54 protein-coding genes and 1 pseudogene (1 of these 55 only partly in view) are annotated in these 56,598 nt (G+C 64.2%); 35 read left to right on the top strand and 20 right to left on the bottom strand.

Annotated elements, in window-relative coordinates:
* The 7 genes from AAG821_RS14975 to AAG821_RS14945 form a co-directional block, all read left to right on the top strand.
* On the top strand, positions 1–1,079 hold the 3' portion of the coding sequence (locus tag AAG821_RS14975) for a methyl-accepting chemotaxis protein (protein ID WP_341910794.1). Its footprint begins 1,012 nt before the window's first position; 1,079 of the gene's 2,091 nt are visible here — the last part of the coding sequence; its start codon lies off the left edge, out of view; it ends in the stop codon at positions 1,077–1,079.
* Positions 1,080–1,082: 3 nt separating this feature from the next.
* Positions 1,083–1,541 (top strand): chemotaxis protein CheW, encoded by a 459-nt coding sequence (locus AAG821_RS14970; protein WP_341910796.1) that lies wholly within the window; start codon positions 1,083–1,085, stop codon positions 1,539–1,541.
* A 248-nt stretch (positions 1,542–1,789) separates the two neighbouring features.
* The gene (locus AAG821_RS14965) at positions 1,790–4,003 is read left to right on the top strand and encodes a methyl-accepting chemotaxis protein (protein WP_341910798.1); all 2,214 of its coding nucleotides are present in this window, start codon (positions 1,790–1,792) and stop codon (positions 4,001–4,003) included.
* A 13-nt stretch (positions 4,004–4,016) separates the two neighbouring features.
* Positions 4,017–4,487: a chemotaxis protein CheW gene (locus tag AAG821_RS14960; protein ID WP_341910800.1), complete on the top strand. Its 471-nt coding sequence runs from the start codon at positions 4,017–4,019 to the stop codon at positions 4,485–4,487.
* A gap of 139 nt (positions 4,488–4,626) precedes the next feature.
* On the top strand, positions 4,627–5,133 hold the full coding sequence (locus tag AAG821_RS14955; RefSeq protein ID WP_341910801.1) for a Spy/CpxP family protein refolding chaperone: 507 nt from the start codon (positions 4,627–4,629) through the stop codon (positions 5,131–5,133).
* A 102-nt stretch (positions 5,134–5,235) separates the two neighbouring features.
* The gene (locus tag AAG821_RS14950; protein ID WP_341910802.1) at positions 5,236–6,042 is read left to right on the top strand and encodes a ZIP family metal transporter; all 807 of its coding nucleotides are present in this window, start codon (positions 5,236–5,238) and stop codon (positions 6,040–6,042) included.
* A 103-nt stretch (positions 6,043–6,145) separates the two neighbouring features.
* A complete protein-coding gene (locus AAG821_RS14945) occupies positions 6,146–8,374 on the top strand; it encodes a methyl-accepting chemotaxis protein (protein WP_341910804.1) in 2,229 nt (742 codons plus the stop codon).
* A gap of 1 nt (position 8,375) precedes the next feature.
* On the opposite strand, the gene AAG821_RS14940 is transcribed toward AAG821_RS14945, so the two are convergent.
* A complete protein-coding gene (locus AAG821_RS14940; protein WP_341910806.1) occupies positions 8,376–9,296 on the bottom strand; it encodes a DMT family transporter in 921 nt (306 codons plus the stop codon).
* A 175-nt stretch (positions 9,297–9,471) separates the two neighbouring features.
* Here AAG821_RS14940 and alr point away from each other — a divergent pair, with 175 nt between their 5' ends.
* From alr to AAG821_RS14885, 11 genes are all read left to right on the top strand, one after another.
* On the top strand, positions 9,472–10,605 hold the full coding sequence (gene alr, locus AAG821_RS14935) for an alanine racemase (protein WP_341910808.1): 1,134 nt from the start codon (positions 9,472–9,474) through the stop codon (positions 10,603–10,605).
* Complete coding sequence (locus AAG821_RS14930; RefSeq protein WP_341910809.1) at positions 10,602–11,378, top strand: ABC transporter permease; 777 nt, start codon at positions 10,602–10,604, stop codon at positions 11,376–11,378. The genes alr and AAG821_RS14930 overlap by 4 nt, the downstream gene beginning before the upstream one ends.
* Positions 11,375–12,154 (top strand): ATP-binding cassette domain-containing protein, encoded by a 780-nt coding sequence (locus tag AAG821_RS14925; protein WP_341910811.1) that lies wholly within the window; start codon positions 11,375–11,377, stop codon positions 12,152–12,154. Before AAG821_RS14930 ends, AAG821_RS14925 begins: the two co-directional genes overlap by 4 nt.
* A complete protein-coding gene (gene radA, locus AAG821_RS14920) occupies positions 12,154–13,602 on the top strand; it encodes a DNA repair protein RadA (RefSeq protein ID WP_341910813.1) in 1,449 nt (482 codons plus the stop codon). The genes AAG821_RS14925 and radA overlap by 1 nt, the downstream gene beginning before the upstream one ends.
* A 2-nt stretch (positions 13,603–13,604) precedes the next feature.
* Entirely contained in the window at positions 13,605–14,261 is a 657-nt protein-coding gene (locus AAG821_RS14915) for a CvpA family protein (RefSeq protein WP_341910814.1), read from the top strand.
* Positions 14,262–14,319: 58 nt separating this feature from the next.
* Positions 14,320–15,777, top strand: coding sequence for an amidophosphoribosyltransferase (gene purF / locus AAG821_RS14910; protein ID WP_341910817.1), 1,458 nt, complete (start codon positions 14,320–14,322; stop codon positions 15,775–15,777).
* A gap of 34 nt (positions 15,778–15,811) precedes the next feature.
* A complete protein-coding gene (locus tag AAG821_RS14905) occupies positions 15,812–16,537 on the top strand; it encodes an SDR family NAD(P)-dependent oxidoreductase (protein WP_341910819.1) in 726 nt (241 codons plus the stop codon).
* Between the two features lie 10 nt (positions 16,538–16,547).
* Entirely contained in the window at positions 16,548–17,315 is a 768-nt protein-coding gene (locus AAG821_RS14900; RefSeq protein WP_341910821.1) for a hypothetical protein, read from the top strand.
* A gap of 64 nt (positions 17,316–17,379) precedes the next feature.
* Positions 17,380–18,318 carry a DMT family transporter gene (locus tag AAG821_RS14895; protein ID WP_341916328.1) on the top strand — a complete coding sequence of 313 codons (939 nt, stop codon included), beginning with the start codon at positions 17,380–17,382 and terminating at the stop codon, positions 18,316–18,318.
* 103 nt (positions 18,319–18,421) lie between these two features.
* Positions 18,422–18,742 carry a hypothetical protein gene (locus AAG821_RS14890; RefSeq protein WP_341910824.1) on the top strand — a complete coding sequence of 107 codons (321 nt, stop codon included), beginning with the start codon at positions 18,422–18,424 and terminating at the stop codon, positions 18,740–18,742.
* A 13-nt stretch (positions 18,743–18,755) separates the two neighbouring features.
* The gene (locus AAG821_RS14885; RefSeq protein WP_341910826.1) at positions 18,756–20,048 is read left to right on the top strand and encodes an NAD(P)/FAD-dependent oxidoreductase; all 1,293 of its coding nucleotides are present in this window, start codon (positions 18,756–18,758) and stop codon (positions 20,046–20,048) included.
* A gap of 207 nt (positions 20,049–20,255) precedes the next feature.
* On the opposite strand, the gene AAG821_RS14880 is transcribed toward AAG821_RS14885, so the two are convergent.
* Complete coding sequence (locus tag AAG821_RS14880) at positions 20,256–20,831, bottom strand: hypothetical protein (protein ID WP_341910827.1); 576 nt, start codon at positions 20,829–20,831, stop codon at positions 20,256–20,258.
* Positions 20,824–21,378 (bottom strand): hypothetical protein, encoded by a 555-nt coding sequence (locus AAG821_RS14875; RefSeq protein ID WP_341910828.1) that lies wholly within the window; start codon positions 21,376–21,378, stop codon positions 20,824–20,826. Before AAG821_RS14875 ends, AAG821_RS14880 begins: the two co-directional genes overlap by 8 nt.
* A 217-nt stretch (positions 21,379–21,595) precedes the next feature.
* Between AAG821_RS14875 and hemN the strand changes: the two genes are divergently transcribed.
* Positions 21,596–22,969: an oxygen-independent coproporphyrinogen III oxidase gene (gene hemN, locus AAG821_RS14870; RefSeq protein WP_341910829.1), complete on the top strand. Its 1,374-nt coding sequence runs from the start codon at positions 21,596–21,598 to the stop codon at positions 22,967–22,969.
* Positions 22,970–23,063: 94 nt separating this feature from the next.
* Positions 23,064–24,152 (top strand): alkene reductase, encoded by a 1,089-nt coding sequence (locus tag AAG821_RS14865; protein WP_341910830.1) that lies wholly within the window; start codon positions 23,064–23,066, stop codon positions 24,150–24,152.
* Between the two features lie 43 nt (positions 24,153–24,195).
* Here AAG821_RS14865 and AAG821_RS14860 read toward each other — a convergent pair whose 3' ends face one another.
* Complete coding sequence (locus AAG821_RS14860; RefSeq protein WP_341910832.1) at positions 24,196–25,020, bottom strand: flagellin; 825 nt, start codon at positions 25,018–25,020, stop codon at positions 24,196–24,198.
* A gap of 267 nt (positions 25,021–25,287) precedes the next feature.
* On the opposite strand from AAG821_RS14860, the gene AAG821_RS14855 reads away from it, so the two are divergent.
* Entirely contained in the window at positions 25,288–26,715 is a 1,428-nt protein-coding gene (locus AAG821_RS14855) for a DUF1217 domain-containing protein (protein ID WP_341910833.1), read from the top strand.
* Here the strand turns inward: AAG821_RS14855 and AAG821_RS14850 are convergent.
* Genes AAG821_RS14850 through AAG821_RS14835 form a run of 4 tightly spaced genes read right to left on the bottom strand, consistent with a single transcriptional unit; the run spans position 26,712 to position 31,100 of the window.
* The gene (locus AAG821_RS14850; protein ID WP_341910835.1) at positions 26,712–27,260 is read right to left on the bottom strand and encodes an EF-hand domain-containing protein; all 549 of its coding nucleotides are present in this window, start codon (positions 27,258–27,260) and stop codon (positions 26,712–26,714) included. The genes AAG821_RS14855 and AAG821_RS14850 overlap by 4 nt on opposite strands.
* 47 nt (positions 27,261–27,307) lie before the next feature.
* Positions 27,308–28,336, bottom strand: coding sequence for a flagellin (locus AAG821_RS14845; protein ID WP_341910837.1), 1,029 nt, complete (start codon positions 28,334–28,336; stop codon positions 27,308–27,310).
* Between the two features lie 3 nt (positions 28,337–28,339).
* Positions 28,340–29,728 carry a flagellar hook-associated protein FlgK gene (gene flgK / locus AAG821_RS14840; RefSeq protein ID WP_341910838.1) on the bottom strand — a complete coding sequence of 463 codons (1,389 nt, stop codon included), beginning with the start codon at positions 29,726–29,728 and terminating at the stop codon, positions 28,340–28,342.
* A gap of 28 nt (positions 29,729–29,756) precedes the next feature.
* The gene (locus tag AAG821_RS14835) at positions 29,757–31,100 is read right to left on the bottom strand and encodes a flagellar hook protein FlgE (protein WP_341910840.1); all 1,344 of its coding nucleotides are present in this window, start codon (positions 31,098–31,100) and stop codon (positions 29,757–29,759) included.
* 504 nt (positions 31,101–31,604) lie between these two features.
* On the opposite strand from AAG821_RS14835, the gene AAG821_RS14830 reads away from it, so the two are divergent.
* Positions 31,605–32,474 carry a flagellar hook basal-body protein gene (locus AAG821_RS14830; protein ID WP_341910841.1) on the top strand — a complete coding sequence of 290 codons (870 nt, stop codon included), beginning with the start codon at positions 31,605–31,607 and terminating at the stop codon, positions 32,472–32,474.
* Positions 32,475–32,476: 2 nt separating this feature from the next.
* Here the strand turns inward: AAG821_RS14830 and AAG821_RS14825 are convergent, their stop codons facing one another.
* The 5 genes from AAG821_RS14825 to AAG821_RS14805 form a co-directional block, all read right to left on the bottom strand.
* On the bottom strand, positions 32,477–34,081 hold the full coding sequence (locus tag AAG821_RS14825) for a HAMP domain-containing sensor histidine kinase (protein WP_341910845.1): 1,605 nt from the start codon (positions 34,079–34,081) through the stop codon (positions 32,477–32,479).
* On the bottom strand, positions 34,081–34,806 hold the full coding sequence (locus AAG821_RS14820) for a response regulator (RefSeq protein ID WP_341910847.1): 726 nt from the start codon (positions 34,804–34,806) through the stop codon (positions 34,081–34,083). Before AAG821_RS14820 ends, AAG821_RS14825 begins: the two co-directional genes overlap by 1 nt.
* Before the next feature lie 160 nt (positions 34,807–34,966).
* Positions 34,967–35,602 carry a TIGR02466 family protein gene (locus AAG821_RS14815; protein WP_341910848.1) on the bottom strand — a complete coding sequence of 212 codons (636 nt, stop codon included), beginning with the start codon at positions 35,600–35,602 and terminating at the stop codon, positions 34,967–34,969.
* Entirely contained in the window at positions 35,599–36,348 is a 750-nt protein-coding gene (locus AAG821_RS14810) for a hypothetical protein (protein WP_341910849.1), read from the bottom strand. The genes AAG821_RS14815 and AAG821_RS14810 overlap by 4 nt, the downstream gene beginning before the upstream one ends.
* Positions 36,349–36,358: 10 nt before the next feature.
* On the bottom strand, positions 36,359–37,069 hold the full coding sequence (locus tag AAG821_RS14805; RefSeq protein ID WP_341910851.1) for a flagellar hook capping FlgD N-terminal domain-containing protein: 711 nt from the start codon (positions 37,067–37,069) through the stop codon (positions 36,359–36,361).
* 263 nt (positions 37,070–37,332) lie between these two features.
* Between AAG821_RS14805 and AAG821_RS14800 the strand changes: the two genes are divergently transcribed.
* Positions 37,333–38,100, top strand: coding sequence for a phosphatase PAP2 family protein (locus tag AAG821_RS14800; RefSeq protein ID WP_341910853.1), 768 nt, complete (start codon positions 37,333–37,335; stop codon positions 38,098–38,100).
* 65 nt (positions 38,101–38,165) lie between these two features.
* Complete coding sequence (locus AAG821_RS14795; protein WP_341910855.1) at positions 38,166–39,008, top strand: aldo/keto reductase; 843 nt, start codon at positions 38,166–38,168, stop codon at positions 39,006–39,008.
* Positions 39,009–39,015: 7 nt separating this feature from the next.
* Here the strand turns inward: AAG821_RS14795 and AAG821_RS14790 are convergent, their stop codons facing one another.
* The 7 genes from AAG821_RS14790 to AAG821_RS14760 form a co-directional block, all read right to left on the bottom strand.
* On the bottom strand, positions 39,016–39,690 hold the full coding sequence (locus AAG821_RS14790) for an amino acid ABC transporter permease (RefSeq protein WP_341910857.1): 675 nt from the start codon (positions 39,688–39,690) through the stop codon (positions 39,016–39,018).
* A 6-nt stretch (positions 39,691–39,696) separates the two neighbouring features.
* Complete coding sequence (locus AAG821_RS14785; RefSeq protein ID WP_341910858.1) at positions 39,697–40,377, bottom strand: amino acid ABC transporter permease; 681 nt, start codon at positions 40,375–40,377, stop codon at positions 39,697–39,699.
* 2 nt (positions 40,378–40,379) lie between these two features.
* Positions 40,380–41,111 carry an amino acid ABC transporter ATP-binding protein gene (locus AAG821_RS14780; protein WP_341910885.1) on the bottom strand — a complete coding sequence of 244 codons (732 nt, stop codon included), beginning with the start codon at positions 41,109–41,111 and terminating at the stop codon, positions 40,380–40,382.
* 40 nt (positions 41,112–41,151) lie between these two features.
* Positions 41,152–42,000 carry a transporter substrate-binding domain-containing protein gene (locus AAG821_RS14775; RefSeq protein WP_341910860.1) on the bottom strand — a complete coding sequence of 283 codons (849 nt, stop codon included), beginning with the start codon at positions 41,998–42,000 and terminating at the stop codon, positions 41,152–41,154.
* 46 nt (positions 42,001–42,046) lie between these two features.
* The gene (locus tag AAG821_RS14770; RefSeq protein WP_341910861.1) at positions 42,047–42,997 is read right to left on the bottom strand and encodes an N-carbamoyl-D-amino-acid hydrolase; all 951 of its coding nucleotides are present in this window, start codon (positions 42,995–42,997) and stop codon (positions 42,047–42,049) included.
* Positions 42,994–44,460, bottom strand: a complete 1,467-nt coding sequence (hydA, locus tag AAG821_RS14765; protein WP_341910862.1) for a dihydropyrimidinase — start codon at positions 44,458–44,460, stop codon at positions 42,994–42,996. The genes AAG821_RS14770 and hydA overlap by 4 nt, the downstream gene beginning before the upstream one ends.
* 111 nt (positions 44,461–44,571) lie before the next feature.
* On the bottom strand, positions 44,572–45,510 hold the full coding sequence (locus AAG821_RS14760; protein WP_341910863.1) for a LysR substrate-binding domain-containing protein: 939 nt from the start codon (positions 45,508–45,510) through the stop codon (positions 44,572–44,574).
* Between the two features lie 170 nt (positions 45,511–45,680).
* Between AAG821_RS14760 and AAG821_RS14755 the strand changes: the two genes are divergently transcribed.
* From AAG821_RS14755 to AAG821_RS14705, 11 genes and pseudogenes are all read left to right on the top strand, one after another.
* Complete coding sequence (locus tag AAG821_RS14755) at positions 45,681–46,340, top strand: aspartate/glutamate racemase family protein (protein WP_341910864.1); 660 nt, start codon at positions 45,681–45,683, stop codon at positions 46,338–46,340.
* Between the two features lie 7 nt (positions 46,341–46,347).
* Complete coding sequence (locus tag AAG821_RS14750; RefSeq protein ID WP_341910865.1) at positions 46,348–46,989, top strand: flavin reductase family protein; 642 nt, start codon at positions 46,348–46,350, stop codon at positions 46,987–46,989.
* Complete coding sequence (locus AAG821_RS14745; RefSeq protein WP_341910866.1) at positions 46,965–48,404, top strand: FAD-binding oxidoreductase; 1,440 nt, start codon at positions 46,965–46,967, stop codon at positions 48,402–48,404. The genes AAG821_RS14750 and AAG821_RS14745 overlap by 25 nt, the downstream gene beginning before the upstream one ends.
* Before the next feature lie 24 nt (positions 48,405–48,428).
* Entirely contained in the window at positions 48,429–49,352 is a 924-nt protein-coding gene (locus AAG821_RS14740; RefSeq protein ID WP_341910868.1) for a dihydrodipicolinate synthase family protein, read from the top strand.
* Positions 49,352–50,137: an SDR family oxidoreductase gene (locus AAG821_RS14735; protein WP_341910869.1), complete on the top strand. Its 786-nt coding sequence runs from the start codon at positions 49,352–49,354 to the stop codon at positions 50,135–50,137. Before AAG821_RS14740 ends, AAG821_RS14735 begins: the two co-directional genes overlap by 1 nt.
* A gap of 71 nt (positions 50,138–50,208) precedes the next feature.
* The gene (locus tag AAG821_RS14730) at positions 50,209–51,114 is read left to right on the top strand and encodes a LysR family transcriptional regulator (RefSeq protein ID WP_341910871.1); all 906 of its coding nucleotides are present in this window, start codon (positions 50,209–50,211) and stop codon (positions 51,112–51,114) included.
* 119 nt (positions 51,115–51,233) lie between these two features.
* Positions 51,234–52,268, top strand: a complete 1,035-nt coding sequence (locus tag AAG821_RS14725) for a 2-oxoglutarate and iron-dependent oxygenase domain-containing protein (protein WP_341910873.1) — start codon at positions 51,234–51,236, stop codon at positions 52,266–52,268.
* Positions 52,265–53,392, top strand: a complete 1,128-nt coding sequence (locus AAG821_RS14720) for a ring-opening amidohydrolase (protein ID WP_341910875.1) — start codon at positions 52,265–52,267, stop codon at positions 53,390–53,392. Before AAG821_RS14725 ends, AAG821_RS14720 begins: the two co-directional genes overlap by 4 nt.
* Before the next feature lie 95 nt (positions 53,393–53,487).
* Entirely contained in the window at positions 53,488–54,525 is a 1,038-nt protein-coding gene (locus tag AAG821_RS14715) for a BMP family protein (protein WP_341910877.1), read from the top strand.
* Positions 54,526–54,543: 18 nt separating this feature from the next.
* Positions 54,544–56,064, top strand: a complete 1,521-nt coding sequence (locus tag AAG821_RS14710; RefSeq protein ID WP_341910879.1) for an ABC transporter ATP-binding protein — start codon at positions 54,544–54,546, stop codon at positions 56,062–56,064.
* Positions 56,061–56,598, top strand: a pseudogene (locus AAG821_RS14705) (hypothetical protein); the annotation flags it as partial. The gene AAG821_RS14710 and the pseudogene AAG821_RS14705, both read left to right, overlap by 4 nt.

Here is a 56,598-nt window from a genome sequence, read left to right as displayed (position 1 = left end):
TGACCGCTGAGCTGGCCACCGTGACCGGCAGCATGGCGCAGGGCGACCTGACCAAGGATATCCGCGGCGAGTATCACGGGATCTTCGGCACCGTTAAGGACGGCGTCAACGCGATGGCCGCGAAGCTGCGCGACATTGCCAGCAGGCTGAATGAAAGCGCCATGCTGGTGAAGGATGCCTCGGCCGAGATCTCGACCGGCAGCCAGGATCTGGCGCAGCGCACGGAATCGCAGGCGGCATCGATCGAAGAGACCGCCGCCTCGATGCATGAAGTGACCACCACGGTGAAGCAGAATGCCGATAATGCCGCCGCGGCCAACCAGCTGGCCAGCGTCGCCCGCGACGCTGCCGACAAGGGTGGCGTGGTCATGGGCAATGTGGTCACTGCGATGGGGCAGATCGAGACCTCTGCCACCAAGATCAGCGACATCGTCGGCCTGATCGACGAGATCGCCTTCCAGACCAACCTGCTGGCGCTGAACGCTTCGGTGGAAGCGGCCCGCGCCGGCGAAGCCGGCAAGGGATTTGCCGTCGTCGCCCAGGAAGTACGGTCTCTGGCGCAGCGTTCGGCCGATGCCAGCCGCGAGATCAAGACGCTGATCTCGGCCTCCAACGGTCAGGTCCGCGAGGGCGGCAAGCTGGTCGGCCAGGCCGGCGAAAGCCTCAACGAGATCGTCTCAGCGGTGAAGAAGGTATCGGACATCGTCGCCGAGATCACCGCCGCCTCGCGCGAGCAGGCCACCGGTCTGGAACAGATCAACACGGCTGTCAGTCAGATGGACGAGATGACCCAGCGCAACGGGGCTCTGGTGGAAGAGACCTCGGCCTCGGCCCAGGCACTGTCGGAGCAGGCGAGCCAGCTCGCCCAGCTGGTCAGCTTCTTCAAGGTCGACGGCAGCAGCCGGGCACAAGCGGTATCGCAGGCCGCGGCACCGGGGGTGAAGCCAGCGAAACCCGCGACCGTCACTCCGATCCGCGCGGCGGCCAAGCCGGCCAACAAGCCGGTTGCCACACTGAAAACCACCGCCTCGACGCAAACCAAATCCGAGCAAACCGCAGAAGACTGGCAGGAGTTCTGAGCCATGACCGACCGTACTGACTCCCTTCTGATCAATGTGGGTGACCAGACCTATGCATTGCCGCTGCTGCAGATCCAGGAGATCCGTGGCTGGTCGCCGGTCTCGCCGCTGCCCAACACCGATCCCGCCTGCCTCGGCGTGCTGAACCTGCGCGGCCATGTGCTGCCGGTGTTCGATGCCCGCCCGATCCTGGGCAAGCCGACGGCGGCGCCGACACCGCAGGACGTGATCGTGGTGGCCGTGATGGATGACAAGCCGCTCGGCCTGCTGGTCGACAGCGTGTCGGACATCATCGAGATCGAGGCCGACAAGATCAGCCGCGCCGATCAGGGCGAAGCCTGGTCATCGGGCCTGGTCGATGGCATCGCCACTGTGGGCGAACGCCTGGTACCGCTGCTGGCTTTGCAGAAACTCACCGGAAATCGCATGCCGGGCCAACTGGCACTGACCGAGGCGGCATAAATCACCGCCGTCATGCGCGGCAGACGGTCGCATGACGGCGGCGCGGGCTTCACCAGATTCAGTGACCGTACCGGCGCCGATCGGTCGCCGGGTACGCAGTAATCACGCATGCGGATTTACGTAAAAGTCCTTAGAACCAGAAAATAACTTTTCCATACACTCGCCCTCCGCGAGTATCCCCCTGTCATTTGCGCCGCATTGACGGCGTCGCGATGCAGCGCCCGCATCACGGGCAGAGGGGGAAGTCGATGCAAATGCTCAACAACCTGAAGATTGGCACACGGATCATCGCAATCCTGCTGCTCTTCTCCTGTGGCCTGATCGGTGTCACGCTGATCGGCCTGAATGCCCTGCGCACCTATGACGATAACGTCAACGAAATGCAGAGCATGGCCAACCGCGCGATGTTCGCGCTGAAGGCCAGCGGCGCAATGAGCGACACCGCCGCCGAAGCCCGTGCCATCTACAGCTCTACCGATCCGGCCGAAATACGTCGTCTGGTCGAGCGCCTGAACAAGGCGGTGGAGGAATTCGAAGCCATCATCCCGCAATATGAACAATCGCAACCGGCCGACCGCCGCGCCGCCTTTGCCGCCCGCAAGCAGCAGATGCTGGATTTAGCCAAGTATCGCCGCGAGATTGGCCGCATCGCCATTGCCAGCGGCGGTCCGGCGGCACGCGACTTCGGCAACCAGCCGCAATATGCAACCTTGCGCGAGGAACTGGGCAAGAGCCTGGACGAAGCCATTGTCCGCAACGACCAGGGCATTGCCGAGATTTCCGCCAAGCTGGATACCTTCATCCAGATGGAGACGCGGCTACTGATCGGCCTGGCCGCTGTGATCATCATCGCCTCCCTGCTGCTCGGCCTGGGCATCTCCACGCTGACCATCACCCGGCCATTGAAGCGGCTGACCGGTTCGCTGGAAGCGCTCGGCAGCGGCAACACCAACGCGGAAATCTTCGGGCTGACCCGCAAGGATGAATTGGGCGCCATAGCCCGCGCCACTGAAAAACTGGTTGGCATTCTGCTGAACGCTGCGCGGTCTGAAAGTGGCCTGCGCAATGTGACAGCCAATGTCATGGTCGCCGATAACAGCAACACCATCGTCTATTGCAACAAGGCCGTGCTCGATACGCTGAGGACCGCGCAGAGCGACATCCGCAAGGATCTGCCGCAATTCGATGCCGACAAGCTGGTCGGCCAGAATGTCGACATCTTCCACAAGAACCCGGCACACCAGCAGCGCATGCTGGCGGCTCTGACCGGCACCCATCAGGGTCGCATCGTGGTTGGCGGCCGCACCTTTGACCTGACGGTGAATCCCGCGATCAACGGCGTGGGCGAGCGCGTCGGCACCGTAGTGGAATGGGTCGACCGCACCGATCAGCTGCGGCTGGAAAATGAAGTCATCCGCCTGGTCGAGGCCGCCAGCAACAAAGGCTTCACTGAACGTGTCGACCTGGACGGCCGCAGCGGTTTCATCAAACAGCTCGGCACCGCCATCAACAGCATGTCGGACCAGTGCCAGACCATGACCGGCGAGATCGCCACCACCATCAGCGCTATCGCCGAAGGCGACCTGACCCGGCGCCTGACCAAGGACTATCCCGGCATCTTCGGCCAGCTCAAGACCGGCGCGAATGCCCTGACCGAGCGGCTGACCGATTTCGCCGGCCAGCTCAGCGAAAGTGCCAAGACCGTGCATGCGGCCTCGTCGGAAATCTCCACCGGCAGCCAGGATCTGGCCAGCCGTACGGAATCGCAGGCGGCCAGCATCGAAGAAACCGCCGCCTCGATGCATCAGATCACCGCCACGGTGAAGCAGAATGCCGACAATGCCCAGGCCGCCAGCCAGCTGGCCGCGGTGGCCCGCGATTCCGCCGACAAGGGCGGCGCGGTCATGGGCAACGTGGTCACGGCGATGAGTCAGATCGAAGGCTCGGCGGCGAAGATCAGCGACATTGTCGGCCTCATCGACGAGATCGCCTTCCAGACCAACCTGCTGGCACTGAATGCTTCGGTGGAAGCCGCCCGTGCCGGCGAAGCGGGCAAGGGCTTCGCGGTGGTGGCACAGGAGGTGCGCGCACTCGCACAACGTTCGGCCAATGCATCGAAAGACATCAAGGCCCTGATCCAGGCATCCAACGGCCAGGTGCGCGAGGGCGGCAAGCTGGTCGGCCAGGCCGGCGAAAGCCTCAACGAGATCGTCGGTGCCGTGAAGAAGGTGACCGACATTGTCTCCGAAATTGCTGCTGCCAGCCGCGAACAGGCCACTGGCCTCGAGCAGGTCAACACCGCCGTGGGCAGCATGGACGAGATGACGCAACGCAACGGTGCGCTGGTGGAAGAGACCTCGGCTTCGGCCCAGGCGCTGTCCGAGCAGGCGGGTCATCTCGCCCAGCTGGTCAGCTTCTTCAAGACCGAAAGCGGCAGCCGCGGCTATCCGAAGGCCGCCTGAGCAGGAGATGACCATGGATCGCAACGATGCCCTTCTGATCAATGTGGGCGACCAGACCTACGCGCTGCCGCTGCTGCAGATCCAGGAGATCCGTGGCTGGTCGCCGGTCTCGCCGCTGCCCAACACTGATCCCGCCTGCCTCGGCGTGCTAAACCTGCGCGGCCATGTGCTGCCGGTGTTCGATGCCCGCCCGATCCTGGGCAAGCCGACGGCGGCGCCGACACCGCAGGACGTGATCGTGGTGGCCGTGATGAACGACAAGCCGCTCGGTCTGCTGGTCGACAGCGTGTCGGACATCATCGAGATCGAGGCCGACAAGATCAGCCGCGCCGATCAGGGCGAAGCCTGGTCATCGGGCCTGGTCGATGGCATTGCCACCGTGGGCGAACGCCTGGTGCCGCTGCTGGCCTTGCAGAAACTGACACGCAACCGCATGCCGGACGAGGCTCCGGCCCAGACGCCGGCCATGATCGAAGCGGCCTGATCCGGCCCGCCATTTTCAGCCGCAGGAGTTTCGCGGCGGCTGCGTGAAGATAGGTATGGATGACGGCCCCCCCCCTTGCCACCATCCTCCGCCCCGGACAACCGGGGCGGCCCCCTTCCCGCCACGCAGGAGTTTATCCATGTCCGCTCGCAATCTGCTTCTCGCCGCCAGTGTGATCGCCACCGGCTTTGCCGGCGGCCTGGCGCTCGCCCAGCCTGCCCAACAGCCCGCCCCGCCGCATGCGCAGATGCAGCATGCCGAACAGCGCACGCCCGGCCGCTTCATCGAGGGTCGCATCGCCTTCCTGCGCACGGAACTGAAACTGAGCGCGCAGCAGCAGCCGCTGTTCGACAAGCTCGCCGACGAGATGCGCGCCACCACCAAGACGATGCAGGAGCGCCATGCCCAGCGCCAGCAGGCCAGCGCGCAGGGGCCGGCAACGACTTCCGTGCTGGAGCGGCTGGAACAGCGCAGTGCGATGATGAAAGAGATGAACGCGGCGCAGGACCGTTACCTGGCCGCCTTCCGCCCGCTGTATCATTCGCTGTCGGATGAGCAGAAGAAAACCGCCGACCAGCTCTTCGCCAAGGGTGGCGGCATGGGCGACGGCATGATGGACGGTCGCCACGGTCCGCGCCATCACTGACCCTCGCGAGCCATAAGATCGGAACGGGGCCCTCACCGGGCCCCGTTTTGCGTCCGGCTGACGGCCCTGTTCCGGTCGGCGCCGTCCATGCTACATCAGGGCATGGATCTCGCGGCCGCCGTCCCCCCGCTTTCGCCCTTCATGCTCGGTGTGCTGGCCAGTGTCGTGGCCGGCTTCGGTGCCACCACGCTGGGCGCCGTGCCGGTGCTGTTCCTCAGCACCCTGAAAGAGACCACGCGCAACCTGATGCTGGCCTTTGCCGCCGGTATCATGCTGGCGGCCACCTTCTTCTCGCTGCTGCTGCCGGCGCTCGACCATGCCGAGCAGAGCCTGGGCAACAGCAGCGATGCCGCCCTCGGCGTGATCGCCGCCCTGCTGGTCGGCGCCCTGGTGATGCATCTGGCGCACAGCCTGGCGCCGCATGAGCATTTCGGCATGAAAGGCCGTGAAGGCGCCGATGCGTCGCGGCTGGCCCGGGTCTGGCTGTTTGTCATCGCCATCGCCCTGCACAATTTTCCCGAAGGCCTTGCCGTCGGGATCGGTGCCGCCAGTGGCGATCTCGCCAGCGGCATGGGCGTCACCTTCGGCATCGGCCTGCAGAACCTGCCCGAAGGCCTGGCGGTTGCCGTGGCTTTGCGCGGCGAAGGCTATACGCGGAAGGCCGCGTTCCTGGTTGCCGCGCTGACCGGCGCACTGGAACCGATGGGTGGTGTCGTCGGTGCTGGCGCGCTGGCGATATCCGGCGGCCTGCTGCCCTGGGCGCTGGCCTTTGCCGCAGGCGCCATGCTGTTCATCATCTCGTCGGAAGTGATCCCCGAGACCCATCGCCACGGCGTTGAACGCGGCGCGACCTCTGCCCTGTTCGGCGGATTCGTGGTGATGCTCTATCTGGACGTTGCGCTCGGCTGAATCAGCCCGGTTCCCTCCCTGCAACCAACGCGTTAGAATACCTTCCATAAGACGACCAACAATAAACAGCGCAGGCAGATAGCCATGCGCCCAAGGAGGAACCATGGCGGTGCAGAACTCGACGGCTAACCTCTCGATAGGCGGCCGAATCAATCTTGGATTCGGCATTGTCATCGTGCTGCTGCTGGTGGTGGCCGGCTCCGGGATATTCGGTGTCAACGCTGCGCGCCAGCTGTTCAACAGTTTCGACGATACCTCCACTTCCACCCGCGCGGTGCTGCGCGCCGAGCGCGATATCATCGACCTGAGCCGCAATGTTCTGCTCTACACCGATCGCGACAGCGTGCCGGCACTGGAGACGGCGCGCAAATTGCTGCAAGCCATCCCGGAAAGCCTGAACGAGGCCGAACAGGATGCGGATGCCAACGAAAAGCGCGTGCTGGGCGAAATTCGCCAGCTGATGCAGCAGTTCGGCACCGTGATCGACCAGACGGTGGCAGCCAGGGCGGAATACAACGGCATCTTCCAGAAGGATGTGGTGCCGGCCAGCACCCTGATCCGCCAGATCCTGCCCCAGACGATCCAGACATCAGTCGCCAGCGGCGATTACCAGACTGCTTTTCAGGCCACCCAGGTTTCAGAAACGCTGAACGCCATCGGCGCCGCCGCCTACCAGTATCTGTACCGGCCGCGCCCCGACCTGCTGGCCCGCACTCAGCAGCTGACCACAGAGATCGCCACCCAGAGTAACGCGCTGGCGGAACGGCTGATCGGCAAGGGCCAGATGACGGCCGGCGAAGAACTGAAGGAAGCCACCGCTGCCTATGCCGAAGGCCTGGTCAAGGTGATGACCATCATCGGCCGCATCAGCACCGACATGGCGGGCCGCATGAGCCAGAGCGCCGTGGGCGCCATCGAGCGCGCCAATGTACTGGCGGATACGCGCAGCAAGGAGCTGGAACAAGATGCAGCCAGCATGCACACAAACATCGCGGTCACACTGACCACGATCAGCGTGATGGCGCCGATTGCCCTGCTGGCCGCCCTGATCGCGGCCTACATGATCGGCCGTTCGATCCGGCGGCCGATCGTCGATCTGACCGAAACCATGGGCGCACTCTCCACCGGCAATTACAGTGCCGTGGTGACGGGCCTAAGTCGCGGCGACGAGATCGGGCGCATGGCCAAGGCCGTGCAGGTGTTCAAGGAGAACGGCCAGGAGAATGAGCGCCTGCGCCAGCAGGTGGAAATCGAACGCGAGCAGCGCGAACGTGACCGTGCTGCGCAGGAAGCTGAACTCGACCGCTCGGTGGGCATGGTGGTGCAGGCCGCCGTTGCTGGCGACCTGACCCGTCGTATCGACACCGCCAGCCTGCAGGGCGTGATGCGCAAGCTGGGCGATGGAATCAACAGCCTGGTCGGCAGTGTCGGCACTGCCATCGACGAAGTGGGCCGCGTGCTGGCGGCCATGGCCGGCGGCGATCTGACCCGCCGCGTCGAAGGGCATTACGATGGCGTGTTCGGCGAGCTGAAAGACAACGTCAACACCACCAATGAAAAGCTGGCCGGCACCGTCACCGGCATCGCGGAAGCCGCCGGCGCGGTAAACGAAGCCTCATCCGAAATCTCTACCGGCAGCCAGGATCTGGCGAGCCGTACCGAATCACAGGCGGCTTCCATCGAGGAGACAGCGGCCTCGATGCATGAGATCACCACCACGGTGAAGCAGAATGCCGAGAACGCCCAGGCCGCCAATCAGCTGGCGGTGGCGGCGCGCGACACGGCGGAAAAGGGCGGCAGCGTGGTGGCAAATGCGGTGACCGCCGTGACCCAGATCGAGTCCAGTGCGCAGAAGATCAGCGACATTGTCGGCCTGATCGACGAGATCGCCTTCCAGACCAACCTGCTGGCGCTGAATGCCAGCGTGGAAGCGGCGCGCGCCGGCGAATCCGGCAAGGGCTTTGCCGTGGTGGCGCAGGAGGTGCGCGCACTGGCGCAGCGTTCGGCCAACGCATCCAAGGACATCAAGGCGCTGATCACGGAATCGAACGCGCAGGTGAAAACCGGCGCCAGCCTGGTCAACCAGACCGGCGGGTCGCTCACCGAGATCGTCGGCGCCATCAAGAAGGTGGCCGATATCGTGGCCGAGATCGCGGCCGCTTCGCGTGAGCAGGCCACCGGCCTGGAGCAGATCAACACGGCTGTAGGCAGCATGGATGAAATGACCCAGCGCAACGGCGCCCTGGTGGAAGAAACCTCGGCCTCGGCCCAGGCACTGTCCGGTCAGGCCAAGGAACTCACCCGCCTGGTCGGCTTCTTCCGCGTGGCGTGACCTACTGGCGTTTCCACTCCGCCAGCAGGATGCCGCCAAGCACCAGCACCAGCGCCACCACGTGGTAGAGCGCCAGCTCCTCGCCCAGGATCAGGATGGCGAAGCTGGCGCCGAACAGCGGCATCAGGTTGGTGAACAGGCCGGCGCGTCCCGCCCCGATCAGTTCGACGGCGCGGATGAAAAAGATCTGCGACAGCAGCGACGGGAAGATCGCGACATAGAGCAGCAGCAGCCAGCCCTTGCCGCTCGGCCAGTAGAAATCGCCGGCGGCGATCTCAAAGGCCAGCGGCACGAAGGATGACAGTAGCGCCGCCGGCGTCAGTGCCGCGAAGAACACCAGGCTGGGCACCAGCGGCCGGGTCCGCAGCAGCACCGAATAACCGGAATACAGGATCACCGCGATCAGGATCAGGATGTCGCCGCGGCTGATGGTGAGATCGAGCAGATGCTGCAGATCGCCCTTGGCACCGGTCAACACCACACCGGCCATCGAGACCACCGTGCCGATCCACTGCAGCACCGTGACGCGCTGGCCGAAGACCAGCAGGGCGCCGATCAGGATCATCGCCGGCATGGCGGCATTGATGATGCTGATATTGATGGCCGTGGTGGTATACGCCGACCAGTAGAGCAGGATGTTGTAGCTGGTGTAGCCCAGCGCCCCCATCAGGGCGAGATAGCCGATGCGCGGTTTCAGCGCCGGCCAATGCTCGCGCAGGCCCTGCATGCGCAGGGACAGCATGATGCTGGCGACGATCAGCCAGCGCAAGCAGGTGAGCGACGCCGGCGAAATCTCGCCCACCGCCATGCGGCTGACCACCGAATGGCCGCCCCACATCGCCGTGGTCAGCACCAGCAGCAGATAGGGATTGGCGAACAGACCCGTTGCAAGGGATTTGATAGCAGAAGGCGGGGCGGACATGACTTCCTCAGGCGCGATACACATGCAAGACAGCCTGAGCCGGCCATCCGTGACGTCGCCCTCTTCCGTGGCCCGTCCCCCATGGCCGCAGTTTCGCCTGCGCCCCGGGTAACGGCAAGGGCGCCGCCGTCTTTTAAGCCTGTTGCTTTGCCATCGGCTGGGCTAAACAGCGGCCATGACCTTCTCTTCCGGCGACCAGGCGATTCTCCATATCGATCTCGACGCACTGGTGGCCAACTGGCGCCGGCTGGGCAGCATGGCGCCGCAGGCCGAATGCGCCGCCGTGGTGAAGGCCGATGGCTATGGCCTTGGTGCTGCAGAAGTCGGTGCCGCCTTGCAAAAGGCCGGCTGCCGCCGGTTTTTCGTTGCCCATTCCGAAGAGGCCCTGGCGCTGCGCCGGGCCCTGACGGATGTCACCATTCATATCCTGCATGGCCCGACCGCCGGCGGTGAAGCCGAGCTGGCCGCCGCCAAGCTGACGCCGGTGCTGTCGACGCCGGGCCAGATCGCCGCCTGGTCCGCGCTGGCGAAACGGCTGGACCGCCGCCTGCCCGCTGCCCTGCATATCGATACCGGCATGAACCGGCTTGGCCTGACCGATGCCGAGGCCGATGCGGTGGCCGCCGATCCGAGCAGGCTAGACGGCATCGATCTGGCCTTCGTGATGACCCATCTGGCCTGCGCCGACGAGCCGGACCACCCGCTGAACCGGAGCCAGGCCGACCGCTTTGCCGCCTGGCGCCAGCGCTTTGCCAACCTGAAAGGCAGCCTGGCCAATTCGGCCGGCATCTTCCTGGGCGCCGACTGGCACCACGACATCCTGCGGCCGGGAATCGCGCTATACGGCGCCAATCCGCTGGACCCAGCGGCAGGACCCCGGCGCGCGGCCAGCCGGATGGCGGAAGTGGTTCATCTGCAAGGTAAAATCCTGCAGGTCCGTTCCGTTGACAGGGGCATGACCGTTGGCTACGGTGCCGGCTATATCGTTGAAAAACCGACTCAAATCGCCACCGTGGCGGTTGGTTATGCCGACGGGTTGTCTCGTGCGCTGTCCGGTCGCGGCAGTGCCATCATCAAAGGTCGCCAGGGCCATGTGCGAGTGCCGATCGCGGGGCGGGTCTCGATGGATCTGATCACGCTGGATGTCTCTGCCCTCGCTGCCGAGGACTGCCGCCCCGGCACGCCGGTCAGCCTGCTGGGCGGCGGCATCGATCTCGACGAGCAGGCCGCACTGGCCGGCACCATCGGCTATGAATTGCTAACCCAGCTGGGCAAACGCTACCGCCGCATCTACAAGAGCGCCGCATGAACCCGCTTGCCATCATCGGCCGCGTCTTCCTCGACTTCCTGGTCGCTATCGGCCGGGTGACGGTGTTCACCTTCCATGGTGTGCGCCATATCTTCCTGCCGCCGTTCTATCTGCGCCTGCTGGTCAAGCAGATGATGAGCATCGGCTATTTCTCGCTGCCGGTGGTCGGCCTTACCGCGCTGTTCACCGGCATGGTGCTGGCCCTGCAGATCTTCATCGGTGCCGGCCGCTTCAATGCCGAGAGCGCGGTGGCGAGCATCGTGGTGCTGGGCATCACCCGCGAACTCGGCCCGGTGCTGGGCGGCCTGATGGTGGCGGGCCGCGTGGCCTCTGCCATGGCGGCTGAGATCGGCACCATGCGGGTGACCGAACAGATCGACGCCCTCACCACTCTGTCGACCAATCCGTTCAAGTATCTGGTGGCGCCGCGCATGCTGGCCGCCACGCTGACACTGCCGGTGCTGGTACTGGTGGCCGACGTCATCGGCGTGATGGGTGGCTACCTGATCGCCACCCACAAGCTCGGCTTCAATGCCGGCTCGTATATGAAAAACACCATCGACTTCCTGGAAACACTGGACGTCGTGTCGGGCCTGGTGAAGGCCGCGGTCTTCGGCTTCGTGATCGCCCTGATGGGCTGCTACCACGGCTTCCATTCCAAGGGCGGCGCCCAGGGCGTTGGCAAGGCCACCACCGATGCGGTGGTCTCGGCCTCGATACTGATTCTGGTCTCCAACTATTTCGTCACCGAACTGTTCTTCTCGGGCAAATGAGCGACACGCCGAACAAGATAGTCCTCAAGGACGTGCACAAGCGCTTCGGCAAGAAGGTCGTGCTCGACGGCCTGACGCTGGAAGTGCCGCGCGGCAAGTCGCTGGTGGTGATCGGCGGCTCGGGTACCGGCAAGTCGGTGATGCTGAAATGCGTGCTCGGCCTGATCCGGCCCGACAGCGGCCAGATCCTGATCGACGGCCAGGATTCCATGAACTTCACCACTGACGAGCGCGAGCAGGCCCTGCGCAAGTTCGGCATGCTGTTCCAGGGCTCGGCACTGTTCGACAGCCTCAAGGTCTGGGAAAACGTGGCGTTTGGCCTGATCCAGGGCCGCAACATGCCGCGCAAGGAGGCCAAGGATATCGCGCTCGACAAGATGGGACAGGTCGGCCTCGGCCCCGAGGTCGGCGAGCTGTCGCCCTCCGAACTGTCGGGCGGCATGCAGAAGCGCGTGGCCCTGGCGCGCGCGATTGCCGCCGAGCCGGAAATCATCTTCTTCGACGAACCGACCACCGGCCTCGACCCGATCATGGCCGATGTGATCAACGACCTGATCAAATCCTGCGTACAGAAGCTGGGCGCCACCACGCTGAGCATCACCCATGACATGGCCAGTGCGCGCAAGATCGCCGACTATGTGGCAATGATCTACAAGGGCAAGATCATCTGGCACGGCACCGCCGCCGAGGTCGATCATTCGGGCAATGCCTATGTCGACCAGTTCATCCATGGTCGGGCCGAAGGCCCGATCAAGATGGAAATCCTGAAGCCCTGATGGCAAAAGTCACCGAGTCCTTCGTCTGCCAGTCCTGCGGCGCCGCCTACCGCAAATGGCAGGGCCGCTGCGATGCCTGCGGCGGCTGGAACACCATCCTGGAGGAAGCCCCGAAAACCGCAGTGCCCAAGGGCCTGTCGGCCGGCAAGGGCAAGGCGATCGGCTTTGCCTCTTTAAGCGCACAGCCCGACACGGTGATGCGCACGATCAGCGGCATCAACGAATTCGACCGCGTGCTGGGCGGCGGCCTGGTGCCCGGCTCGGCCATCCTGATCGGCGGCGATCCCGGCATCGGCAAATCCACCATCCTGCTGCAGGCAGTCGCGCAGCTGGCACGACGCGGCACGACTGCACTGTATGTATCAGGCGAAGAGGCCGTGGCGCAGATTGGCCTGCGCGCCCAGCGGCTGGGGCTTGCCGATGCGCCGGTGCTGCTCTCGGCCGCCAACTCCTTACGCGATATCCTGGCCGGCATCGACGCGGCGATGGCACAGGCCAAGGGTGCGCCATCGGTGATCGTGATCGACTCGATCCAGACGATCTTCGCCGACAATATCGAAAGCGCGCCGGGCACGGTGAACCAGGTGCGCGCCTGTGCCCATGAACTGGTGCGCGTGGCCAAGCAGTCGAATGCATCGGTGTTCCTGGTTGGCCATGTCACCAAGGACGGCCAGATCGCCGGCCCGCGCGTGGTCGAGCACATGGTCGATACCGTGCTTTATTTCGAGGGCGAGCGCGGCCACCAGTTCCGCATCCTGCGCGCCGTGAAGAACCGCTTTGGCGCCACCGACGAGATCGGCGTGTTCAGTATGACCGATGGCGGCCTGGCCGAGGTGTCGAACCCCTCTGCCCTGTTCCTCGGCCGTTCGGAAGCCGGCAAGGGCGAACCGGTGGCGGGTTCCGCCATCTTCGCGGGCATGGAAGGCACACGGCCGCTGCTGGTCGAAATCCAGGCTCTGGTGGCCCCCTCGCCGCTTGCGACACCGCGCCGCACCGTGGTGGGCTGGGATTCCGGCCGCCTGGCCATGGTGCTCGCCGTGCTGGACGCCAGATGCGGCTTGCGTTACTCCGGCTGCGACGTCTATCTCAACGTCGCCGGCGGGTTGCGGGTGGTCGAGCCCGCCGCCGACCTGGCGGTTGCCGCCGCCCTGCTGTCGGCACTGGCCGACAGTCCGGCGCCGGAACGCACGGTGTTCTTCGGCGAGGTCAGCCTGGCCGGCGAAGTGCGGCCGGTGAGCCAGTCGGAGTCGCGGCTGAAGGAAGCGGCCAAGCTTGGATTCACCCATGCCGTGATGCCGGCCGGGGCCAAGACCAAGGTCAAGGATATCGGGACGAGCGAGCTGATGCGGCTGAACGAACTGGTCGAACTCTTCCCCGCCGCCCGGGCTGCAGCCAAGCGGGCCAATGCCGGGCGCGACCGCAGCAGCTGGACCGGGGACGAGGAATAAGCATGACGTCGCTGCCGATCAACATCGTCGACCTGATCGTCATCGTCATCCTGCTGCTGTCGGCTTTGCTGGCGCTGTTCCGCGGCTTTGTGAAGGAAGTGCTGTCGATCGTCGGCTGGGTGGCCGCCCTGGCGGTGACCTACTTCTTCTTCCCTCTTGCCCGCGACATCGCCCGTACCTATATCGAGTCACGGATTTTCGCCGATATCGCGGCCGGCATCGCCCTTTTCCTGCCGACCCTGATTCTGTGTTCGATCCTGACTCACTGGATTTCCGAACAGGTCCGGCGGGCGTCGGCGATTTCCGCCGTCGACCGCTCTTTGGGCTTCCTGTTCGGCCTGGCCCGCGGAGCACTGATCGTGGTGGTTGCCTGGTGGATCGTCGATCGCCTGATCCCGGTGCCGACCCAGCCGGCCTGGCTGGCCGAGGCCCGGACCCGGCCCCTGGCGGTGATGGGCTATACCTGGGGGGCCGAAATGATCCTGCGCCAGATCGATCCGACCCGGGCGCCGGAAAAAAAGACGACTGGACCGCACTCTACGCCGATTCCAGCGCATACAAATCCGGGGGCCGGCGCTGACTCGCGCGGCCAAACCGGCTATAAGACCGAGGAACGCCAGGGCATCGAGAGTCTGATCCGCACCCAGGACAAACCTTGAAGCCGCCACAAGCCACGATGGGCCCCCAGTACGCACCGTGGCGATGGAGCCGTTAAACATGCAGACGAACCCCTTTGACGATGACAAGCTGCATGAAGAATGCGGCATCTTCGGCATTTTCGGCACACCCGATGCCGCGGCCAACACGGTGCTGGGGCTACATGCCCTGCAGCATCGCGGCCAGGAGGCCGCCGGCATCGTCGCCTATAACGAGGGCCGCTTTAACAGCCATCGCGCGCTCGGCCATGTGGCGCCGAACTTCTCCTCCGAAAAGGTGATCCGCGAACTGCCGGGCGACCGCGCCATCGGCCATGTGCGCTATTCCACCTCGGGCGGCACCCTGCTGCGCAACGTGCAGCCGATCTATGCCGATCTGGAACTGGGCGGCATCGCGCTGGCGCATAACGGCAACTTGACCAATGCGCGGATGATCCGCGACGACCTGGTCGCCAAGGGCAGCATCTTCCAGTCCACCATGGATACGGAAGTGATCACCCATCTCGTCGCGCTGAGCCGCAAGGCCACCGTGGTCGATCGCGTGATCGACGCGCTGAAGCAGGTGGAAGGCGCCTATGCGCTGGTGGCGCTGACGCCGAAGAAGCTGATCGGCGTGCGCGACCCCTGGGGCGTGCGCCCGCTGGTGCTGGGCGACCTCAAGGGCTGCCCGATCCTGGCATCGGAGACCTGCGCGCTTGATATCCTCGGCGCCGATTTCGTGCGCGATGTCGAGCCGGGCGAACTGATCGTGATCGATGCCGACGGCATCCATTCGCTGCATCCCTTCCCACCAGTGCAGCGTCGTTTCTGCATCTTTGAATACATCTATTTCGCCCGGCCGGATTCGCAGGTCGAGGGCCTCAGCGTCTATGAATCGCGCAAGCGCATCGGCGCCGAACTGGCCCGCACCAATCCGATTGATGCCGATGTGGTGATCCCGGTGCCCGACAGCGGCGTGCCGGCCGCCATCGGCTATGCCGCCGAGAGCGGCATCCCGTTCGAGCTGGGCATCATCCGCAACCATTATGTCGGCCGCACCTTCATCGAGCCGACCGACCAGATCCGCCATCTCGGCGTCAAGCTGAAGCACAATGCCAACCGCGCTTATATCCAGGGCAAGCGGGTGATCCTGGTGGACGACTCCATCGTGCGCGGCACCACCTCGACCAAGATCGTCGAGATGGTGCGCGAAGCCGGTGCCAAGGAGGTGCATATGCGCATCGCATCGCCGCCGACCACCCACAGCTGCTTCTACGGCGTCGATACGCCGGAACGCTCCAAGCTGCTGGCCGCCACCCATTCGATCGAAGAGATGACCAAGTTCATCAAGGCCGACAGCCTCGCCTTCCTCAACATGGAAGGGCTGTATCGCGCCATGGGCCAGCCGGCCCGCGATCCGCTGAAGCCAGCCTTCTGCGATGCCTGCTTCTCCGGCGACTATCCGATCGGCCTGACCGATGAAGTGAACCGCGGCATCCGCGGTCCGCGCCAGCTCACCCTGCTCGCCGAAACCGGCTGAGCGATCTCCACCACCGTATAGAAGACCGACACGAATGCGTCTCAAGGACCGGATTGCGCTGATCACCGGCGCCAGCCGCGGCATCGGCGCCGCGATTGCCAAACGCTATGCCGCCGAAGGCGCCCATGTCATCTGCGTGGCCCGCACCGCGGGCGCGCTGGAAGAGCTGGATGACGAGATCCGCAGCGCCGGCGGCGCACCGGCCACGCTGATCCCGCTTGATCTCGGCAAGACAGAGTTGATCGACGGCCTGGCCGCGCCTTTGCTGGAGCGCTTTGGCAGGATCGACATCCTGGTCGGCAATGCCGGTATCTTCGGCCGCATGACGCCGCTGCACCAGTATCCGCCGGACCTGTGGGAACAGGTGTTCAAGCTCAACGTCCATGCCAATCAGCGCCTGATCCGCGCCGTGCATCCGCTGCTGTTCGCCTCGCCTGCGGGCCGTGCGATCTTTGTCACCTCCAGCGTGGCGCGCGACATCCGCGCCTACTGGGGCGCCTATGCCGCCTCCAAGGCCGCGCTGGATGCCATGGTGATGGGCTATGCCAAGGAAGTGGCGCAGAGCAACATCAAGGTGAACCTGGTCAATCCCGGCGGCACGCAATCGAAGATGCGCGCCGAAGCCTTCCCCGGTGAAGACCCGACCACCCTGCCCAAGCCGGAAGACATCATGGAAGTGTTTGTCGCCCTGGCCGAAGCCGGCTGCACCCACCATGGCGAATGGATTGCCGCCCGCGATTTTTGCGGCATCGGCAAATAGGCCCGCCGCGATGCCCGCAAAGCCGTCTCGCCACACCGAGGTGATTGCCCGCCTGCTGGCCGCCCGCAATGGCGGCCCGCTGGTGGAGGCCGATGAGGCTAGCGAGCCGCGCAGCATCACGGAAGCCTACGAGATCCAGTCCGGCGTGATGAATTCGCTCAACAGCGCCGTCGGCGCCTGGAAGGTCGGCCGCTCGGGCGCCGGCCAGCCGCTGATCTGTTCGCCGATCCGCGCCGACCTGATCCGCCCAGCGCCTGACACACGGCTGCCGGCGGAAAGCCGCCTGCGCGGCCTGGAACTCGAAGTCGGCTTCCGCATCGATGCCGCCCTGCCGGACGCCGATGACGCGGATTTCATGCAGAAGCTCGCCGCCGTCGTTACGCCGCTGCCGGTCTTTGAGGTGGTCGACAGCCGGCTGAGCGATCCGCAGGCCGCCAGCCCGCTCTGGCGCCTGGCTGATTTCCAGCTCAATGCCGGGCTCATTTACGGCACGCCGCTGCCCAAGGGCTGGCGTGCGGAAGCCTTCGACAAGCCCATCGTGCAGCTTGTGGCCGATGGCGTGGAAATCTGCGGCGGCCCTGCGACGCTGAACACCGGCACACCGTTTGGCATGCTGGCCGACCTGGTGCGCGAATGCTATCACTGCGGCGGCGTGCAGCTGGGCCAGATCGTCACCACCGGCGCCTTCACCGGCCTGCGCTTCTTCAAGGCCGGCGCCACGCTGACCGGTAGCATCAGCGGTATGACGCCGATCACGATGACGTTCGCGGCGGCCTGAGAGTCTCCATTCGGCATGGCATCCCTGGTCGTGCCATCGACGTTTGATTTTCTGCCAGAAACTCGTGGATGCCACGGTCAAGCCGTGGCATGACGATGCAACGATGAACGCAAGAACACCCGCCGCCGGCATGGCGCTGGTCGCCTTCGGTGCCATCGGCTTCGGCCTGATGCCGCTGTTTGCCCGCACCGCCTATGCCGATGGGTTGCCGCCGCTGTCGCTGCTGAGCTGGCGTTTCGGCATCGCGTTTCTCTGCCTGCTGCCCTTCCTGCCCCGCATGCTGGCGGCGAAGCGCGATACTCTGATCGCAGTGCTCGCTGGCGCCGGCTATATGGGTATCAACCTGTTTTACTTCCTGGCGCTGCAGCGACTGACCGTCGCACTCACTGTGCTGATCCTGTTCACCTACCCGCTGTTCACCATTCTGATCGGCTGGCTGGGGTTCCGTGAAAAACTGACCTGGCCGAATGCGGTGGCGGCGGTGCTGGTGCTGCTGGCCGCGATCCTCATTCTCGCGCCGGCCGGCCTTGGTGAGAACCTCGACATCACCGGCATCGCCATGGCCTTCGTGCCGCCGGCCGCCTATGCGCTGTTCGTGCATATCGCGGCCAAGCGGCTGAGCCGGGTGGCGATCCCGGTGCGGCTGGGCGGCGTGTTCCTTGGCGGCCTGATCGCCATGCTGGTGCTCGGCCTCATCATGGATGGCGGCATCGTCGTGCCGGCCAGCATGGCGGGCTGGGGCGCGACCGTGGCGCTGGCGCTGCTCAGCACGGTGTTTGCGCTGGGCCTGCTGCTCTATGGCGCGCCGCTGGCCGGCGCCGAGCGCACCGCGGTGGCGGGCGCCAGCGAGCTGGTGACCGCACTGATTGTCGGCGTCGTGGCCTATAATGAAGCCATCAGCGGCACGATGCTGGCCGGGGCCGTGCTGATCATCGGCGCCATCCTGCTGGCCGCGCGCAATGGGGCCAGTCCCGGCGAGCCCCACCGGCCGCATGCGGATTAAAACACCTTTTGTATGTATATAAAATTTATCAACATATTGAATTGATAAAATAAGACCGCCCGCTTAGTCTGGCCTCCGTAGGGTGAAACGGGAGGAAAAGACCATGCGTGCCCCATTCCTTGGCCTGGCCGGCGTAGCCGCGGCCTGCCTGATGACCATTGCCGTGCCGGCGCAGGCGCAGCAGCGGATTGCCGCCGTGAACGATACCGTGCTGGCCGCGCAGGCCTGCAATGTCTGCCATGGCAGCGCCACCTATGTGTCGCCGACCATGCCGCCGATCCATGGCGCCGATGCCGGCGCGCTTTACAGCGCCCTGATCGATTTCAAGACCGACAAGCGGCCTTACACCATCATGGGGCGGATCGCGCGCGGCTATTCCGACGAGCAGCTCAAGGCGCTCGCTGATTACCTGTCAAAGAACTGAGGGAGATATCACCATGAGCAGCTTCTCTCCCAAATTCTCGCGGCGCCAGATTCTGGCCGGCGCCACCATCGCCGCCGGCAGCTTCGCCATCCCCCATATCGCCCGCGCGCAAGCCGCTGCCGGCCGCGTCGTCGTGATCGGCGGCGGCTTCGGCGGCGCCACGGCGGCGCGCTACATCAAGCTGTTCTCGCCCGACACCGATGTGGTGCTGGTCGAGCGCGATGCGAATTACATCACCTGTCCCTTCTCGAATTACGTGCTGGGCGGAATCCGCGACATCAACAGCATCACGCACCGGCGCGATCCGCTGCGCCAGCGCCATGGCGTGCGCCTGGTGCGCGGCGAAGCCAGTGCGGTCGATACCACCGCGCGCAGCGTGCGGCTGAAGGACGGCAGCAGCCTGCCCTATGATCGCCTGGTGGTGGCACCCGGTATCGAGCTGAACTTTGGCGGTGTGGCCGGCTGGAGCGAGCAGGCCGCCAACACCGTGATGCCGCATGCCTGGAAAGCCGGGGCGCAGACGCTGCTGCTGCGCAAGCAGCTGGAAGCGATGCCCGATGGCGGCACGGTGATCGTGGCGCCGCCGGCCAATCCGTTCCGCTGCCCGCCCGGGCCGTATGAACGTGTCAGCATGATCGCCTGGTATCTCAAGACCAAGAAGCCGAAGTCGAAGATCCTGGTACTGGATGCCAAGGATGCCTTCTCCAAGCAGGGCCTGTTCATGGCCGGCTGGGAAAGCCAGTATCCCGGCATGATCACCTGGGTGGCCGGCAAGGATGGCGGCAAGGTGGAGAGCGTCGATCCGAAAAGCATGACGGTGACGGCCGGCTTCGGCAAAGAGAAAGGCGCCGTGGTCAACATCATCCCGCCGCAGACGGCAGGCAAGATCGCCCTGGATGCCGGGCTTGCAGAGTCCAACGGCTGGTGTGCCGTCGATCCCGCCAGCTTCGCCTCGCGCAAGGCCGCCAATGTCTACGTGCTAGGCGATGCCTCGATTGCCGGCGCCATGCCCAAGTCGGGCACGGCGGCGAACAGCCAGGCCAAAGTGGTGGCGGCTCAGGTGGCTGCCGGCCTGCGCGGCGTGACCGCGCCGGCGGCGGTGTTCCATAACACCTGCTACAGCCTGGTGACGCCGGACTATGGCATCTCGGTCACCGGCACCTATCGCCCCGGCCCGCAGGGTGTGGCGGAAGTGCCCAGCTCCGGCGGCGTGTCGCCGGGCAACGCCAATGCGGCTCAGCGCAAGGCCGAGGCCGATTTCACGCTCGGCTGGTATGCCGGCATCATCGCCGATACCTTCGGCTGAAGTCTGCTGACGCCAACAAAAAAACCCCGGGGCACGAAGCTCCGGGGTTTCAGTTGGGGAACACGAGGGTCATCCCTCGACGCTGACCCTGTTGTTATTTCATGCCGTTGTCGGGGGTGATGTGATCGTGGTCACAAGCCGGGGCCAGGTGGCACAGCAGACTGCAACCTTCACCACACCGTCATACAACCCGTATTTTGCGAGGGCTCAGACGGCTTCGGCAAAGCTGGCGATGACATCCCCGTGATTTTTCACCAGTGCGAGGCGGAAGCCCTCTGAATCCGGCAGATGCCGTTCGAGCTGGCGAATGGCGGCCTTCTGGGTCGCGGCCTGCACCAGATAGAACCGCCCGTTGGTCCATTGCCGCGCCGGATGGTCGGGATCGGTTTCCTTCATCCCCTCATTGTCGTGATGGGCGACGAATTCCCAGATCATGCCGCCGGGATCGAAATTTTCCGGCGGCGTGACGCGATAGACGAAGGGCAGCTTTTCCTCGGCATGGCGCTTTTTCAGCGCGGCCAGCTCGACCTCGGCATTGGCCAGCTTCTGCTTCGCCGCCTCGATATTCTTGGCCGCCTCGGCGGTCTGCGTTTCGGCATGCTCGGCTGCGGCGCGCAGCTGGTCGAGGCCCGACTGCAGATAGCGCGTGCGGCTGGCGACCGATGACCAGGCGTCGCGGGCACGCTCGAAGGTCAGATTGCCGACCAGCAGGATCAGCGCCAGGTTGGCGGCCAGCACGAGCACATAGGCGATCGACATTACATCAAGGTTGAAATCAAACATCGGCGCGCTTCAGTTTGCCGCGGAAGGCCTGGATCGAGAGCACCGAGGCTTCCTTGCTGAACCGCTGGCGGCAGAGCTGGCGTGCGGTATCGCCATCGACGCCCCAGATCACCAGCCGCCCCATGCGATAGCCTTCGGCATTGGTGGAGCTGGTGCCCAGGCCGTTGAACATGGTGTGCTTACGGTGCAGCAGTATCTTGGCATACCAGCCCGTGGCTTCCGCGGTGGGACGGCCGATCTCGAAGACGGTGCTGTTCTGCGGATCCTGCAGGGCCTGCTCGGCATGGCGCAGCGCCTGCACCTCACGGAACACGCCGTGATATTGCGACTCAATGCCCTGCAGTTCCTTGTTGCGCGCGGCCAGATCGCTGGCCTTGTCGAGATAGGTATGGCGCGCGGCTTCGGTTTCCGCATTCAGCCGCGCCACGCCATGGTGGTTGGTCGCCATATTCTTCACCACGCGCGACAGGGCATCGCCGCCGATGCCGATGGCCAGCAGCAGGATGATCCCTGGAATGATCGCAATGGCGATGTCGACGATGGTCATGACGGGTCGGCGGTCAGAACTTCTGAGTGTGATAATTCTATTACTAGTTGCTTATTGCCCAACGGTTAATTCTTAACAACCCTCCATCGCGCCACAATCACCAAAAATCATGGTTAATTAAGTAAATTCAATATCTTACGGGATTTAGCCGCGATGCCGGACGATTGCTTTGAGCCAGGTCAAAGCCGCGGCGTCGCAGGCATGCTCCAGTGTGGCCATGCCCGATTCCGCCCAGCTTGCCGCCATCGCCGCCCGTATCGGTCCCGTGCCGCGTTACACGTCTTACCCGACCGCGCCGCATTTCCAGCCCGCCGGCGACGATGCCGGCTGGCGGGGCTGGCTCGACGCGCTACCCGATGACAGCGCCTTTGCGCTCTATGTGCATGTGCCCTTCTGCCGGCAGATGTGCTGGTACTGCGGCTGCAACACCCAGGTGTTGAAAGGCAACGCCACGCTGGAACGCTTCCTGGCGCTGCTGCTGCGCGAGATCGATCTGGTGGTGCCGCACCTGCCGGCGCGACCGCGCCTGAGCGGCCTGCATTTCGGCGGCGGCACGCCGACCATCCTGGGCGGCGACGGCCTGCAGCGCGTGGCCGAAAGCCTGCACCGCCATTTCGATGCGCTGCCCGATGCCGAGATCGCCATCGAGATCGATCCGCGCCATTTCGATGCCGGCCTGGTGCCGGGCCTGAAGGCGCTGGGCATCAACCGCGCGAGCCTGGGCGTGCAGAGCCTGGATCAAAATGTGCAGGCGGCGATCAACCGCCACCAGCCGCTGGATGTGGTGGCGCGCACCGCCGATGCCCTGCGCAGGGCTGGCATCGGCTCGATCAATCTGGATCTGATCTACGGCCTGCCGGGCCAGACGGTGGGCAATGTCACCGACACCGTGCGCGCCAGCCTCGCCCTGCGGCCTGACCGCATCGCGCTGTTCGGCTATGCCCATGTACCCTGGATGAAGCCGCACCAGGCGCGCATCGATACCGCGGCCCTACCCGATACCGCCGCGCGCTTTGCGCAGGAGGGCGCGGCAGCCCAGGTGCTGACCGAGGCCGGCTATTGCCGCGTCGGCCTCGATCATTTCGCCCGCCCGCAGGATGCGCTGGCGCAGCAGGCCGCCGCCGGCCAGCTCAACCGCAATTTCCAGGGTTACACCACGCAGACCGGCGAGGTGCTGCTCGGCTTCGGCCCCTCGGCGATCAGCACGCTGCCGCAGGGCTATGCGCAGAACATCCCTGCCGTCGCCGGCTGGCGCGCCGCCGTGGAGGCCGGGCAGTTGCCGGTTGCCCGCATGCGCGCAGTAACGGCTGAAGACATCCTGCGGCGCGCCGTGATCGAGCAGCTGATGTGCCACCTGCAGGTCGATCTTGCCGCGCTTGCTGCGCAGCATGGTCTGCCGGTGACGCTGTTCGATGCCGACCTGCCACGCCTGGCGCTGCTGGAAAGTCACGGCATCGTCACGCGTCAGGGCGGCTATGCACTGCGCATAGCTGAAAGCGGCCGGCCGCTGGTGCGCCAGGTCTGTGCCGCCTTCGACAACTATCTGCAGCAGCAGACTGCCGCCGCACCGCCGCGCCATGCCGCCGCGTGACTCACCGGACTGTAACCGCCATCACGCTTGCTTTTTCGCTGCAGCGCACTTTCTGTAGAGGACTGCCTACCCCCTTTCTCGCAACGGATTTCCCATGACCGGACTGTTTGATTCCTATCGCCTCGGCAACATCACCCTGGCGAACCGCATCGTGATGGCGCCGCTGACCCGCAACCGCGCCGGCGCCGGCAATGTGCCCACCGCGCTGATGGCCGAATACTACGCGCAGCGCGCCGCTGCCGGTCTGATCGTGGCCGAAGCGACCCAGGTGGTGCCGGAAGGCCAAGGCTATCAGGACACGCCCGGCATCCATTCGGCAGAACAGATCGCAGGCTGGAAACGCGTGACCGATGCCGTGCATGCCAGGGGCGGCCGGATTTTCCTGCAACTGTGGCATGTCGGCCGCGTCAGCCATGTGTCGCTGCAGCCCGGTGGCCAGGCGCCAGTGGCGCCATCGGCGATCCGCGCCAAGACCAAGACTTTCGTCAACGGCACCTTCACCGATGTGTCTGAGCCGCGCGCCCTGCGGCTGGACGAGTTGCCGGCGATCATCGACGGCTACCGCAAGGGTGCGGCCAATGCGATTGCCGCCGGCTTCGATGGCGTCGAGATCCATGGTGCCAATGGCTATCTGCTCGACCAGTTCCTGCGCGACGGCATCAACCAGCGCACGGATCAATATGGCGGCAGCATCGAGAACCGCGCCCGCCTGCTGCTGGAAGTCACCCAGGCCATTGTGCAGGAGATCGGCGCCGAGCGCACCGGCATCCGGCTCTCGCCGGTGACGCCGGCGAATGACGCCACCGACAGCAACCCGCAGCCGCTGTTCAATTACGTGGTCGAGCAGCTCGATCGCCTTGGCCTGGTGTATATTCATGTCATCGAGGGTTCGACCGGGGCCGACCGTGACTTCGGCGCCGGCTTCGATTACGGCGCGCTGCGCAGTCGCTACCGCGGTGCCTGGATCACCAACAATGGTTATGATCGCGCCATGGCCGACAATGCCGTAGCCAATGGCCGCGCCGACCTGGTTGCTTTCGGCCGCCCCTTCATCAGCAATCCCGATCTGGTGGAACGCCTGCGCCGCGATGCGCCGCTGGCCCAGCTCAACCGCGCCACGCTCTATGGCGGTGGCGCCGAAGGCTATACCGACTATCCGGCGCTCGAAGCGGCGGCAGAATAAAAAAGGGGGCCAGAAGGCCCCCTTTCCATATCCGGGACAGGCGTTAGCGGAACAGGCTGAGCAGCGTGTTCGGCTGCTGGTTGGCAATCGACAGCGCCTGGATCGCTAGCTGCTGGCGCACCTGCAGCGACTGCAGCGTGGCGCTCTCCGCCGCCACATCGGCATCGACCAGCGCGCCGAGGCCGGTCTTGGTGGCATCGACCAGGTCGTCGACGAAATCCTTCTGCAGGGTGATGGAGCGCGACTGCGCCGCGACCTGCGCCGAGATCGAGTTGACCAGGGTTTCCAGCGTGCCGAGATCGGCCATGGCCGAGCTGTAATTCGACGCCGCGGTATAGCCGGCCGTGAACATGCTGGAGAAGCTGGCCGCCGCCGCCGACAGCGAAGACCCGGTCTGCAGGGTGAGCGTGGTGCCCGACACATCGGCGACAAAAGTGACCGAGGTATCGGCGGTCAGAAGGTTCTTGCCGTTGTAAGAGGCCTGGCCAATGTAGTTCTGAATCTGGCTGACCAGCTGGTTGACGTCATTCTGATAGACTGTGCGCTGATCGGAGGTGAGCGAACCATCGGCCAGGTTGGCGAATTTCGCCTTGATGTCGCCGATCAGGTCGGAAATGCCGGTCAGTGCCGATGCCGTCACCTGGCCAAGCCCCTCGCCGGCGGCCAAAGAAGACTGCACCGAAGCATAGGCCTTGATATTGCCGCGAATGCCCTGGGCAACGGCGAAGACCGCCGCATCGTCGGAGGCATCGGCGACCTTGTAGCCGGTCTGTACCCGCTTGGAGGTGGTGTCGAGTTCGGAATTGACCCCGCGCAGCGAGGACAGGGCAACCAGCGCGCCGATATTGGTGTTGACTGAATTCGTCATAATGAACAGTCCCTTTCTAGGATCGAAGCCGCCGTCATGGCGACCTTTCAGCCGCGCCACCCTAGAAATCGGCTGCTGCGCCAACAATCGCGAAACGGCGGAAGAAACCTGCCGTTACAAGGTGATAGGAAAATTTATGTCGGCTTAACCAATCCGAATCCCGGGCCGGAAACGTTGTTACGTTTCATGTCAGCGGTGCAGAAACCGGCTGCCGGCGTCACCGAGCCGGTAAAATCCGCGGATCAGAAAAATCCGCGAGACTCTGCCATGACCATCGATCTCAGCGTTCTGTACGGCACCAGCAGCACCAGCAGCACGGCGTCGATGTCGGCACTGGCCATGTACAAGAAGCTACAGAAGACGGCAGAGGAAAACGAAAGCGCGACCAGCGAAGCCGCCGAGGCCGAGAAGGTTCAGACGCAGATCCGCGAGATGAACAATGCGGTGATCAAGGCGCGCAATGCCCAGTACAAGCAGATGAATGCGCAGATCTCCACCGATGTCAGCTATTTCCAGAACCGCGTCTCCAGCGCCACCACGGTGGACGAGCTGATGAACGACGACCGTTTCCTCAAGGTCATTGCCTATGCCAATGGCTATGAAGACCTGTATCTCAGCAACAAGCAAAAGCTGCGCGACATCCTGACCAGCGACCCGAGCGATGCTAGTTCGGTGGCGCGTCAGGGCACCTTGAAGGATCTGGAGCTGGCGCAGAAATACGGCTTTGGCGCCACCGGCACGCTGACCGATACCGATGGCAATACGGTCGGCCTGGATGCCGACGGCAATATCGTCAACGACGATACGGTGGAAACCGCCCTGCCCGCCGGGCTGGCGAAGCTGCGCGGCCTGGCCGTCGACAGCGCCGGCCAGGCCCTGCTCGACAGCGATGGCGCCCTGATCTACGGCACCAACCTGAAGGCCAACGATGCCACGGCCTACAGTCAGGCCCGCACCAAGACACTGCTGACCGAAGAAACCGCGCCGACCGAGGCCGATGAGCCCTATGCCTATGCCGGCGATGATTTCGACCGCTTCACCCAGCGCACCGACATCCAGAAGGACATCGCCTATTTCGAGGAAAATATCGGCAATGTCACCTCGACAGACGACCTGTTTGCCGACCAGCGCCTGCTGAACTTCATCCTCAAGGCCTATGACATGGAGAGCGAGGCGCAGTATCCGGGCAAGATCCGCAAGATCCTGGAAAGCGACCTGACTGACAGCAACTCGCTGGCCAACCGCTTCACCGACCCGCGCTACCAGAACCTGGCCGCCGACCTGGACTTGTTCGCCTCCGGTGTCACCACCCTGACCAGCGCATCGACTATCGAGAGCATCACTGAGAAATACCAGCAGACCGCCTACGAGAAGAATCTGGACGAGCAGGCGCCCGGCGTGCGCGTTGCCATCGAATTCAAGCGTCGGCTGGAAGATGTCAGCACCACGGTGCAGCTGCTGGGCGATTCCGTGCTGCGCGAGGTGATCACCAAGGCGAACTATATCCCCGACGAAATGGCCTATCAGGAAACCGAGGCGCAGATCGCCACGGTGGAAAAGAAGGTCGATGTCACCGAACTGAAGAACGATCCCGATGCCATCGAGAAGATGGTGCTGCGCTATCTGAGCATCAAGGACAGCGCGAGTACCAGCAGCGGCAGTGGCGACAGCTACCTGCTCAACCTGTTCGCCTAGCGGAATCTGCGCTTTTCGCAGTCGGCCGTGGCGACCGATCGGTTATAGGGCCCGCGCCGGGTCGCCGTCGCATAGCGGCGCGCCGTCGCCGCCATAAACTCTTCACGCGAGACGCGCCAGTCGAGATTGACATCGGCGGCCATCACCAGATCCAGCTCGCGATGCACGATCAGGTTGCTGTCGTCGCGGAATGGCGAGGCCGGCCCGCGACTCACCATGCGCGGGGTCGGCGGCGGCTCCAATGGCCGGCGCAGCGCCGTCAGCTCGGTGACCGTGACAAAGCCGTCGCCATCGGTATCGGCGCGCAGGAACCAGCGCAGCGCATCGGCCTCCAGCTCGGCCTGGGACAGTAGCCCGTCGCGACTGGTATCAACCGCGGCGAACCAGCCCTCCAGCAGTGATTCGCAGCGCGCGGTGTCATTCACCGCGCCCAGCGGCTCGCCATTCGGACTGGAAATCAACTGTGCCCCGGCCGGCCGTTCCGGCCCGAAGCCACAGCCTCCGAGTAGCGCCAGCAGAATGGCCGATATCACGACAGGCTTCATGGTCTCCTGGCCCGGCAAAAAGCCGGGCTAAGCAGACCGGCGGTCCATCATAGATAATTGACCAGTGACAAGGCCAGCGTCTTGCTGGTCACCAGATAGGAAGCCTCCAGCGCGGTCTGCAGGTTGGCGATGCTGGTGGAAACTTCCGCGGTATCCGCATTCTGGATATTGCCGATCCGGATGGTCAGCAGATCCTTGGCGCGCAGATGGCGTTCCTGCACCTCGGCCAGCTGCTGCTGCTTGTAGCCGTTGCGCGAGGCGGTGGACTTCAGCTCCGAGATCGCCGTGTTGAGCTGCTTGACCGCATCGTCCACCCGGGTCTGGTAGTTGACACTGTCGGTGCTGATATCCTGGGTGGCATCGCGGAAGCGCACCACGGCATCGATCAGGCGCTGGAAGCCCGGTTCGACCGCCGAGACACCATAGGACACCCGCTCCTTGTCATCGACATAGAGGCCGACCTCGTTGATATCGTAGAAATTCTGCACATCGGTGGTGGCGGCGGTGTTGAGATAGGGCGGCTGCGGCGCCGGAATGGCACTGGTGATCACCTGCAGTGGATCGTCATAGCCGGCGGTGACACCCGGCACGGCACCAGCGGCATAGGTGGTCGGCAGCGCCGACAGGGAGCCATTCAAAGGGTTGGTGTTGTAATTGCTGGCCGAAAACAGGTAGCGGTCACCATCCTTGGTCTGCAGGATGCTGCCGATCTGGTCGAGCAGCGTGCTGGCCTGCACCGCAGGCGCCGAAGTGGACGCAAAAGCAGTGTCGCGATTCTCGATCATCATGCTCTGGGCGTCGGTGGCCAGATCGATGATCTTTTCGATCGACAGCGCATAGAGGTCGGTGCGATTGATCGCGGTCTGCACCCCGCTGTTATAGGTCTCGACCGTGCCAAGCTTGGATTTGAGCTGGCCCAGTTCCTGCGCCTGGCCCGATACACCGATAAGGCCATCGAGTTTGAGGCCGGTGGCAAGCTGCTGGTTCTGCTGGTTCAGCATGGTGGTCAGCAGGCTGATATTGCGGCTCATCGCCATCTGGCTGGCCAGCTGGGTCGTTGCGGTGATGGCTACCATGGTTCAGCTCCCGATTGCGATAACTTGGTCGAACATCTCTTTGATGGCATTCATGATTTGCGCCAGCGCCGCATAGTTGTTCTGCAGCGTGGTGAGCTGCGCCAGCTCGTCATCGACATTGACGCCGGTGAGGTTGCGGAATTTCTGCTCGATGGTGGCCTGCAGGCTTTCAGCGGTGTCGCGATTGGCTTCGTTCTCGCTGGTCTGCTTGGCGTTGTAGGCCATGACGCCGCTGGCCAGACCGAAGATATTGACGTTGGCAATGCTGAGGCCGTTCGGCGCGCCGGCCGGATTGACCTGCGCCGCCGTCAGCGTGGTGTTACGCATCGCCTGCTGGATATCGCCCATCAGGCTCGCGTCGAGCGTCGTGGGATCGGCCACGAATGAGCCATCGACTTCCAGCGTGCCGGCGGCATCGCCAGCGGTGTAATTGAAGATATTGGAGCCGTAGGCTGTGTTCACCACATCGGCGATATTCTGCGCCAGCGAGTCGAGCTGGTTGAAGAATTTCTCCAGCGTGCCGACATTGCCGTCGGAACTGGCCTGCGCGGCAGCACTGGTATCGAGATAATCCAGATTGGCACGCAGCGAACCGCTGCGGAAACCGGCCGTCACATCGTTGCCGGTGCCGTTGCTGATCGTGTTGGTGGTGGCATTGTAGCTGAAGCTTTGCGCCGTGCTGCCGGCCAGCTGGGTGCCGGCCTCGGTATAGACCGTCATCACACCGGTATCGCTGGTCACCGTGCGCACGCCGACCAGGCCGGCCATTTTTGTAACCTCGGCATCGCGCAGGTCTTCCAGATCGCCGGTCGGATAACCGGCTGCCTTCTGGCTGACGATCTGGGCATTGAGCTTGGCGATATTCTTGCTCGCCTCGTTCAGCGTATCCAGACCGGTGCTGATATCGTCATAGGCCTGGGTCTGCAGGCTGCTGCGCAGGCCGGCCAGGCGGCGGATCTCGGCCGACAGCTCCTCGCCGCGCTGCACCACCAAAGCCTTGAGCGATGCGTCTTCGGGCGTCGCCTCCAGGCTTTTGACCGCCTCCTCGAAGTTGGTCATCATCGATTCCAGCGTGGTCTGCCCGCCGCTGGTGTCATCGGCACCCAGCGCCTCGGCCAGCGCGCGGGACCGGTCGGCGGCGGTGCTGAGCTGGTTGTAGTCCGCCGTCGCTGCATAATAATCCTGCAGCAGTTCGGGCGACGCCGCCCGCACCACCGCGGCCACCAGTGCCGCCTGCGGTTCGCCGCCGGCCGTCGGCGTGGTCAGCTGGACGGTCTTGCGCGTGTAATTGGCGTTCTGCGCATTGGCGATATTGGCCGAGACCACGCTGGTCTGGGTCTGGATGGTGGCCAGGCCAGTGACCGCCGTGTTGAGTGCCGCTGTCAGGGACATGTTGTCGCCTCCTCAGATCATCCGGCGCCTAGCGCCGGATGTTGATGGTTTCCTGCAGCAGTTCGTCGGTCGCCGTGATGATGCGCGCATTCGCCGAATAGGCCCGCTGCGCGACGATCAGCTTGGAGAATTCATCGGCAATATCGACATTCGATCCCTCGATGGCGGCCGAAACGAAGTCGCCCACCCCGCTGGACCCGGCCTGGGCCAGGATCGCGGCACCCGATTGCGGCGTCGCCACGAAGGCATTGCCGTTGACGCGGTCCAGTTCGGTGGGGTCACTGAAGCGGGCCAGCGGGATCTGGTAGAAGGTCTTCACATTGCCATTGTCGAAGGTGACCGAGACAAAGCCCTGCTCGTCGATCGCGAGGCTCTTGAAGGTGCCCTGCGGCACACCATTCTGGCTGAAGTCGTTCAGCGTCAGGGTATCGCCGGCAAACTGCGTGGTGCCGATGGTGTTGCCATAGGAGCCGAGGTCGAGGCTGATATCCTGCGACCCCGACCCGAAATTGAGCGAGAAATTGAACGCAGCGTTGTCATCGACCGCACCGGCCGCGCTGGCCGTCATGCCGCCCGCCGACTCCAGCGACGACAGCGCACCGGCGGAGATGTCAGCGCCGACGCCGCCGAGCGAAGCACCAAAATGCACTGTGGCCGGACCGAAATTGGACGGCGTGCTGTCCGGCGCCTCGACCGCTAGAGTCCAGGTATCGGTGCCGATCCGGGTCCAGGTGAGATTGAGCGTGCGGGCATTGCCCAGCGCATCGAAAATCTGGATCGAGCTGACCGGCAGCGTTGCCGGCAGGCCGCCGCTGGCATTCTCCACATTCGACGGCAGGTTGGCGGCGTAATCCACCGTGCTGGTCGCCACCGGCGCATCCAGCAGGTTGGAGACCTGCACTTCCGTGGTGCTGGAGGTATCGACCACGCCGGTGACCGGATCGACCGACCAGCCCTGCAGATAGTAACCCGACGAATTGACCAGGAAACCCTGCGAGTTCTGCGTGAAGTCGCCGACGCGGGTGTAATAGCTGGTGGTCTCAAAGGTCGGCAGGCCGGTGGTGGAATCGACACCGGTGGCTTTCGACACCGGGATGAAACCATTGCCGGAAATCGCGATCGAGGTGGTGGACGAGACCTGGGTGATCGAACCCTGTGCATTGTTGGCGAAGAAGGGCTGGTTCAGCACACCGCCGGATGAATGCGTGTTTGACTGCGCGCTCGACTGCGTGATCAGCGTCTGGAAGCGCGATTCCACCTTCTTGTAACCGATGGTGCTGGCATTCGCGACGTTGTCAGAGATGTAGCCGATCGCGGTGGACTGCCCGTTCATTCCCGAGATCGCGGTCTGCATTGCACCGGTAATCGACATGGCTTGGCTCCTTGGCTGGATGGCGGTGTCGCCGATCCTCAGAGCAAGGAGCGTGCCGTTTTATGACTCTGATCCTATGCCCTTGGCAGTGCTGGATTTCTTGCCAAAGGATGAATGCGGGTTAACGCTTGCCTGTCCGTTCACATCGGCAAATTTTGCCGGGCTGGGTAAAATATGCATAGTTTATGCGTATTTAACGATAATCCGTACAATGTGTATGGCTCGTTTCCGGTAACAAAAGTTAACAATGTGGCGGAAGGCTTAATCCCGGTTAAGGCCATTCTGAAAGAATATTTCAGGAACATTTATCGAGCACCGAGAAGCACTTAGCAGTGCGTCGGCATCCTGCCCCACAGCCTTCGCAACAGACGGCGCGCCGCGTCGCAATGTTGCGGTGTGTGTCGGTCTTCACCAAGGCGGCTTCAGTCGGGCGACAGCATGCAACGGCACGCGCCTTGCTCTCTGTGATGGTCAGGACAATTCGATCCAGCACAAGGTGCAGCAATGACAATCAACGGCGTGATGAATGTGGCGGTGCAGGCGATCACTGCGCAGTCGATGGCGATCAGCAACATCTCAGACAATGTCGCCAATGCCACCACCACCGGCTACAAGGCGGTGGAGACGCAGTTCCTTGATGTGCTGCAGGGCATGCAGGCCACCAGCAGCCCGGTGCTGGGCAGCACCCGACAGATGGGTGTGGTGGCCGCGGCCGACTTCGCCAATCGCGGCCAGGGCCAGATCGTCGATGACGACAGCACCACAGCGGCGGCGATCAGCGGCAACGGCTTCTTCGTGGTGGCGAAGGCTACCGCCGTGGACCCGGAAACCGGCGAGCCGACCGGCTTTGAAAGCACGCCCTACTACACCCGCCAGGGCGATTTCCATCTCGACAGCAGCGGCCGCCTGGTCAATTCGGCCGGCTATTACCTGATGGGTTCGGCCAGCGGCACCGGCACCACGCCGTCGATCCTGACCATCGATACCAGCGACAATGCCGCCGGCGGCGGTTTCAGCAGTGTCAGCATCGCCGATGGCGGCGTCATCACGGTGAATTACGACGATGGCAGCACCGGCACCCAGGGCCAGGTGCTGCTGGCCAATTTCCGCGAGCCCGACAGCCTGGACCGTATCGATGGCACCGCCTATGTCGCCACGGCGGAGTCAGGCGCGGCCGTCTACGGCAATCCGATGGCCGGCACGAACCGGGCCGGCATCGGCACCATCGTTGGCGGCGCGCTGGAATCCTCCACCGTGGATACCGCCGACCAGATGACCAAGCTGATCATGGCCCAGCAGGCCTATTCAATGAATTCGCAGGTGATCCAGGCCGCCAACGAGATGATGACCACGGTGGTGGGGATGAAGGGCTGATGTCAGCTCAGGCCGAAGGGCAGAAACACCTCGACCTCTAGGCCATGCGGCTGGCGGTTGCGCAGGTGGATGGTGCCGCGATGCTCCAGGATGATGGCGCGGGCGACGCTCAATCCCATGCCGAGGCCACCGGTTTCACGACTGCGCGAGGCATCGACACGGTAGAAGGGCTGGAACACCTTTTCAATCTCGTCTTCCGGGATGCCTGGCCCACTGTCGCGGATGAAAATGCGCACCCCGTTGATTTCAGGAATCAGCGATACATAGGCGAAGTCGCTGTATTTGATTGCATTGTCGATCAGGTTCATGATCGCCCGCAGCATCGCGGTCGGCCGGCAGCTCAAGGCCAGATGCGGCGGGCCGGAATATTCGATCACCGCCCCGGCATCGGAGCGGTCGTCGCAGAGCGTGACCAGCAGGACGGCGAAATCCACTTTCTCGATCGGCTCGTTGCGCGGGTTGAACGAGGCGAAGGACAACAGCTGATCGGTCAGCATTTCCATGAAATGCAGTTCATCCAGCATGCGTTGGCGCTGTTCGCTGTCTTCCACATATTCGGCGCGCAGCTGCAGCCGGGTCAGCGGTGTGCGCAGATCGTGCGACAGGGCGATCACCAATTCGGTGCGGTCGCGTACGAAGCGGTTGATCTTGTCCTGCATCTCGTTGAAGGCGGTGGCGATGGCGCGGAATTCGACCGGACCTTTCTCGGGCAACTTCACCGGCTCCTGCTCCGCCCGCCAGCCTTGCGCCGCCGCCACCAGCTGCTTGAACGGCCGCAGCATGCGCCAGGTCGACCAGAAGGCCAGGCCGGCGATGATGCCCATGATCAGCGTGAACCACAGCAGTGTGATGGCCAGCGGCGAGATCGGCTCGAAAGCCACCTTGGGCCGATAGGCCGTCCAGACCGGCTCGCCGGCGGCGCTGGCCTGGCGGATCCAGACGGTAAATATCCCGGGGACAAGAAAATCCTCGTCGAAATAGCCCGTGCGGGGCGGCTCGTCCGGCCCCGGCGGTGCACGGACCGGCCAGCCGGTTGGCGGACCAAGCGGGAATCCGGGTGGCGGCCCGGGTGGTGCTCCGTGTGGCGCTCCGGGTGGTGGCGGCCTGAACCCGTCCAGTTCGGGGCCGCCGCCGAAAATCAGCCGCGGCATCGACCGCACCCCGTCGCCGCTGCCCTGCTCCGGCCCCACCGCCACCGCGATGCGCGGCACCGGCAGAGGCCATAGCAGTAGTCGCCCGCCGGGTCGCGGCCAATCGACGCTCACCGTCACCTGCTCGATGCCGCTCTCTGCCAACGCAAGCTGCAACCGCCGCTGCACGTCACGGAACGGAAACGGCTGGCGGATGGCGTCATGCGCCGGCGGCGGCATATCGAGCACAGGCATCAGGATGTCGTCGTCGCGAACCGCCGCCCCGGCGGCATGGCGGCGCATCTCCGCTGTCAGGGCCTCGATGCTGTAGAGTGGCATTTCGCGCGGGCGCGTACTGCGCAACAGCAATACGGTGGCGACCTGCGTGCACAGGATCGCCAGGATGATGGTCCCCGCAATACGCCATACAATGCGATCGCTGCCGAATTTACGCAGCGACCGTCCAATCAGTTTCATTATGCCGCCTGCAGTGCCTTTACCTCTGGCGTGAAGATATACCCGCCGCTGCGCACTGTCTTGATCAGCTCCGGCATATTCGGGTCGACTTCGATCTTTTTACGCAGGCGGCTGACCTGAACATCGATGCTGCGGTCAAACAGCACGGTGGAACGGCCGCGGGTCAGATCAAGCAGCTGGTCGCGGCTGAGCACGCGCTGAGGATGTTCGGCGAAAGCGATCAGCAGATCGAATTCGCCCGAGGTGAGCGGCAGCAGGGTGCCATCGGGCGAGCGCAGATGGCGCTTGCCGATCTCCAGCGTCCAGCCGCTGAAGGCATAGGCCTGCGGCCGGTCGATCTCTTCGGCCGTGGCCGTTGCTGCACGGCGCAGGATCGCCTTGATGCGGGCGACCAGCTCGCGTGGGCTGAAGGGCTTGGTCAGGTAGTCGTCGGCACCGATCTCAAGGCCTAGAATGCGGTCGGCCTCGCCCGACAGCGCGGTCAGCATCAGGATCGGAATCTGCACCTCCTGCCGCAGCCGACGGCAGAGCTGCAGGCCATCTTCGCCCGGCAGCATCAGGTCAAGCACGATCAGGTCGAAGCGGCCGCTCTTGAGCGCCGACTGCATGCCACGGCCATCGGCGGCCGGCGTGACGCGAAAGCCGTGCTCGGTGAGGAAGCGCATCAGCAGGTTACGAATCTCGCGGTCGTCATCGACAATCAGGATATGAGGCGTGCGGGACATCGGAATATGTGTTCGGGGAATCAATGTTTCGTGTTCACGCATGATGCCAGCCGATCCTGCGCTGCGAAAGCGCGAGTTTGTAACGGAGTGTTGCGATCTGCAGTTAATGCTTGTTTACCAAGGTGATCGCCATCACAGCGCGGCGCATTGCCGCAGATGGTCAAAGCGACAGATTGAAGGCCACCGAGATCCGCCGGCCATCGCCTTCATAGGGCTGCACTGCATGCAGCAGCCATGAGGGGAAAATCAGCAGTTGCCCGCTTCGCGGGAATACACGCTCCCCCAGACCCGCAGTTACGCAGCCCTTGATCGCCATCTTGACCAACGGATTGTAGGCCATCGGCAGAGGGCCACGCGGATCATAGAATTCGATGGCACCACCGCGGCCATCCCGGCCCGCGATACCGCCATCATCGACATAGAAACAGCCAGACCAGTAGGCACCGGGATGGCAATGCATGTCGTTGCCGTTTCCAGGCCCGTTGATATTTGCCCAGGCATTCACCTTCCAGGCGAGACGCTGGCGTTCCAGGCCATTGGCACCGCAAACCATGGTGATGTTGCCAATGGCTTCCTCAATCACGGCATAGAGACCCTGACCGGGAATACCGGCCCAGTTGAAGAAATCATCGCGCGACTGCCAGCCGCCACGATTGCTGTGCCGCACGCCAGGATCGACCGCTGCATGTTCCAGGATCAGTGCACGCAATCCCGCCAGCAGCGCCGCCTGCCCGCCCAGATCAATCTGCACCAATGGCGTGGCGAACAGATGGCGGATTTCGCTATGCGCGGTCATGGCTGCAGCTGCGCCGCATAGCGTGGCGCCGGATTGCCACGGAAGTCATGGGCCCCCGTATGTGTGAGCCGGCCGGCCGTATCGAGCCAGACCTTGCCGCCCGTGCGACGCCAGCGCCAGCAGAAGGCATAATCCTCGCTGAGATATGTGCCGGTATCGGGATCGATCATGCAATCGAAGATCGCATGATCGATCCGGTTGCCGCGCACTGGTGGGTGGACCAGCATGTGGCTGTAGCGCAATTCCGGATGGGCTGCGACAACACGCTGGATCGCCCGACGGGTAATCAGCATGAAACCGGTGCCCGCATGAATACCCGTGACAAAGCCTTCACGCCTCTCAGCCTCGTCATCCTGGCAGGGCGTGCCGCAATAGCGCAGCGCCGATTCCTCGCCCCATTGGCGCTGACCGGTGACACGCGCATGCTCCCAGTCCAGCACCTTGAGCGGATAGACACCGGCGACGACATCTTCGCCAAACCGCAGCATGCGCTCGACCTGCTTCGGATCGAAGGAGATATCGGCATCGACGAACAGCAGATGCGTGGCCTGCGGCATATCGAGGAAGGCGGATACCAGCGTGTTGCGGCTGCGCGTGATCAGCGAGTCATTGCCCAGCATCGCCAGGGTGACATCGAAAAAGCTGCTGCGGGCATGCTGCATCAGGCCGATGACCGACTGCATGTAGGCCTGGTGCACCTGCCCGCCATAGCAGGGGGTGGCAACAAAAATGAGTGGGCGCGTCATGGCGGTCTGATCAGGCGTCAGTGTCGTCGTCCGTCGTACCGGCATCAAATACGGCGATGACATCCTCGGGCAGAACCTGCATGCCCGATACGATCAGATACTGGGTGCCATCGATGGTCTCGACAGCCTCGACATAGCCACGGGCATAGACCTTGGTGCCATCCAGCACAGCACCGGAGGCATCCTTGGCCGTGACCTCGAGCGTGTAGTTGCCGGCATCGCAGGCATTGCCTTCGGCATCGGTGCCATCCCAGGCCACCTCGATCCGGCCGCTGGTGCCGGCACCCGCATCCTCGGCAGACATGCTGCCACTGCGCACCACATTGCCGTCCTCGTCGAGAATCCGGTATTGCACCGTCGCTGCGTCGTCGGGCAGGTCGTAGGACCAGAAGCCGGTGCCGCCTTCGGCCAGCTCGATCTCGTTGCTGTCGAAATCGACCACCTTGCCGATATAGCTCAGGTTGTTGCTCGACTGCTGACTCTGCAGCATGGCAATCATGGTTTCTAGATTCTCATTGATGTTGATCTGTTGTTCGACCTGGCTGAACTGGACCAACTGTTCAGTGAATTCGTTCGCATCCATTGGATCGGTCGGATCCTGGTTCTTGAGCTGCGTGGTCAGCAATTGCAGGAAGGTGTCGAAATCGCTGGCCAGCGCGCTGGAGGCGCTGCTGGCGGCAGATGTGGTGGTGACAGTGGTGGAACTGACAGCGCTGACCATGGCGGTTCTCCTGCGAAGGGGTTGCCCTTCCTCTAGCGCAGGAACCGCCGCGTAAAATCTCAAACCACGCCGTCGCAATGCTGCGTAACAAATTTCAGCCGCAGCCTTAATTTCCGTTAGGGATATTTAGTTGTTCTTTCGGAGTACCACCAAAGGCTCGCCGGTCACTGTTTGGTCATCGGCGGAACTCCCTTTCGGGCAGCCCGGATGTCAGATTCATGACAGATTGAAGACTGAGGAAACGTACCCAGACGGCCCGCGCCATGCAGTCCAGTTTCGCCATATTTCTTGCCCCCGTCATCCAGTGGGACCACCGGTTGCTGCTCTGGCTCAACCAGTTTGCCGCTGAAAATGCCGCGCTGGACCGGTTCATCTACAATCTTGCCAATTCTGCCATGCTGAAGGGTGGCGTATTCATGGCCTTCCTGTGGTGGCAGTGGTTCCGGCACGATGACGCCACAGTGCAGCGCCGCCAGACCATTCTCACCGCCCTGGCCGGCGCCATAGCCGCCATCGGCATTGCCCGTGTCCTCCAGATCGCACTGCCGTTCCGCGCGCGGCCATTGCACAATCCCGAACTGGGCCTCGCCTCACCCGTTGGCATCAATCCGGACACGCTGGATGGCTGGAGCTCCTTCCCCAGCGATCATGCCGTGCTGTTCTTTGCCCTTGCCGCGGCCGTGTGGCGCCTGTCCCGGCCGCTGGGCCTGCTGGCTTTCCTGTGGAGCGCCATCGCGATCTGCCTGCCGCGCGTCTATCTGGGCTATCACTATGCCACCGACATCCTGGCGGGCGCCGTGGTCGGCATCGTCGCCATGCATCTGACCTTCGCCATTCTGCGGCCACAGTTGCTGGGCGGTCCGCTGCTGCGCTGGGAAGCCCGCCATGCCACATCCTTCTACTGCCTCGCCTTCCTCGCCACGCTGGAGCTTGCCGTCCTGTTCCAGGATGTGCGGCAACTGGCCAGTGACAGCCTTGGCCTGCTGCATCACCTGACGGTGACATCCGCCGTGGCGACCGAAGCCCGTTAGCCGGGGCTCGATAGACACAGGCAACAGCGTTATTCTGACCCTTCTGCGTCAGAGACGGAGCCGCCATGACCACCAGAAAAACCGTCCGCCTGCCCGGCGGCGAGACTGTGCCGCGCCTCGGCCAAGGCACCTGGCAGATGGCGGAGAAACCGAGCTTGCGCCAGGCCGAGATCACCGCCCTGCGGCTTGGTCTCGATCTCGGCATGACGCTGATCGACACCGCCGAAATGTATGGCGACGGCCGTTCGGAGGAACTGGTGGCCGAGGCGATGGCCGGCCGCCGCGACGAGGTTTTCCTCGTCAGCAAGGTGCTGCCGAGCAATTCCAGCCGCAAAGGCACGGTGGCGGCCTGCGAACGCAGCCTGAAACGGCTGCAGACCGACCGCATCGACCTTTACCTGTTGCACTGGCGCGGCAGTCCGCCACTGGCGGAAACGCTGGATGCCTTCGAGGCCCTGCAGAAAGCCGGCAAGATCCGTCACTGGGGTGTCAGCAATTTCGATATCAACGACATGACCGAACTGTCGCGCGACCCCCGCGGCAAGGCCTGCGCTACCAACCAGGTACTCTACAACCTGACCCGGCGCGGCATCGAATATGACCTGCTGCCCTGGCACCGGGCGCAGCAGCAGCCGATCATGGCCTATTCACCCATTGAGCAGGGGCGCCTGGCCGGCCATAAGGCCCTGCTGGCCATCGCGCAACAGCATGGCGTGACGCCGGCCCAGATCGCACTGGCCTGGTTGCTGCGGGAGGAGACTGTCATCACCATCCCCAAAGCCGGCAGCGTGCAGCATCTGCGCGACAACCATGCAGCCCTGGACATCGCGCTGACGCCCGACGACCTTGCGGCACTGGATCAGGCCTTTCCGCCACCCAGAAAAGCCCGCCCGCTGGAAATGATCTGAGACGCGCCTACTTGGCCGTCATGTTCTTGTGTTCAAGCCGGCTGAGCCAGCGCACCAGCGGCCACAGCAGTGCCAGGTAGATCAGCGCCGCCAGCACCACCGGAGACGGATTGAACAGCAACGCCTGGGCATCGCGGGCAACGCGCAGCAACTCCGGCAGCGCCACCACGCTGGCAATCGTGGTCAGCTTGACCACCTCGATGCTGTTGCCGACCAGATCAGGCAGCACATTGCGGGTGGCCTGCGGCACGATCACATAGGCCAGTGCCTGCATGCGGGTGAGCCCGGTGGAGCGCGCCGCCTCCATCTGCCCCTGCGGCACGCTGAGCAGGCCGGCGCGGAAGACTTCGCCGTAATAGCTCGAGTTGTTGAGCAGGAAGCCGAGCGCCACCGCCAGCAGCTTCGGGATATCGAGCCCGAGGAAGGGTGTGCCGAAATAGATGAAGATCAGCAGCACCAGCGGCGGCAGGGCGCGGAAGATATCGACATAGGCGGCGACCAGGAAGCGGATCCAGCGGCTTTCGCTCTGGGTGCCGATCAGCGCCACGGCGAGGCCGCCTAACAGACCAAGTGGAATCACCAGCGCTGAAAGCCACAGCGTGGTGAACAAACCCTGCAGCAGGTAGGGAAAGACCTGGATGAAGACATCGATGTTGAAGAAGTTGCGCAGCAGTGCATCCATGATGCGTCAGACCTTCCACTGCCAGCGGGTTTCGAGCCGCCGCGCCGCATAGAGGATCGGGATGAACAGCAGCAGATAGGCGGCCGCCGCCATGGTCAGCGGCGTCGGATTGCCCGAATTGCTGCTGGCCGACTGCGCTTCATTCAGCACCTCGTTCAGCGCCACCACCGACCCCAGCGCGACATTCTTGCTGATGGCAATCACGCGGTTGGTCAGCGGCGGCACAGCGATGCGGAAGGCCTGCGGCAGGATCACCGCCGTCATGGTCTGCCACCAGTTGAGACCCGTGGAACGGGCCGCTTCCGACTGGCCGCGCGGCAGCGCCAGGATGCCGCCCCAGACACTTTCCTCGGCATAGGCCGCGAGCACCAGCGACAAGGCCAGCCACACGGTGGTGAAGGCATTCATCGGCATGCCGATCAGCGGGAAGGCAAAGAAGAAGACGATCATCAGCACCAGCGGCGGCAGCGCCCGCATGATGTCAGCAAAAGCGATGATCAGCAGTGACAGTGGCCGGAACTGCATGGCCCGCAGCACCGCCAGCACCACGCCAAAGACCAGGCCGGTGATCGCCACCAGCACGCCGACACCGGCCGTGACGCCCAGCCCCTTCAGCAGATCGGGCCAGTATTTGGCCGCGACCTCCAGATTGAAAAAGGTATGGACGAAGCGTTCGAAGTCGCTCATCGCTATTCGGCCGCGTGGTAGCGTGCCAGAAAGGCTTTGGTGCGTTCGTGCTGCGGGGCGCCGAATACCTCGGCAGGCGGCCCCTGCTCCACGATCACGCCCCCATCCATGAAGATGACGCGATCGGCGGCGGCGCGGGCGAAGGCCATTTCATGGGTGACCACCAGCATGGTCATGCCCGCTTCGCGCAGCTGGCGCATCACCTTCAGCACTTCGCCCACGGTTTCCGGATCGAGTGCGCTGGTCGGCTCGTCAAACAGGATCAGCTTGGGCTGCAGCACGATGGCGCGGGCGATGCCCACGCGCTGCGCCTGCCCACCGGACAGCTGGGCAGGATGCACCCCGGCCTTGTCGACCAGCCCCACCTGCTCCAGCGCCGCCATGCCGAGCTTGTCGGCCTCGGCCTTCGACTTGCCCAGCACCTTGCGCAACGCCAGCGTCACATTACCCAGCGCGGTCAGATGCGGGTAGAGATTGAACTGCTGGAACACCATGCCGATACGCTGGCGCACCGTGTTGATATCGACATCGGGGCGGGTGATGTCGGTGCCATCGACCACCACCTGCCCGCCGGTCGACTCCTCCAGCCGATTGCAGCAGCGCAGCATGCTGCTCTTGCCCGAACCGGACGGCCCGATGACACAAACCATTTCACCGGGCCAGACCCGGAGGTCAATACCACGCAACACAGAGAGAGACCCGTAGGCCTTGTGCAGGCCTACGAGCTCCAGGATCGGCGATGGACTCACGAACGACTATCCTTGCTGCGAAGGCTTACTTGCACGCCAGCGTCGCCGGGGTCGGGTCATAGCCTTCCATGCCCGGAACGCCGAAGCCCGGCGTGATGGTGGCCGCGGCCGAGCCCGGCTTCGGCTTCTCGCCCAGCCACTTCTCGACGATCTTGGCCAGCGAGCCGTCCTGCTTCATGCACTTGATCGCCATCGACATCTCGTTGCGCAGCGCCTTGTCGTCGAGACGGAAGGCCATGGCCCAGACCAGGCCGGTGGAGATTACCAGCGTCGCCTTGAGGTCGGGATTCTGCTTCGCTGACCAGGCGCTGGAGGTGTTGCCCGACATATTGGCGTCGGCGCGACCGGCCAGCACGGCCTGCACGGCATCGGCATTGGTGCCGAAGACGTCATACTTGAAGCCGAGCTTCTCGGCATTGTCGCGGGCCCAGTTCTCGTAGGCCGAACCCTTGTTGACTGTGATGGTCTTGCCCTTGAGGTCTTCGACGGTCTTGATGTCCGGCGCGCTCTTCTTCTGCACGAAACCGTAATCGGTGTTCAGGTAGCCGTCGCTGAACAGCATGTTCTTGGAACGCTCCGGCGTCACCGTCACCGGTGCGATGACGAAATCATACTTCTTGGCATTGAGGCCGGGGATCAGGGCGGAGAATTCGGTGCCCTCGATCTCGATCTTCTTCCCCAGCTTCTTGCTCAGCTCTTCACCGAGATCGATGTTGAAGCCCTGCAGGCCACCGCCCAGCTTGGCCATGGCATGCGGGGCGAAGGTGGCATCAATGCCGGTCTTCAGCGTCTGGGCCAGAGCCGGCAGGCTCAGGCTGGCGGCGGCAAGCACCGCAGCGGCGAAGAGACCCCGGTTCAGTTTGCGATAAATCATGGCAACCCCCTTGTTATGGATGATGGATAGAACGCGCAAATACAGTTCAGTCAGGCGGCGTGCCGAGCGGCGCACCCGCACCGGTCCGCTCGATAATCAGGCCGTAATGCTCGGGCCGGCGATGCTTGGCGAAATTGAACACATGCTCGCGGAAGGTCTCGCCCAGTGCCAGGTCGGCATTGACGAAGAGCAGCTCGTCGCCCTCGCCCTGCGCCTGGGCCACAATCTCGCCGGTCGGCGCAACAATCGCCGAACCGCCGATCATGTGGAAACCATCCTCGGAACCGCATTTGCCGGCCGCCGCCACCCAGAGCCCGTTCTGGTAGGCATTGCCCTGCAGCGAGAGCAGATGATGGAACATGCGCAGATGCGGCGGTTCGCTCCAGTGGATATTCCAACTCGGCGTGTTGTAGCCCAGCGCGACGATCTCGGCGCTCTGCAGACCCATGACGCGATAGGTTTCGGCCCAGCGGCGGTCATTGCAGATGCACATGCCGATGCGTGCATCCAGTGCTTCCCAGACCTTGAAACCCTCGTTGCCAACCTCGAAGAATTTCTTCTCCAGATGCTGGAACGGTGCGGTCGGGATGTGATGCGAATGACCGGGCAGATGGATCTTGCGATAGCGGCCGACGATCCTGGCCTTCCCATTGACGAGGATGGCGGTGTTAAAGCGACGGCCATCCGGTGTCAGCTCGGCATAGCCGAGATAGAAGCCGATGCCGAATTCGGCCGCCAGATCGAACAACGGCTGTGTTTCCGGGCCCGGCATGCTGCGTTCGAAAAAACGTTCGACCGCCTCTTCCTCGGTCATCCAGTAGCGCGGGAAAAAGGTGGTGAGTGCCAGTTCGGGGAAGACGACGAATTTGGCGCCGCGCGCATGGGCCTCGCGCAGCAGGGCAATCAGGCGCTTGACCACGGCGGCGCGACTGTCGGCCAGATGGATGGGGCCCAGCTGGGCGACGGCCAGGCCATAGGGGCGCTTCAGCGTACTCATTGCATGCCCACCAGACTGCGCAGCATCTGCCGCGCCACGGCGGCCGAAATCCCGGTCGGGTTGGCCAGCATGTCGGACGGCTTGCGCTTGAGGAACTTGCCCGAGCCGCGTTCGGCATTGAGCGTGTTGTTCTCGACCACGACACGGCCGCGGCTGATGACGATTTCCGGCCAGCCCTTCAGCTTGCGACCTTCATAGGGCGTGTAGCCGACATTGTCGTGCAGCATGCCGGTGGTGACGGTGATCTCGCGGTCCGGATTCCAGATGCCGATATCGGCGTCGGCACCCACGGCAATGGTGCCCTTGCGGCCGCTGAGGCCATACATCGCGGCATGGTTTGTCGCCGTTAATGCCACGAATTCCTGGATGGTGATGCGGCCGGCCATGAAGCCTTCGGAGAACAGCAGCGGCAGGCGCAGTTCCAGCCCCGGTACGCCATTGGCCATTTCCTTGAACGTCGTCGCGTCGCCCTTGGGCAGCTTGCCGGTCTTGTCAAACCGGTACGGCGCATGATCCGACGAATAGGTCAGCAGCGTGCCGTCCTTCATGCCGGCCCAGACCGCCTCCTGCGATTCCTTGTCGCGCGGCGGCGGCGAACAGCAGAACATTGCGCCGTCCATGCCGTTACGATCCAGATCCTCAGCGGTGAGGAACAGATATTGCGGGCAGGTTTCGGCGTAGACGGCAGCGCCGCGCGTCTTGGCATTGCGGATGGTGTGGATCGCTTCCTGACCCGACACATGCACGATCAGCAGCGGCACGCCGAGCAGGCGGGACAGCGCAATGGCGCGGTTGGTCGCCTCGCTTTCGGCAATCGGGTCATGCGCCACGGCATGGTATTTCGGCGCGGTATGGCCCTGCTCCAGCAGGCGATGCGCCAGCCAGCGGATCATGTCGTGGTTTTCGGCATGCACCATGACCAGCGCCTGCTCGCGTGCCGCCACGGCCAGCACATCAAGCAGCTGGTGATCGTCCAGCCTCAGCTTGTCATAGGTCATGTAGACCTTGAGCGAGGTGATGCCTTCGCGGATCGCGGCCGGCAGATCGGTCTGCAGCGCGGTATCGTCGGGATTGGCCAGGATCAGGTGGAAGCCGTAATCGATCACGGCCTTTTCGCGCGCCAGCCGGGCGTAGTCAGCCACGACTTCGGGGATTTTCATGGCGCGATGCTGCGCCGCAAACGGGATGATCGTGGTGGTGCCGCCAAAGGCCGCCGAAACCGTTGCGGAATAGAAGTCGTCAGCGCACATCAGGCCCATGCCCGAGAGCTGCTCGACATGGCAATGGCTGTCGATGCCGCCGGGCAGAACCCAGCGGCCTGCCGCATCAATTTCGCGCTTGCCCGGCGCGATGGATGACCCGATCGCGGCAATCACTCCGTCACGAATGCCGATATCGGCCTCGAAGACTTCGGCTGCGGTGGCAACGCGACCCTTGCGCACCACCAGATCGAATTCCCCCATGCGCCTCACTCACTTCGTTACGCTGACACTGCGGAAAGTTTCGCAATGCAGCACCAGAATGTCGCATGCCGGTTTGTCATCAGCCCTTAACACGATGTTAAGGGCCGGCCGTCAGTGCCGCAGGATACTGCCGGCTTCCGCATCGAGTAGCGAAAAGCCGTTGAGCGCCATCAGCTTGCGCAGGATATCGACAAAGCCCTGGGCCAGCTGCGACAGCGGTTCGAAGCGCAGGAAAGCCAGGTTGGCGGTCATCACCGGCGCATCCGCCACGGCACAGGCGACCAGATGCCCGTTCGGCCAGTTGTGCAGCGAAAACTCGTCGATCAGCGCGATGCCGCCGCCGGCCTGGGACAGCGCGCAGGCGCTCTGCGGCGAACCGACTTCGATGGTGGCGCGCAAGGGTTCGCCCGCCGCGTCATACATCGACGCCACCATGCGCCCGTAAGGGCTTTCACGGTCATAGCTGATCAGCGGATAGGGGCGCAGATCGGCCAGAGTGAGCGGCCCCTTGCGCTGCGCCAGCGGGTGATCCTCCGGGCAAACGCAGACGATGCGGCTCTGGCCCAGCGGCTTGGTTTCCAGATTGGGATGCTCGATGGGCGTGCTGATGATGCCGATATCGGCCTGGTGGTTCAGCAGGCGATCCTGCAGCGGCGCGTAATTGAGGAAATTGAAGGTGACCCTGGCATCGGTGTAGCGCGCGCAGAGGCCGGCGATTGCCTGCGGAATCAGCACATGGCCGATACTTGGGCTGGATACCACATGCAGCACGCCCTGGCGCCGCTCGGCCAGTGAATGCGCGACTTCATTGACCCGCTGCACGCCGAGGTAGACATGATCGACCTCGCGGAACAGGCGTTTCGCCTCAGGGGTGGCATACAGCCGACCCTTGATGCGCTCAAACAGCGGAAAACCAACCCGCGTCTCGGTATAGGACAGCAGACGGCTGACCGCGGGCTGCGAAACATGCAGCACCTTCGAGGCGCCGCTGATCGAGCCGGTGCTCATCACCGCCCGGAACACTTCGATCTGCCTGAGATTCAATGACATGGCGGCCACTCCCTGCGGTTTTTTATCGGTCATCGCATGATGCACCGAAATCGGGCAGGCCCATAACACTGGGTTAAGGGCTGTGGACAAATAAGCAAGGAGCATGCCATCGCAGCAGGCTTAGACTGCAACCGATCTTCACAGGCTCTTGTCTTCACTGGGAAAACGCCATGGCCTCCACCGTCCTTGTGATCAATCCGAATTCCAACGAAGCCGTCACCGCCGGCATCGACGCAGCCCTCGAACCGCTGCGCATGGCCGGTGGCCCCGCCTTGCGCAGCCTGACGCTGAAAGAAGGTCCGGCGGGCATCCAGACCCAGCAGGATGTGGAATCGGTGACGCTGCCGCTGGCAAAACTGGCGAAATCACTGGAAGCCGAAGCCGGCGCCTTCGTCATCGCCTGCTTCAGCGATCCCGGCCTGCATGTGGTGCGTGAAGCGGTAAAGAAACCCGTACTCGGCATTGCCGAATGCGGCGTGCTGACGGCGCTGACCCTCGGCCACAGCTTTGGCGTCATCGCCATTCTCGATGGTTCGATCCCGCGCCACCTGCGGCTCTGGGGTGCCATGGGAGTCACCGACCGGCTGGCCGGTGAACTGGCCATTGGCATGGGCGTGGCGGAACTGGCCGACAAGGAACGCACGCTGACCCGCATGGTTGCCGTGGGCAAGCGCCTGCGCGACGAGAAGCAGGCGCACAGCATCGTGATGGGCTGTGCCGGCATGGCCGCCTTCCGCGATCCGCTGCAGGATGCGCTGGGCATTCCCGTGGTGGAACCGACCCAGGCCGCTGCCGTGATGGCGCTGGGCCGCGTGCGTCTGGGCTGGTAAGCCGCAAATGGATTTCGCAGCCGCCGACCTGTCGCCGGACCGCATCTACAAGCTGCTGGTCAGCACGGTGATGCCGCGCCCCATCGCGCTGGTCTCGACCCTGAATGCCGACGGCATCGCCAATGCAGCGCCGTTCAGCTTTTTCAACGTGTTCAGCAATGCGCCGCCGCTGCTGGTGATCGGCATCGAAGGCAACAAGCGTGAAGATGGCCGGCCCTACAAGGACACTGCGCGCAACATCGCCGAACGCGGTGAATTCGTCGTCAACATGGTGAGCCATGCCATCGTAGAACCGATGGTGATCTGCGCCATCGATTTCCCCGATGGCGTGAACGAGATCGCCGAGGCCGGCCTGACCACGGCGCCATCGAAGCAGATTTCCGTGCCGCGCATCGCGGAATCGCCGGTCAGTTTCGAATGCCGCACCTTCAGCATCACCGACCTGCCCTATAACCGCAAACTGGTGTCTGGCGAGATTCTGCACCTGCATATCCGCGACGGCCTGATCGACGACAAGCTGCATGTCGATGCTGCAGGCCTAGATCTGGTTGGCCGCATGCATGGCGCGGCCTGGTACACCACGACGCGCGACCGTTTCGAGGCACCACTCATGACTGTCGCCGAATGGCGGACGAAGCAGAAGCCATGAGCGACACGGCTTTTCTGGCACAGCTGGCCGATATTGTCGGCGCGGCCCATGTCCTCACCGAGGCCACCGCGCAGGATGCCTATGTCGTCGACTGGATGAAGAAGTATCGCGGCCGCGCGCTGGCCGTGGTGCGGCCGGCCGACACGGCGCAGGTATCTGCCGTGCTGCACTGCTGCAACGACGCCCGGGTTTCGGTGATCCCTCAGGGCGGCAATACCGGCATGGCCGGTGGCGCCACGCCGGATGACAGCGGCCGGCAGGTGATCCTCAGCCTGGGCCGGCTCAACCGTATTCGCGAGATCGATCCGGTCGGCAACACCATCACGGTGGATGCCGGCTGCATCCTCGCCAATGTCCAGGCTGCGGCCCGTGAGTCCGGGCGATTCTTCCCGCTCAGCCTCGGCGCCGAGGGCAGCTGCACCATCGGCGGCAATCTCGCCACCAATGCCGGCGGCATCGCCGTGCTGCGCTATGGCAATACCCGTGAGCAGGCCCTGGGCCTGGAAGTGGTGCTGGCCGATGGCCGCATCTGGGACGGGCTGCAGGGTCTGCGCAAGGATAACACAGGCTATGACCTGCGCGACCTGTTCATCGGCTCGGAAGGCACGCTGGGTGTCATCACCGCCGCCGTGCTGAAACTGCAGGCGGCACCGGCGGTGCGCGTCACTGCCCTGGTCGCCCTGCCCGACCAGGATGCGGCGCTGAAGCTGTTTGTGCGGCTGGGCGCCCGCGCCGGCGACCGGCTCACGGCTTTTGAATTCATGACGCACAGCTGCCTCGATCTGGTGCTGCAGCATGTGCCTGGCACTGTTTCTCCCTTTGCCACCGTGCCGCCCGCGATAGTACTGACCGAGCTGAGCGACACCGACGCGGCGGCCGATCTCGCCGGTCTGCTGGAAAATATTCTGGGCGATGCGATCACAGCCGGTGAGGCCGAGGATGCGGTGATTGCCCAGAGCGGCGAGCAGGCCAAGGCGCTGTGGCGCCTGCGCGAGGGCATATCGGAAGCGCAGGTGCGCGCCGGCAAGACCATCAAGCATGACATTGCGCTGCCGATCGGTCGCCTGACCGCCTTCATGCGCGACTGCGAAACCGCCGTGGAAGCCGCCTTCCCCGGCCTGCGCTTCCTGGTGTTCGGTCATCTGGGCGACGGCAACCTGCATTACAACCTGCAGCGCGCACCGCATATGACCGACGACGATTTCTACGCCCTCACGGCGCCACTGAATGCCGTGGTGCACGATCTGGTCCATCGCTATCGCGGCAGCATCAGCGCCGAACATGGCGTCGGCCAGCTGCGCCGCGATGAACTGCCGCGCTACAAGCCGCCGGTGGCGATGCAGATCATGCACGACCTGAAACGGCTTTTCGACAGCCGCAACATTCTCAACCCGGGCAAGCTGCTCCAATCATAACCGTTCGCCGCCTACGAGGATTTCATGGCCAAACTCGACGAAACCGCCGCTGGCGTCTACATCATCTCGGTGACCCCGTTCACCGACAGCGGTGCCCTGGATCTGGACAGCACCGACCGCATGGTCGACTTCTACATGGAGCAGGGTGTCACCGGCTTCACCCTGCTGGGCATGATGGGCGAAGCACCGAAACTGACGCTGGCGGAATCGCGCAGCTTCGTGAAGCGCGTGCTGGCGCGCCTGAACGGCAAGGTGCCGGTGGTGGTGGGCGCCTCCAGCCCCGGTTTTGCCTCGATGGCCGAACTGACCAAGGCGGTGATGGACGATGGCGCCGCCGGCGTGATGATCGCCCCGCCCGGCACGCTGAAGACCGACGACCAGATCGTCACCTATTACGAGAATACCGCCGAGGCCATCGGCACCGGCACGCCTTTCGTGGTGCAGGATTTCCCGCAATCGACCAATGTGCATATGGCGCCATCGGTGATCGCGCGGATCGTCAAGAGCCTGCCCTCCTGCGTGATGCTGAAGCATGAGGACTGGCCGGGCCTGGCCAAGCTTTCGGCCCTGCGCGCCATGAAGGACATGCGCCGCATCAGCATCCTGGTCGGCAATGGCGGCCTGTTCCTGCCCGAAGAGATGGAACGCGGCGCCGATGGCGCCATGACCGGCTTCGCCTATCCGGAAATGATGGTGGGCGTGGTGCAGGCCTATCAGGCCGGCAAGCCGCAGCGCGCCCGCGATATCTTCGATGCCTATCTGCCGCTGGCCCGCTACGAACAGCAGCCCGGCCCCGGCCTCGCGATCCGTAAATATGTGCTGCAGAAGCGCGGCGTCATTGCCTCGGCGGCCCTGCGCAAGCCCGGCCCGAAGCTGTCGGCCGTGGATATCGCCGAAGTGGAAAACATGATCGCGCGCCAGACCCGGCGCCTGCAGGAGATCGGCTGATGGATCTCGGCCTCACCGGAAAACGCGCCCTCGTTCTGGGCTCCAGCCGCGGCCTTGGCGCCGCTGTCGCCCGCACGCTGGCGCGTGAAGGCGCTACCGTGATCGCCGCCGCCCGCAGCGTGCAGGACACCAAGGCCTGGATCGCCGCCGAGGCACCCGATGTCGCCGTGCGCCTGAGTGCCCATGTGCTGGATCTCTCCGACCGCGCCTCGGTGGATGCACTGGCCGATGCCGTGCTGGCTCAGGCCGGTGTCGATATCCTGGTCAACAACAGCGGCGGCCCGCCGCCGGGCGCAGCCGCCGAGATCGCACTGGACCTGTGGCAGACACAGTTTGCCGCCATGGCCGGCCATCTGTTCCATCTGAGCGGCCGGCTGCTGCCGCCGATGCTGGCGCGCGGCTGGGGCCGCATCATCACCATTGCCTCCTCGGGTATCGAACAGCCGATCCCCAATCTGGCGCTGTCCAACGGCCTGCGCATGGCCGTGTTGGGCTGGTCGAAGACCCTGGCCGCCGAAGTGGCGCCCAAGGGTGTCACCGTCAATCTGGTGCTGCCCGGCCGCATCCATACCGACCGCGTCGACCAGCTGGATCAGGCCACCGCCACCAAGCAGGGCAAGAGCCGCGACGATGTGGCGAAAGCCTCGCAGGCCGCAATTCCCATGGGCCGCTATGGCCGGCCAGAGGAATTTGCCGATGCGGTGGCCTTCCTCGCCAGCGAACGCGCCGGCTATATCACCGGCACCAAGCTGCGCGTCGATGGCGGGATGATCCGCGGCGTCTGAGCCACGGGGTCTTGCCGTTTGGCGCGGCTGCCCCTTAGATGGGGCATGCCTGCTGACCGGTTGCGCGCCCCATGAAACCCCAGTCCCGATCCCGCGCCTTTTCGTATTTCGAGGCGGTGGCCCGTATCGGTTCGATCCGCAAGGCGGCGGCAGCGCTCAACATCGCCTCCTCGGCGGTCAACCGCCATGTCCTCGACCTGGAGGAAAGCCTGGGCGTGGCGCTGTTCGAGCGTCTGGCCCGTGGTGTGCGGCTGACCAGCGCCGGCGAGCTGCTGATCGCCCATATCCGCCGCACCGCCCATGACTTCGATCTCACCCGTTCGCAGATCGAGGAACTGCGCGGCCTGCGGCGCGGCCATATCCATCTCGCCATCATCGAGGCGGTGGCCGATGTGGTGGCCGAGCAGATCGCCACCTTCCAGGCCAGTCATCCGCGCGTCACCTTCACCGTCGATGTGGTGGGCAGCCAGCAGGTGGTGGCCGCCACCGTGCGCGAGGAAGCCCATATCGGCTATGCCTTCAATCCGCCCGCCGACCGCCGCTTCGCCGTGGTCGCCGATGTGCCGCAGCCGTTGATGGCCCTGATGGCGCGGCGCCATCCGCTGGCCGGCCGCGACAAGCTGCGGCTCAGCGATTGCCTGCCCTATCCGATCCTGCTTGGTGACGAGAGCCTGGGCGGCCGCCGCCTGCTCGATACCGCCACGGAAGGCTCCTCACTCTCGCTGCGGCCTGTGGTCACCGGCAATTCGGTGGCGGTGATGCAGACGGTGGCGGCGCGCAGCCAGGCGATCTGTTTCCAGATCGAGATCGGTGCCCGCAGCGGCGCCGGGCTGGTCGCCATCCCGCTGGTCGACCGCGCCCTGCGCGGCCGGCTGGTGATCGGCATCGGCCGCAACCGCCAACTGCCCGTGGCGGCTGCGGTTTTTCTGGAAAACCTGAAAGCCGATCTCGCCGCCCGCCAGCGCCGTAAGGCCTGATCCCGGAGCGATGCTAAAAACAGAGCGGTCTGCTCTGAAAACGCTGCTTGTCGGCATCGTTCGCCGCCGGCTTACTGAACCCGTTAGAGGATTTCGGGTGCAGTGTTTGGGGGCAGGTGATGGCCGTGCTGGATTACGTACCGCTCATCGATATCGCGCCATTTCGTCTGGGCGATGCCGCTGCCCGTCGCCAGGTAGCCGCCGAGATTGACCGCGCCTGCCGCGAGATCGGCTTTTTCATCATCACCGGCCATGGCATCGATACCGTTGATCTGGATGCGATGCGCAGTGTCACGCGCGGCTTCTTCACACAGCCGCTGGCCGACAAGCTGAAGATCGCGCCGCCGCGCGGCCAGAAGGGCATTCGCGGGTTTCGCGCCGTCGGCGATGAAAGCCTGTCCTACTCGCTGGGCGAGGCTGCACCGCCGGATCTGAAGGAGACCTTCCGCATCGGCCATGTGCAGCCGGGCCAGGATGCCTATGCCGAGCGCGCCAAGGCCAGCTACTATGCGCCCAACCTGTGGCCGCAGCGTCCCGCCGAGTTCCGCAGCACCTGGACCGGCTATTACCGGCAGATGGAGCAGCTCGCCGCCCTGCTGATGCAGACCTTTGCAGTGGCACTGGATCTGCCCGACCGTTTTTTCGCCAGCAAGATCGACCGCCATATCAGCCATCTGCAGGCCAATCTCTATCCGGCCCAGCCCGATGCGCCCCTGCCCGGCCAACTGCGCGCCGGCGCCCATACCGATTACGGCAGCCTGACAATCCTGCTGCAGGAAAATGTTGCCGGCGGCCTGCAGGTGCGCACCGCCAAGGGCGACTGGGTGGATGTGCAGACCGCGCCGAATGATTTCGTCATCAATATCGGCGATCTGATGGCCATGTGGACCAACGACCGCTGGGTTTCCACCCTGCATCGCGTTGCCAACCCGCCGCGTGACATCGCCGCCGAGCAGACCCGCCGCATGTCGCTGGTCTTCTTCCACCAGCCCAACTACGACGCTGAAGTGGCCTGCCTGCCGACCTGCCAGGATGCCGGCACACCAGCCAAATACCGGCCGACCACATCGGGCGACCATCTGCTCGGCAAGATCGGCAAGGCCAACACGATGGGGCAAGAAAGTGAAATGAGCAAAGTGCCGGTGCATGTATGAACGCGTTGAGCAACTCCGCCTTTGAATGCTGCGTCACCCGCGTCGCCATGCAGCATCCGGGCGACATGAGCGGCATCGAGAAGCTGTTCGATAGCGGTAGCGTGGCGCCCGAGGCGGTGGTTGCCATCCTGGGCAAGACCGAGGGCAATGGCTGCGTCAACGATTTCACCCGTGCCTATGCGGTGTTTGCGCTGCAGGTGATGCTGGCGCGCCGGCTCAAATCTACGCCTGAAGAGATTGGTAAACGCGTCGCCATGGTGATGTCGGGCGGCACCGAGGGCGGCCTGTCACCCCATTACATCGTGTTTTCCGTGAAAGCAGCGTCGCGCCCGGCGAGCGGCCAGAAGGCCATGGCGATCGGCACGGCGTTTACCCGCAGTTTCCTGCCCGAGGAAATCGGCCGCATGGCGCAGGTGCAGGCCACGGCCGAAGCGGTGGCGCAGGCCATGCAGCAGGCGGGCATCAGTTCGGAAGCCGATGTGCATTACGTGCAGGTCAAATGCCCGCTGCTGACCTCGGAGCGCATCGCCGAGGCCCATGCCCGCGGCCAGGCAGTGACCACCGAAGACACCTATGCCTCGATGGGCCTGTCGCGTGGCGCTTCCGCGCTTGGCGTCGGGCTTGCGCTCGGCGAAGTGGATGCCGGCAAGCTGCATGATGCCGCCATCGGCCAGGATCTCACGCTGTGGTCGGGCCGCGCCAGCGCCTCGGCCGGTGTCGAACTGACCCGCAACGAAGTGATCGTCATGGGCAACAGCGAGGCCTGGGCTGGTGACAGCATCATCGCCCATGCGGTGATGGAAGACGGTATCGATTTTCCTGCCGTCGGCCGCGCCCTGCGTGCCGCCGGGCTGACTATGGACGGGCAACTGCCCGAAAGCGAGGCAGGCCGCCTATGTGCTGTGCTGGCAAAAGCCGAGCCGGCGCGCAGCGGCCGCATCCGCGGCAACCGCCATATCATGTGGGACGACAGCGACATCAACGCCACGCGCCATGCCCGCGCGCTGGTCGGCGGCGTTGTCGCCGCTGCGATTGGCCGCACGGATTTGTTCATTTCCGGCGGCGCCGAGCATCAGGGCCCCGATGGCGGCGGACCGATCGCCGTGATCGCACGACGCGCCTGATGGCGGCTGGCTCAGTTATTGCACCGAACACCGCTGCAATGATGCAGCGGCAGACTCCCCTAGCAACGGCTGCCGAACCAAAGGAGGTTCTTGCCATGGTCACTCAGCAAAAACAGACGCGTATGAAGCATCGCCTGACATTCACCGGGCTTGCGATGGCCGCATTCGGCCTGGCCGTCGCGGCACAGCCCGCCATGGCACAGACCAAGGTGGCCATGCTGCTGCCCGGCAGCATCAACGACCAAAGCTGGAACGCCCAGGGCTATGCCGGCCTGATGAAGATCAAGGATAGCGGATACCAGGTCGCCTACTCGGAAAACGTGCCGGCGGCTGACCATGTGGAAGCCATGCGCGACTACGCGCGCCAGGGCTACAAGATCGTGATCGGCCATTCCGGCCGCTTCCTCTCGGCCGCGCAGCGCGTTGGCCCTGAATTCCCCGAGGTGCAGTTCGTGGCTGGTGCCGGCGGCGGCGGCATGGGCAAGAACGTGATGTCGATCGATTACGACAACACACATTTCGGCTGCCAGCTCGGCGTGCTGGCCGCGCGGATGAGCAAGACCGGCAAGATCGCCGGCGTCTATGCGCTGGAAGGCCTGCCCAACATGGTGGCGCAGGTGGGTTCCTATCGCCTCTGCGCCAAGCGCATCAAGCCCGATATCGAAGTCTCGATCATCTATATCAAGGATATCGAGGATGCCGCGGCCGCCAAGGAAGCTGCCTTCTCGCTGATCGCGGGCGGTGCCGATTTCGTCGCCGGCAAGCTGAATGCGGCCCAGGCCGGCCTGATCCAGGCCGCCAAGGAGAAGAATGTCTTCACCACCGGGCGCTCCTTCGGCCATACCGCGATTGCACCGGAAAATGTGATCACCAACGTGGTCGAGAAATGGGCCGATATGTATGCCGCGACGGCGGACTCGGTGAAGGCCGGCAAGCTGTCGGGCGATCTGGTGATGTATGGCTACAACACACCGGCCACCAGCGGCGCCGCGCTGCAGCAGACCGCGGAACGCGCCTATCATCCGGCCGTGCCGGCCACCGTGGTGGCCGAACTCGACACCTACAAGAAGATGTTCGCCACCGGCGAAATGAAGCTGGCGCCGACCAAGGACGATGCCCGCGGCGGCAAGTAAGCCCTGGAAGACCGCGTCATGAAGCCGTTGTTGGACATGCACGGGATCGTCAAGACCTATGGTCCCGTGCGTGCCAATGACGGCATCTCGCTCACCGTACCACCGGGCTGCATTCTCGGCCTGCTGGGCGAAAACGGTTCGGGCAAGAGCACGCTGATGAAAGTGCTATTCGGCATGGTGGCGCCCGATGCCGGCAGCATCCTGTTCAAGGGCAAGGAACTGTCCGGCCATACGCCGGGCGAGGCCATTGCCACCGGCATCGGCATGATCCATCAGCATTTCATGCTGATCGAGGCGATGACCGTCACCGAGAATATCATGCTCGGCTGGCAGGCCGCCGGCCGCTGGTTGCGCCGCGATGCCATCCGCGATCTGCTGCGCGAGACCAGCACGCGTTATGGCCTCGATCTCGATCCCGATGCGCTGGTGGCCGACCTGCCGCTGGGCCGGCGCCAGCGGGTGGAAATTCTCAAGGCGCTGCTGCGCGGCGCCGACCTGCTGGTGCTGGACGAGCCGACCTCCAATCTCAGCCCCCCGGAAGTGACGGCCCTGCTGCAGATCATGCAGCGCCTGCGCGACGAGGGAAAATCCATCATCTTCATTTCACACAAGCTGGGCGAAGTGATGGAGGTCTGCGACGATATCGTGGTGCTGCGCGACGGCAAGGTGGCCGGCCGCACCACGGCCGCCAATACCGACCGCACCGCGCTGGCCCGCATGATGGTGGGCCGCGACATTGCCGCGCCGCTGCATCGTCAGCCTTCCGCCAGCAGCACCACCCTGCTGAGCCTGCACGGCATCAATACGGCTGCCGACCAGGGCGTGGCCCTGAAAGACATCAGCATCGATGTGGCGGCCGGTGAAATCCTCGCCATCGCCGGTGTCGACGGCAACGGCCAGCTGGAACTGGCCGAGGCCATTGCCGGCCTGCGCCGACTGAGCGCTGGCCGCATCCTGCTGGACAACACCGATCTCAGCCAGGCCGGTATCGCCGCGCGCGTCGCCGCCGGCGTGGCTTATATGCCGGCCGACCGGGCGCAGACCAGTCTGGTGCAGGGCATGAGCATTGCCGAGAACCTGATGCTGCGCGATTCCGCCCGGCCGCCATTTTCGCGCGGTCCCTGGCTCAGCCGCGCCGGGCTGGCCGCCGCCGCGAAACGCCTGGTGGCTGCTTTCGACATCCGCACGCCCAGCGCAGAGCTGCAGGCCAAGCAGCTGTCCGGCGGCAACCAGCAGAAGATCGTCGTGGCGCGCGAGATCGACCGCGGCCCGCGCCTGCTGATCGCGCATCAGCCGACCTGGGGCCTCGATCCCGGCGCCACCCGCTTTGTCATGGACAGCATCCTGGCCCTGCGCGACAGCGGCGCCGCGGTGATCTACATCTCGTCCGAACTCGATGAGGTTCTGTCGATCGGCGACCGTATCGGCGTGCTGTTCGACGGCCGCCTGGTTGGCGTGGTGCCGCGCGATGCCGTCGATGTCGGCCGCATCGGCCTGATGATGGCCGGCAGCGCGATCCCGACTGAGCAGGCCGCATGAGCGAGATCGCCGCCGGCATCGCCAAGTCCTCGCGGTGGCAGGTTTACATCCCCGCTTCGCTGCGCCGCGCCGCGCTGGCCGTGCTGCTGGCGCTGGCCTGCACCGGCCTGCTGATCATGTTCTCCGGCAAGGATCCGCTGCTGGCCTATCGCGCCATGCTGACCGGCGCCTTTGGCTCCTTCGACCGCATCGCGGTGGGCTTCAACAAGGCGACGCCCTATATCCTCACCGGACTGGGCATCGCGCTGTGCTTCCGCGCCAAGATCATCAATATCGGCGGCGAAGGCCAGATCGCCATCGGCGGCCTGTGCGCCAGTTGGGTCGGCATCATGCTGCCGCTCGGCAATCCCGTGCTGGCGATTGGCTCGGCGCTGCTGGCCAGCATTCTCGGCGGCATGGCCTGGGCCGGGCTGGCAGCCGCCATCCATATCGGCCGCCGCGTGCATGAAGTGCTGGTCACGCTGCTGCTCAACTTCGTTGCCCTGCTGATCGTCGGTGCCGCCCTGCATGGCAGTCTCGGCGAAGACGGCGCCG

The sequence above is a fragment of the Ferrovibrio terrae genome, assembly GCF_943372915.1.
GTDB lineage: Bacteria > Pseudomonadota > Alphaproteobacteria > Ferrovibrionales > Ferrovibrionaceae > Ferrovibrio > Ferrovibrio terrae_A.
The sequence above is the reverse complement of the archived record's forward strand: the minus strand, read 5'-3'. Positions and strand labels throughout refer to the sequence as shown.

Bases quoted from the DNA above. Each gene is read 5' to 3' on its own strand.
- AAG821_RS14915 (WP_341910814.1), top strand. From the start codon at position 13,605: ATGACGTCGCTGCCGATCAACATCGTCGACCTGATCGTCATCGTCATC.
- AAG821_RS14760 (WP_341910863.1), bottom strand. From the start codon at position 45,510: ATGTCATTGAATCTCAGGCAGATCGAAGTGTTCCGGGCGGTGATGAGC.
- AAG821_RS14905 (WP_341910819.1), top strand. From the start codon at position 15,812: ATGCGTCTCAAGGACCGGATTGCGCTGATCACCGGCGCCAGCCGCGGC.
- AAG821_RS14770 (WP_341910861.1), bottom strand. From the start codon at position 42,997: ATGAGTACGCTGAAGCGCCCCTATGGCCTGGCCGTCGCCCAGCTGGGC.
- AAG821_RS14960 (WP_341910800.1), top strand. From the start codon at position 4,017: ATGGATCGCAACGATGCCCTTCTGATCAATGTGGGCGACCAGACCTAC.
- AAG821_RS14735 (WP_341910869.1), top strand. From the start codon at position 49,352: ATGGATCTCGGCCTCACCGGAAAACGCGCCCTCGTTCTGGGCTCCAGC.
- AAG821_RS14790 (WP_341910857.1), bottom strand. From the start codon at position 39,690: ATGGATGCACTGCTGCGCAACTTCTTCAACATCGATGTCTTCATCCAG.
- AAG821_RS14945 (WP_341910804.1), top strand. From the start codon at position 6,146: ATGGCGGTGCAGAACTCGACGGCTAACCTCTCGATAGGCGGCCGAATC.
- AAG821_RS14885 (WP_341910826.1), top strand. From the start codon at position 18,756: ATGAGCAGCTTCTCTCCCAAATTCTCGCGGCGCCAGATTCTGGCCGGC.
- flgK (WP_341910838.1), bottom strand. From the start codon at position 29,728: ATGTCCCTGACAGCGGCACTCAACACGGCGGTCACTGGCCTGGCCACC.
- AAG821_RS14930 (WP_341910809.1), top strand. From the start codon at position 10,602: ATGAACCCGCTTGCCATCATCGGCCGCGTCTTCCTCGACTTCCTGGTC.
- AAG821_RS14845 (WP_341910837.1), bottom strand. From the start codon at position 28,336: ATGGTAGCCATCACCGCAACGACCCAGCTGGCCAGCCAGATGGCGATG.
- purF (WP_341910817.1), top strand. From the start codon at position 14,320: ATGCAGACGAACCCCTTTGACGATGACAAGCTGCATGAAGAATGCGGC.
- AAG821_RS14825 (WP_341910845.1), bottom strand. From the start codon at position 34,081: ATGAAACTGATTGGACGGTCGCTGCGTAAATTCGGCAGCGATCGCATT.
- AAG821_RS14880 (WP_341910827.1), bottom strand. From the start codon at position 20,831: ATGTTTGATTTCAACCTTGATGTAATGTCGATCGCCTATGTGCTCGTG.
- AAG821_RS14925 (WP_341910811.1), top strand. From the start codon at position 11,375: ATGAGCGACACGCCGAACAAGATAGTCCTCAAGGACGTGCACAAGCGC.
- AAG821_RS14730 (WP_341910871.1), top strand. From the start codon at position 50,209: ATGAAACCCCAGTCCCGATCCCGCGCCTTTTCGTATTTCGAGGCGGTG.
- AAG821_RS14850 (WP_341910835.1), bottom strand. From the start codon at position 27,260: ATGAAGCCTGTCGTGATATCGGCCATTCTGCTGGCGCTACTCGGAGGC.
- AAG821_RS14830 (WP_341910841.1), top strand. From the start codon at position 31,605: ATGACAATCAACGGCGTGATGAATGTGGCGGTGCAGGCGATCACTGCG.
- AAG821_RS14860 (WP_341910832.1), bottom strand. From the start codon at position 25,020: ATGACGAATTCAGTCAACACCAATATCGGCGCGCTGGTTGCCCTGTCC.
- AAG821_RS14720 (WP_341910875.1), top strand. From the start codon at position 52,265: ATGAACGCGTTGAGCAACTCCGCCTTTGAATGCTGCGTCACCCGCGTC.
- AAG821_RS14750 (WP_341910865.1), top strand. From the start codon at position 46,348: ATGGATTTCGCAGCCGCCGACCTGTCGCCGGACCGCATCTACAAGCTG.
- AAG821_RS14745 (WP_341910866.1), top strand. From the start codon at position 46,965: ATGGCGGACGAAGCAGAAGCCATGAGCGACACGGCTTTTCTGGCACAG.
- AAG821_RS14800 (WP_341910853.1), top strand. From the start codon at position 37,333: ATGCAGTCCAGTTTCGCCATATTTCTTGCCCCCGTCATCCAGTGGGAC.
- AAG821_RS14815 (WP_341910848.1), bottom strand. From the start codon at position 35,602: ATGACCGCGCATAGCGAAATCCGCCATCTGTTCGCCACGCCATTGGTG.
- AAG821_RS14710 (WP_341910879.1), top strand. From the start codon at position 54,544: ATGAAGCCGTTGTTGGACATGCACGGGATCGTCAAGACCTATGGTCCC.
- AAG821_RS14795 (WP_341910855.1), top strand. From the start codon at position 38,166: ATGACCACCAGAAAAACCGTCCGCCTGCCCGGCGGCGAGACTGTGCCG.
- AAG821_RS14755 (WP_341910864.1), top strand. From the start codon at position 45,681: ATGGCCTCCACCGTCCTTGTGATCAATCCGAATTCCAACGAAGCCGTC.
- AAG821_RS14740 (WP_341910868.1), top strand. From the start codon at position 48,429: ATGGCCAAACTCGACGAAACCGCCGCTGGCGTCTACATCATCTCGGTG.
- AAG821_RS14890 (WP_341910824.1), top strand. From the start codon at position 18,422: ATGCGTGCCCCATTCCTTGGCCTGGCCGGCGTAGCCGCGGCCTGCCTG.
- AAG821_RS14875 (WP_341910828.1), bottom strand. From the start codon at position 21,378: ATGACCATCGTCGACATCGCCATTGCGATCATTCCAGGGATCATCCTG.
- alr (WP_341910808.1), top strand. From the start codon at position 9,472: ATGACCTTCTCTTCCGGCGACCAGGCGATTCTCCATATCGATCTCGAC.
- AAG821_RS14835 (WP_341910840.1), bottom strand. From the start codon at position 31,100: ATGTCGATTACCGGTGCAATGCAGACCGCGATCTCGGGAATGAACGGG.
- AAG821_RS14865 (WP_341910830.1), top strand. From the start codon at position 23,064: ATGACCGGACTGTTTGATTCCTATCGCCTCGGCAACATCACCCTGGCG.
- AAG821_RS14970 (WP_341910796.1), top strand. From the start codon at position 1,083: ATGACCGACCGTACTGACTCCCTTCTGATCAATGTGGGTGACCAGACC.
- AAG821_RS14950 (WP_341910802.1), top strand. From the start codon at position 5,236: ATGGATCTCGCGGCCGCCGTCCCCCCGCTTTCGCCCTTCATGCTCGGT.
- hydA (WP_341910862.1), bottom strand. From the start codon at position 44,460: ATGGGGGAATTCGATCTGGTGGTGCGCAAGGGTCGCGTTGCCACCGCA.
- radA (WP_341910813.1), top strand. From the start codon at position 12,154: ATGGCAAAAGTCACCGAGTCCTTCGTCTGCCAGTCCTGCGGCGCCGCC.
- AAG821_RS14715 (WP_341910877.1), top strand. From the start codon at position 53,488: ATGGTCACTCAGCAAAAACAGACGCGTATGAAGCATCGCCTGACATTC.
- AAG821_RS14785 (WP_341910858.1), bottom strand. From the start codon at position 40,377: ATGAGCGACTTCGAACGCTTCGTCCATACCTTTTTCAATCTGGAGGTC.
- hemN (WP_341910829.1), top strand. From the start codon at position 21,596: ATGCCCGATTCCGCCCAGCTTGCCGCCATCGCCGCCCGTATCGGTCCC.
- AAG821_RS14820 (WP_341910847.1), bottom strand. From the start codon at position 34,806: ATGTCCCGCACGCCTCATATCCTGATTGTCGATGACGACCGCGAGATT.
- AAG821_RS14900 (WP_341910821.1), top strand. From the start codon at position 16,548: ATGCCCGCAAAGCCGTCTCGCCACACCGAGGTGATTGCCCGCCTGCTG.
- AAG821_RS14725 (WP_341910873.1), top strand. From the start codon at position 51,234: ATGGCCGTGCTGGATTACGTACCGCTCATCGATATCGCGCCATTTCGT.
- AAG821_RS14810 (WP_341910849.1), bottom strand. From the start codon at position 36,348: ATGACGCGCCCACTCATTTTTGTTGCCACCCCCTGCTATGGCGGGCAG.
- AAG821_RS14775 (WP_341910860.1), bottom strand. From the start codon at position 42,000: ATGATTTATCGCAAACTGAACCGGGGTCTCTTCGCCGCTGCGGTGCTT.
- AAG821_RS14855 (WP_341910833.1), top strand. From the start codon at position 25,288: ATGACCATCGATCTCAGCGTTCTGTACGGCACCAGCAGCACCAGCAGC.
- AAG821_RS14955 (WP_341910801.1), top strand. From the start codon at position 4,627: ATGTCCGCTCGCAATCTGCTTCTCGCCGCCAGTGTGATCGCCACCGGC.
- AAG821_RS14965 (WP_341910798.1), top strand. From the start codon at position 1,790: ATGCAAATGCTCAACAACCTGAAGATTGGCACACGGATCATCGCAATC.
- AAG821_RS14940 (WP_341910806.1), bottom strand. From the start codon at position 9,296: ATGTCCGCCCCGCCTTCTGCTATCAAATCCCTTGCAACGGGTCTGTTC.
- AAG821_RS14805 (WP_341910851.1), bottom strand. From the start codon at position 37,069: ATGGTCAGCGCTGTCAGTTCCACCACTGTCACCACCACATCTGCCGCC.